At 69.3% G+C, this 56,598-nt stretch carries 51 protein-coding genes (2 of these 51 cut by a window edge); 22 read left to right on the top strand and 29 right to left on the bottom strand.

Annotated elements, in window-relative coordinates; translation table 11 throughout:
* The 4 genes from ACLJOO_RS32530 to ACLJOO_RS32515 form a co-directional block, all read left to right on the top strand.
* A protein-coding gene (locus tag ACLJOO_RS32530; protein WP_410791457.1) for a TetR/AcrR family transcriptional regulator crosses the window boundary here: on the top strand, nt 1–92 show its 3' end. 493 nt of this gene lie to the left of the window's left edge; 92 of the gene's 585 nt are visible here — the last part of the coding sequence; the start codon falls outside the window, past its left edge; the stop codon is at nt 90–92.
* Nucleotides 93–95: 3 nt separating this feature from the next.
* Nucleotides 96–899, top strand: a complete 804-nt coding sequence (locus ACLJOO_RS32525; protein WP_410791455.1) for a CPBP family intramembrane glutamic endopeptidase — start codon at nt 96–98, stop codon at nt 897–899.
* A gap of 91 nt (nt 900–990) precedes the next feature.
* Complete coding sequence (locus tag ACLJOO_RS32520) at nt 991–1,296, top strand: hypothetical protein (RefSeq protein WP_410791454.1); 306 nt, start codon at nt 991–993, stop codon at nt 1,294–1,296.
* A 47-nt stretch (nt 1,297–1,343) separates the two neighbouring features.
* The gene (locus ACLJOO_RS32515) at nt 1,344–1,865 is read left to right on the top strand and encodes a GNAT family N-acetyltransferase (RefSeq protein ID WP_410791453.1); all 522 of its coding nucleotides are present in this window, start codon (nt 1,344–1,346) and stop codon (nt 1,863–1,865) included.
* Nucleotides 1,866–1,882: 17 nt separating this feature from the next.
* Here ACLJOO_RS32515 and ACLJOO_RS32510 read toward each other — a convergent pair whose 3' ends face one another.
* The 6 genes from ACLJOO_RS32510 to ACLJOO_RS32485 form a co-directional block, all read right to left on the bottom strand.
* The gene (locus ACLJOO_RS32510; RefSeq protein WP_410791451.1) at nt 1,883–2,614 is read right to left on the bottom strand and encodes an amidohydrolase family protein; all 732 of its coding nucleotides are present in this window, start codon (nt 2,612–2,614) and stop codon (nt 1,883–1,885) included.
* Nucleotides 2,608–3,336 (bottom strand): hypothetical protein, encoded by a 729-nt coding sequence (locus ACLJOO_RS32505; RefSeq protein ID WP_410791450.1) that lies wholly within the window; start codon nt 3,334–3,336, stop codon nt 2,608–2,610. The genes ACLJOO_RS32510 and ACLJOO_RS32505 overlap by 7 nt, the downstream gene beginning before the upstream one ends.
* Nucleotides 3,333–4,565 carry a DegT/DnrJ/EryC1/StrS family aminotransferase gene (locus ACLJOO_RS32500; protein WP_410791449.1) on the bottom strand — a complete coding sequence of 411 codons (1,233 nt, stop codon included), beginning with the start codon at nt 4,563–4,565 and terminating at the stop codon, nt 3,333–3,335. The genes ACLJOO_RS32505 and ACLJOO_RS32500 overlap by 4 nt, the downstream gene beginning before the upstream one ends.
* Nucleotides 4,566–4,581: 16 nt before the next feature.
* Nucleotides 4,582–6,540 (bottom strand): hypothetical protein, encoded by a 1,959-nt coding sequence (locus ACLJOO_RS32495; protein WP_410791448.1) that lies wholly within the window; start codon nt 6,538–6,540, stop codon nt 4,582–4,584.
* The gene (locus tag ACLJOO_RS32490; protein WP_410791447.1) at nt 6,537–8,417 is read right to left on the bottom strand and encodes a PQQ-binding-like beta-propeller repeat protein; all 1,881 of its coding nucleotides are present in this window, start codon (nt 8,415–8,417) and stop codon (nt 6,537–6,539) included. The genes ACLJOO_RS32495 and ACLJOO_RS32490 overlap by 4 nt, the downstream gene beginning before the upstream one ends.
* Before the next feature lie 144 nt (nt 8,418–8,561).
* Nucleotides 8,562–9,776 carry a helix-turn-helix domain-containing protein gene (locus ACLJOO_RS32485; RefSeq protein ID WP_410791446.1) on the bottom strand — a complete coding sequence of 405 codons (1,215 nt, stop codon included), beginning with the start codon at nt 9,774–9,776 and terminating at the stop codon, nt 8,562–8,564.
* Between the two features lie 85 nt (nt 9,777–9,861).
* Between ACLJOO_RS32485 and ACLJOO_RS32480 the strand changes: the two genes are divergently transcribed.
* Nucleotides 9,862–10,488, top strand: a complete 627-nt coding sequence (locus ACLJOO_RS32480) for a maleylpyruvate isomerase family mycothiol-dependent enzyme (RefSeq protein ID WP_410791445.1) — start codon at nt 9,862–9,864, stop codon at nt 10,486–10,488.
* Here ACLJOO_RS32480 and ACLJOO_RS32475 read toward each other — a convergent pair.
* From ACLJOO_RS32475 to ACLJOO_RS32455, 5 genes are read right to left on the bottom strand one after another with little or no spacing between them, the layout of a single operon-like run.
* Nucleotides 10,428–11,135, bottom strand: coding sequence for a DinB family protein (locus ACLJOO_RS32475; protein WP_410791443.1), 708 nt, complete (start codon nt 11,133–11,135; stop codon nt 10,428–10,430). The genes ACLJOO_RS32480 and ACLJOO_RS32475 overlap by 61 nt on opposite strands.
* A complete protein-coding gene (locus ACLJOO_RS32470; RefSeq protein WP_410791441.1) occupies nt 11,132–11,692 on the bottom strand; it encodes a dihydrofolate reductase family protein in 561 nt (186 codons plus the stop codon). Before ACLJOO_RS32470 ends, ACLJOO_RS32475 begins: the two co-directional genes overlap by 4 nt.
* Nucleotides 11,689–12,921, bottom strand: coding sequence for an FAD-binding oxidoreductase (locus ACLJOO_RS32465; protein WP_410791440.1), 1,233 nt, complete (start codon nt 12,919–12,921; stop codon nt 11,689–11,691). The genes ACLJOO_RS32470 and ACLJOO_RS32465 overlap by 4 nt, the downstream gene beginning before the upstream one ends.
* Nucleotides 12,902–13,750 (bottom strand): helix-turn-helix domain-containing protein, encoded by an 849-nt coding sequence (locus tag ACLJOO_RS32460; protein ID WP_410791439.1) that lies wholly within the window; start codon nt 13,748–13,750, stop codon nt 12,902–12,904. The genes ACLJOO_RS32465 and ACLJOO_RS32460 overlap by 20 nt, the downstream gene beginning before the upstream one ends.
* Nucleotides 13,751–13,761: 11 nt before the next feature.
* Nucleotides 13,762–15,714 carry a potassium transporter Kup gene (locus ACLJOO_RS32455; RefSeq protein WP_410791438.1) on the bottom strand — a complete coding sequence of 651 codons (1,953 nt, stop codon included), beginning with the start codon at nt 15,712–15,714 and terminating at the stop codon, nt 13,762–13,764.
* 76 nt (nt 15,715–15,790) lie between these two features.
* Between ACLJOO_RS32455 and ACLJOO_RS32450 the strand changes: the two genes are divergently transcribed.
* The 3 genes from ACLJOO_RS32450 to ACLJOO_RS32440 are packed head-to-tail and all read left to right on the top strand — an operon-like array spanning nt 15,791 to nt 18,196.
* Nucleotides 15,791–17,038 (top strand): MFS transporter, encoded by a 1,248-nt coding sequence (locus ACLJOO_RS32450; protein ID WP_410791437.1) that lies wholly within the window; start codon nt 15,791–15,793, stop codon nt 17,036–17,038.
* A complete protein-coding gene (cpt, locus tag ACLJOO_RS32445) occupies nt 17,035–17,562 on the top strand; it encodes a chloramphenicol phosphotransferase CPT (protein WP_410791436.1) in 528 nt (175 codons plus the stop codon). Before ACLJOO_RS32450 ends, cpt begins: the two co-directional genes overlap by 4 nt.
* 40 nt (nt 17,563–17,602) lie before the next feature.
* Nucleotides 17,603–18,196, top strand: coding sequence for a TetR/AcrR family transcriptional regulator (locus ACLJOO_RS32440; protein WP_410791435.1), 594 nt, complete (start codon nt 17,603–17,605; stop codon nt 18,194–18,196).
* Here ACLJOO_RS32440 and ACLJOO_RS32435 read toward each other — a convergent pair.
* Nucleotides 18,169–19,266 carry an aldo/keto reductase gene (locus ACLJOO_RS32435; protein WP_410791434.1) on the bottom strand — a complete coding sequence of 366 codons (1,098 nt, stop codon included), beginning with the start codon at nt 19,264–19,266 and terminating at the stop codon, nt 18,169–18,171. The genes ACLJOO_RS32440 and ACLJOO_RS32435 overlap by 28 nt on opposite strands.
* Nucleotides 19,267–19,345: 79 nt before the next feature.
* On the opposite strand from ACLJOO_RS32435, the gene ACLJOO_RS32430 reads away from it, so the two are divergent.
* Complete coding sequence (locus ACLJOO_RS32430) at nt 19,346–21,286, top strand: GMC family oxidoreductase (protein ID WP_410791433.1); 1,941 nt, start codon at nt 19,346–19,348, stop codon at nt 21,284–21,286.
* 10 nt (nt 21,287–21,296) lie between these two features.
* Here ACLJOO_RS32430 and ACLJOO_RS32425 read toward each other — a convergent pair whose 3' ends face one another.
* Both ACLJOO_RS32425 and ACLJOO_RS32420 read right to left on the bottom strand, forming a co-directional pair.
* Entirely contained in the window at nt 21,297–21,812 is a 516-nt protein-coding gene (locus tag ACLJOO_RS32425; protein ID WP_410791432.1) for a VOC family protein, read from the bottom strand.
* A 40-nt stretch (nt 21,813–21,852) separates the two neighbouring features.
* Nucleotides 21,853–22,527: a LysR family substrate-binding domain-containing protein gene (locus ACLJOO_RS32420; RefSeq protein WP_410791431.1), complete on the bottom strand. Its 675-nt coding sequence runs from the start codon at nt 22,525–22,527 to the stop codon at nt 21,853–21,855.
* Nucleotides 22,528–22,560: 33 nt separating this feature from the next.
* Between ACLJOO_RS32420 and ACLJOO_RS32415 the strand changes: the two genes are divergently transcribed.
* A complete protein-coding gene (locus ACLJOO_RS32415) occupies nt 22,561–22,935 on the top strand; it encodes a DUF5997 family protein (RefSeq protein ID WP_410791430.1) in 375 nt (124 codons plus the stop codon).
* A gap of 7 nt (nt 22,936–22,942) precedes the next feature.
* On the opposite strand, the gene ACLJOO_RS32410 is transcribed toward ACLJOO_RS32415, so the two are convergent.
* Nucleotides 22,943–23,674 (bottom strand): alanyl-tRNA editing protein, encoded by a 732-nt coding sequence (locus ACLJOO_RS32410; protein ID WP_410791429.1) that lies wholly within the window; start codon nt 23,672–23,674, stop codon nt 22,943–22,945.
* A 64-nt stretch (nt 23,675–23,738) separates the two neighbouring features.
* Here ACLJOO_RS32410 and ACLJOO_RS32405 point away from each other — a divergent pair, with 64 nt between their 5' ends.
* Nucleotides 23,739–24,443, top strand: a complete 705-nt coding sequence (locus tag ACLJOO_RS32405; protein WP_410791427.1) for a hypothetical protein — start codon at nt 23,739–23,741, stop codon at nt 24,441–24,443.
* Here ACLJOO_RS32405 and ACLJOO_RS32400 read toward each other — a convergent pair.
* Nucleotides 24,424–25,581, bottom strand: a complete 1,158-nt coding sequence (locus ACLJOO_RS32400; protein ID WP_410791425.1) for a pyridoxal phosphate-dependent aminotransferase — start codon at nt 25,579–25,581, stop codon at nt 24,424–24,426. The two genes, ACLJOO_RS32405 and ACLJOO_RS32400, sit on opposite strands and share 20 nt — an antisense overlap.
* A gap of 23 nt (nt 25,582–25,604) precedes the next feature.
* Here ACLJOO_RS32400 and ACLJOO_RS32395 point away from each other — a divergent pair, with 23 nt between their 5' ends.
* Nucleotides 25,605–26,480: an NAD-dependent epimerase/dehydratase family protein gene (locus ACLJOO_RS32395; RefSeq protein ID WP_410791423.1), complete on the top strand. Its 876-nt coding sequence runs from the start codon at nt 25,605–25,607 to the stop codon at nt 26,478–26,480.
* On the opposite strand, the gene ACLJOO_RS32390 is transcribed toward ACLJOO_RS32395, so the two are convergent.
* Nucleotides 26,423–27,811: an FAD-binding oxidoreductase gene (locus tag ACLJOO_RS32390; RefSeq protein WP_410791421.1), complete on the bottom strand. Its 1,389-nt coding sequence runs from the start codon at nt 27,809–27,811 to the stop codon at nt 26,423–26,425. The genes ACLJOO_RS32395 and ACLJOO_RS32390 overlap by 58 nt on opposite strands.
* Nucleotides 27,812–27,975: 164 nt before the next feature.
* Here ACLJOO_RS32390 and ACLJOO_RS32385 point away from each other — a divergent pair, with 164 nt between their 5' ends.
* Together ACLJOO_RS32385 and ACLJOO_RS32380 are read left to right on the top strand one after the other, a co-directional pair.
* Complete coding sequence (locus ACLJOO_RS32385) at nt 27,976–33,492, top strand: carboxyl transferase domain-containing protein (protein WP_410791419.1); 5,517 nt, start codon at nt 27,976–27,978, stop codon at nt 33,490–33,492.
* A gap of 21 nt (nt 33,493–33,513) precedes the next feature.
* The gene (locus tag ACLJOO_RS32380; protein WP_410791417.1) at nt 33,514–35,643 is read left to right on the top strand and encodes a transglycosylase domain-containing protein; all 2,130 of its coding nucleotides are present in this window, start codon (nt 33,514–33,516) and stop codon (nt 35,641–35,643) included.
* Here the strand turns inward: ACLJOO_RS32380 and ACLJOO_RS32375 are convergent.
* From ACLJOO_RS32375 to ACLJOO_RS32355, 5 genes are all read right to left on the bottom strand, one after another.
* Nucleotides 35,640–35,975, bottom strand: a complete 336-nt coding sequence (locus tag ACLJOO_RS32375) for a hypothetical protein (protein WP_410791416.1) — start codon at nt 35,973–35,975, stop codon at nt 35,640–35,642. The two genes, ACLJOO_RS32380 and ACLJOO_RS32375, sit on opposite strands and share 4 nt — an antisense overlap.
* Nucleotides 35,976–36,055: 80 nt before the next feature.
* Nucleotides 36,056–36,280 (bottom strand): translation initiation factor IF-1, encoded by a 225-nt coding sequence (gene infA, locus ACLJOO_RS32370; protein ID WP_410791414.1) that lies wholly within the window; start codon nt 36,278–36,280, stop codon nt 36,056–36,058.
* A 2-nt stretch (nt 36,281–36,282) separates the two neighbouring features.
* Nucleotides 36,283–37,038 carry a GNAT family N-acetyltransferase gene (locus ACLJOO_RS32365; protein ID WP_410791413.1) on the bottom strand — a complete coding sequence of 252 codons (756 nt, stop codon included), beginning with the start codon at nt 37,036–37,038 and terminating at the stop codon, nt 36,283–36,285.
* A 182-nt stretch (nt 37,039–37,220) separates the two neighbouring features.
* Nucleotides 37,221–38,069, bottom strand: a complete 849-nt coding sequence (locus ACLJOO_RS32360) for an alpha/beta fold hydrolase (protein WP_410791411.1) — start codon at nt 38,067–38,069, stop codon at nt 37,221–37,223.
* A 139-nt stretch (nt 38,070–38,208) separates the two neighbouring features.
* On the bottom strand, nt 38,209–39,819 hold the full coding sequence (locus ACLJOO_RS32355; protein ID WP_410791410.1) for a LuxR C-terminal-related transcriptional regulator: 1,611 nt from the start codon (nt 39,817–39,819) through the stop codon (nt 38,209–38,211).
* A 79-nt stretch (nt 39,820–39,898) separates the two neighbouring features.
* Between ACLJOO_RS32355 and ACLJOO_RS32350 the strand changes: the two genes are divergently transcribed.
* Nucleotides 39,899–43,330, top strand: a complete 3,432-nt coding sequence (locus tag ACLJOO_RS32350) for an error-prone DNA polymerase (protein WP_410791408.1) — start codon at nt 39,899–39,901, stop codon at nt 43,328–43,330.
* On the opposite strand, the gene ACLJOO_RS32345 is transcribed toward ACLJOO_RS32350, so the two are convergent.
* Complete coding sequence (locus ACLJOO_RS32345; protein ID WP_410791405.1) at nt 43,323–43,934, bottom strand: TetR family transcriptional regulator; 612 nt, start codon at nt 43,932–43,934, stop codon at nt 43,323–43,325. The genes ACLJOO_RS32350 and ACLJOO_RS32345 overlap by 8 nt on opposite strands.
* A gap of 99 nt (nt 43,935–44,033) precedes the next feature.
* Between ACLJOO_RS32345 and ACLJOO_RS32340 the strand changes: the two genes are divergently transcribed.
* From ACLJOO_RS32340 to ACLJOO_RS32330, 3 genes are all read left to right on the top strand, one after another.
* Nucleotides 44,034–45,005 (top strand): aldo/keto reductase, encoded by a 972-nt coding sequence (locus ACLJOO_RS32340; protein ID WP_410791403.1) that lies wholly within the window; start codon nt 44,034–44,036, stop codon nt 45,003–45,005.
* Between the two features lie 71 nt (nt 45,006–45,076).
* Nucleotides 45,077–45,652 carry a DinB family protein gene (locus ACLJOO_RS32335; protein WP_410791401.1) on the top strand — a complete coding sequence of 192 codons (576 nt, stop codon included), beginning with the start codon at nt 45,077–45,079 and terminating at the stop codon, nt 45,650–45,652.
* Between the two features lie 52 nt (nt 45,653–45,704).
* Nucleotides 45,705–46,283 (top strand): dihydrofolate reductase family protein, encoded by a 579-nt coding sequence (locus ACLJOO_RS32330; RefSeq protein WP_410791399.1) that lies wholly within the window; start codon nt 45,705–45,707, stop codon nt 46,281–46,283.
* 3 nt (nt 46,284–46,286) lie between these two features.
* Here the strand turns inward: ACLJOO_RS32330 and ACLJOO_RS32325 are convergent, their stop codons facing one another.
* From ACLJOO_RS32325 to ACLJOO_RS32310, 4 genes are read right to left on the bottom strand one after another with little or no spacing between them, the layout of a single operon-like run.
* Nucleotides 46,287–47,396 (bottom strand): NAD(P)/FAD-dependent oxidoreductase, encoded by a 1,110-nt coding sequence (locus ACLJOO_RS32325; RefSeq protein WP_410791397.1) that lies wholly within the window; start codon nt 47,394–47,396, stop codon nt 46,287–46,289.
* 1 nt (nt 47,397) lies between these two features.
* Nucleotides 47,398–50,697, bottom strand: coding sequence for a LodA/GoxA family CTQ-dependent oxidase (locus ACLJOO_RS32320; RefSeq protein ID WP_410791395.1), 3,300 nt, complete (start codon nt 50,695–50,697; stop codon nt 47,398–47,400).
* Between the two features lie 25 nt (nt 50,698–50,722).
* Nucleotides 50,723–51,253 carry a hypothetical protein gene (locus tag ACLJOO_RS32315; RefSeq protein ID WP_410791393.1) on the bottom strand — a complete coding sequence of 177 codons (531 nt, stop codon included), beginning with the start codon at nt 51,251–51,253 and terminating at the stop codon, nt 50,723–50,725.
* Between the two features lie 14 nt (nt 51,254–51,267).
* Nucleotides 51,268–51,498: a hypothetical protein gene (locus tag ACLJOO_RS32310; RefSeq protein ID WP_410791391.1), complete on the bottom strand. Its 231-nt coding sequence runs from the start codon at nt 51,496–51,498 to the stop codon at nt 51,268–51,270.
* 215 nt (nt 51,499–51,713) lie between these two features.
* Between ACLJOO_RS32310 and ACLJOO_RS32305 the strand changes: the two genes are divergently transcribed.
* Nucleotides 51,714–52,766, top strand: a complete 1,053-nt coding sequence (locus ACLJOO_RS32305) for a hypothetical protein (protein ID WP_410791389.1) — start codon at nt 51,714–51,716, stop codon at nt 52,764–52,766.
* Between the two features lie 5 nt (nt 52,767–52,771).
* Here ACLJOO_RS32305 and ACLJOO_RS32300 read toward each other — a convergent pair whose 3' ends face one another.
* The gene (locus ACLJOO_RS32300) at nt 52,772–53,254 is read right to left on the bottom strand and encodes a MarR family winged helix-turn-helix transcriptional regulator (RefSeq protein ID WP_410791387.1); all 483 of its coding nucleotides are present in this window, start codon (nt 53,252–53,254) and stop codon (nt 52,772–52,774) included.
* 86 nt (nt 53,255–53,340) lie between these two features.
* Here ACLJOO_RS32300 and ACLJOO_RS32295 point away from each other — a divergent pair, with 86 nt between their 5' ends.
* Nucleotides 53,341–53,913 (top strand): NADPH-dependent F420 reductase, encoded by a 573-nt coding sequence (locus ACLJOO_RS32295; RefSeq protein WP_410791385.1) that lies wholly within the window; start codon nt 53,341–53,343, stop codon nt 53,911–53,913.
* Here the strand turns inward: ACLJOO_RS32295 and ACLJOO_RS32290 are convergent.
* Nucleotides 53,910–54,542 (bottom strand): LysE family translocator, encoded by a 633-nt coding sequence (locus ACLJOO_RS32290; protein WP_410791383.1) that lies wholly within the window; start codon nt 54,540–54,542, stop codon nt 53,910–53,912. The two genes, ACLJOO_RS32295 and ACLJOO_RS32290, sit on opposite strands and share 4 nt — an antisense overlap.
* 126 nt (nt 54,543–54,668) lie before the next feature.
* Here ACLJOO_RS32290 and ACLJOO_RS32285 point away from each other — a divergent pair, with 126 nt between their 5' ends.
* Nucleotides 54,669–55,964 (top strand): BNR-4 repeat-containing protein, encoded by a 1,296-nt coding sequence (locus tag ACLJOO_RS32285; protein ID WP_410791381.1) that lies wholly within the window; start codon nt 54,669–54,671, stop codon nt 55,962–55,964.
* Between the two features lie 87 nt (nt 55,965–56,051).
* Nucleotides 56,052–56,598 carry the start of an MFS transporter gene (locus ACLJOO_RS32280; protein ID WP_410791380.1) on the top strand. The gene runs 578 nt beyond the window's last position, so 547 of the gene's 1,125 nt are visible here — the first part of the coding sequence; the start codon lies at nt 56,052–56,054; its stop codon lies beyond the right edge, outside the window.

Here is a 56,598-nt window from a genome sequence, read left to right as displayed (position 1 = left end):
AGGTGCAGTCGCAGTACGAGCTGCGGGCCGACACCGCCGACGTCTTCAGCCACCTGCTCGACCTGCTGGGTGGTCCCACGCGGGATAGTTGAACCATGACGAACCCCGCCGACCACCCGCCCTCCTCGGCATCGGCTCCTCCGGCGGACGTCAGTCGGTCGGTGCTTTCGCGGGAGATCTGGTTGGTGCTCGCGTTGTCGCTCGGGGCGTCCGGGGTGGCGGCGATCATCTCGTTCACGGGGGTGCTGACGTCGTCGAAGCCGATCAGTGGGCAGACCGCCGTGATCGTCGGTTCGCGCGCGCCGGGCCGGCCGTGGCTGGATCTGGCGTGGCAGGTCTTCGCGGTGGTCACCGCCCTGGTGCCTGTCGCGCTGGTCGGGCACCTGCTGGCGCGGGGCAAGGAGTCGTTCCGGACGATCGGGTTCGACCTGCGCGACAGGATGCGCGACCTCGGCCGCGGTACGGCGATCGCTGCCGCCGTCGGGGGAGCGGGCCTGGTGTTCTACATCGGTGCACACGCGACCGGCGTGAACCTGACCGTCGACCCGTCGCAGCTGCCTGACGACTGGTGGCGGATCCCGATCCTGCTCGCGGTCTCCGCGCAGAACGCCGTACTCGAGGAGGTCATCGTGCTCGGGTACCTGAACCACCGGCTCGACCAACTCGGATGGTCGGTACGCCGGGCCACCGCGACCAGCTCGTTGCTGCGCGGTTCGTACCACCTCTACCAGGGGCTCGGCGGGTTCGCGGGAAACGTGGTCATGGGCGTGATCTTCACCTACCTGTACCGGCGGTGGGGCCGGATCATGCCGCTCGTCGTCGCGCACACCCTGATCGACACGACGGCCCTGATCGGGGCGACGTACCTGCTCGGCAAGGTGTCCTGGCTGCCCAGTTGAGAAATACACAGTTGAGAGTGGCCGGTTGAGATTTGGCCAACTGTAAAGACTGACACGTAACCGATCGGCGTCCGGACGGGTTGAGGATGACGTGACAGTCAACGGGGAAATCACGAGTCCGCCTGAGATCGACGCCGGACTCGCGGCCGCGGCGCTCGCCGTGTTCGCGCATCGGCACGAGGTCGTCCATCTGCTGTACGCCGCCACCGACGAGCCGGACGCGCTCGCCCGGATCGGCGGCCTGCTGAAGGTCGACGAGGCGGCCATCGCACGGGTTCTGGACCAGCCGCTGCGCTGGATGCTTCCGCAGTTCCGCGCCGAACTGGAGACGATCGCGGCGACGCCGGGCTCGCCCGGCGCCGCAACCGCGAGCGCGGCGGCCGCCTCGACCAACTGAGGCCGCAGCGCCGGCAGCGCGCACCGCTCCATCGGTAGGTTGGAGCGGTGCAGACGCATGGGCGGGACATTCTGGAGATCGCGGACGAACTGACCACGGCGTACGTCGAGGTGTTCACGGCGCCGCCGTTCGAGCAGCGCGATCCCGAGGAGACCCGGATCGCGTTCCGGAAACGGCTGGAGACGGACGCCGAGCGGGACGGGTTCCAGGCGTGGATCGAGCGGTCGGAGGACGGGCGGATCGCCGGGTTCCTGACCGGGTGGACGACGCCGGCGCCGTTCCGGACCGACCGGTCGTACGGGAGCGTGCTTGCCCGGATCGGTAGCGAGCAGGTCGAGGAGCTGCTGATCGGCGCGTACGAGGTGGACGAGCTCGGCGTACTGCAACACGCCCGCGGCACCGGCCTGGCCCGCCGCCTCCTCGAGACCGCCACCCAGGAGCGCGCCCGGGCCTGGCTCCTCGCCTGGAACCAGAACCACGACGCGATCGCCTTCTACCGCCACCTCGGCTGGCAGGAGCCCGAGGTCCGCGGCCCCGAAACCGACATCGTCGTCTTCGTCACCCCCTGACCATCCCCTGGTGTTGGTCAGAGGCCGAACAGGGCGGTGGCGTTGCGGTGGGTGACGGCCTCGTGTTCTTCGGGGGTGAGGTCGGCGGCTTCGAGGGCGCCGAGGGCTACCGACGGGTCGATCAGCGTGGCGTCGGTGCCGAACATCATCCGGCCGGGGTCGATCCGGTCCAGGATCCAGCGGATCCGGTTGGCCTCGGGCGCGGACCAGCAGGGCTCGAACCAGATCCGGTCGGAGCGGTCCGCCGCCTCGGGGACCCGGGGCCAGCCGGGCGCGCCCATGTGACCGGCGATCACCCGGGCGTCGGGGATCCGGGCCGCGACGTCGGCCAGGTCGACGACGGTGTCGTTCCAGGTGTGCACGAGTGTGGGCAGCCCGTACTCGGTGGTGAGCTCGATCGCGGCCTGCATCGCGGGCGAGGTCATCGGCGTCCGGCTGTACTCGGTGTGGATCTTGGCGCCGACCCATCGCGTCCGCCCGTCCCCGCCGAGCAGCTCGTCGAGATCGGTGCGGGCCTCCTCGAGGCGGCGCGGGTCGACGACGATCATCCCGCGCAGCCGCGGATCGGCCGGGAGTTGCTTGGCGAGAGAGCGGTTGCCGAGGGGCGCGTCGTACACGATGGCCTCGATCGCGGAAACCAGCTGGAGGTCGATGCCGAACCGGTCGAGCCCGTCGATGTTGGCGTCGATGCTCGCGACGTCCATCGAGAAGAACCACGGTCCCCAGTGGGCGTGTACGTCGATCAGCATGCGGGCTCCAGCAGGGTCGTGAGACTGCGGCTTCCGGCCTGGGCGATCTCGTCCGGGCTGAGCTTGGACGAGAGCAGCCTGCGGATCACCGAGCGAGTCTCGTGGAACGGCGTCCGGCACCCGAGCACGAGCCGCTCGGCGCCGACCTCCGCGGCCACGATCTCCAGCGAGTCCGGTCCGGTGAGCATCCGGGTCGACGTGTGGAACCCGGGTTCGGACCGGGCCAGCACCACGAAGTCGCCGAGGTAGTAGAAGTGCGTGTCGAGGAAGACCACGCGCGCGCCGAGCCCGCGCAGCGCCGGCCCGACCTTGCGGACGTCGCCCTCGGTGAAGATCGTCAGCCCGGCGTCGACGAGCAGTTGCGCGACATGCCCGAAGGCCGGGTACGTCGGCTCGACGCTCTGCGCGGTCGGCGCCAGCCGGATCGCCCGCGGCGGCGAGTCGCTCACCAGCAGACGCTCCAGTTCCTTCTCCGCGCCGAGCGGATCACGCAGGTCGAGCACCGGACACGTCGTCCAGCCGTTGCCGTCAGCAACCTGCCGCGCCTCGTCGTTCCCGGACGGTACGTCGAAGTGCACCGCGCGCAGCCCGGACACGACGCCGCCCGAGATACCGCTCTCCGCGAACACCTTCGCGACGTTCTCGGGCCGCCCCCAGCGCCCCGTCGTCACGTCGTGCCCGACCAGGATGTCGCAGTCGAGCAGCAGGGGAGAATCGGTCATGATGCCTTCCGGGACAGGGCGTTGTGGACCTTGCGGATCGCGGTGACGATGTCGTCGACGTCGGATTCGGTGTAGTTCTCGTTCCAGGCGAGGACGAGCAGCCGGCGGTCGATGAGTTCCTCGGCGTTCGGGCACAGGCCGGGCGGGTACGAGACGTCCTGCAGTGGGAACCCGGACTGACCGTACGTGATCCGCTCGCGGACCGCGGGTGCGGCGTACAGCGGGCTGGTCAGGTATCCGCCGTTCGCCGGCACGCCCTCGGCGGTCAGCGCGGCGGCCCATTCGCGCATGTCGCCGGCCGCCTCGGAGATGATCAGCGGGTACTGCCAGTACACATGGTCCTGCCCGTCGGGTGGGGCGGTGACCCCGGCCAGGTCAGCTATCCCGGCCGTGGCTCGCAATGCCGCCGTACGACGATCCTGGACGACGCCGCGCAGCCGGTTGAGCTGCGCTCGCGTGACCGAGGCGACGAGTTCGGTCATGCGGTAGTTGAGCGCGAGGAACAGGTAGGTCCGCTCGTCGGTGTCACGCGGCCAGCCCTTGTCGGCGAACAACCGCATCCGGCGCGCGCGCTGCGCGTCGTCGGTGACCGCCAGGCCGCCGTCGCCGGCGCTGATGTGCTTGGTCTGCTGGAGGCTGAAGCAGCCGATGTGCCCGATCCGGCCGGCGAACGTGTCGCCGACCGGCGCGAGGTATGCCTGCGCGCAGTCCTCGATCAGCAGGATCCCGTGCTGATCACAGAGCTCGCGCAACTCCCGGACGGCGGCCGGCTTTCCGAACAGGTGCACGACGATCACGGCCTTCGTGCGCGGCGTGATCGCGGCGGCCACGGTCTCGGGCGTCAGGTTTCCCGTGATCGGGTCGACGTCCGCGAACACCGGAACAGCGTTCTGCATCATGATCGGGAACACGGTGCCCATGTCGCTGATCGGCGTGGTGATGATCTCGTCGCCGGGATCCGGGTTCACGGCGGCGACGGCCAGGTGCAGCGCCGCCGTTCCCGAACTGCAGGCGACCGCGTGTCCCGCGCCGAGCAGGGACGCGAACTCCAGCTCGAGCGCGGGGACCTCCGTTCCCCAGGTGGCCGAGAGCATGCCGCTGCGCAGCACCCGCTCGACCGCCTTGACCTCGTCGTCGCCGAAGCGCCGGCCGCTGGCGTTCATCACCGACGGCAGCGGATCGGTGCGCACCGGCGTACCGCCGTCGCGCGCGAGCTGACTGTTCTCCATCTGACGAATCCTTTGCTTAGGGCAACGGTAGTTGGACGAGATCGCGGTCGGCGAGGCCCCAGACCGCGTGCTGGGCGCCGGGGACCGGGGTCAGCTGCGGCACGGTGTACCACCCGTCGCCCAGCTTGTTCACGAGCAGCTTCGCGCTGCTGAGGCCCGGTCCCAGCTGGTACAGGTTCCCGCCAAAGTTCGTTTCACAGTAGACGCCGGTCCGGTCAGTGTGGATCTGGCCGTACCCGGACAGCTTGTTCGCGCCGCGGACGACGGCGCGGGTGCGCAGGTCGTACGTGAACCAGCCGCCGCTGGTGCGCTTCAGCACGCCGTACAGGATGCCGTCGTGAACGGCGACGCTCTGGATAGAGCGCTCTCCGGCGAGTGGCTCGGCGGTCCAGAGCAGTTCGCGGCGGCACAGGTCGAACGCCCCGATCGCCGCCGAGGTGCGCGTCGGCGGGATGCCACCGCCGCCGACCACGTCCCCGCCGAGGTACGCGATGCCGTCGACGATCGAGACCGACAGCACGCCCTGGTCGGGCAGTACGCCGTAGTGCACGTCGAGCTCACCGGTGCGGATGTCGAGCAAGGTGAGTGCGCCGGTGAGCTTCCCGGTGCCCGGTGCGGACGCGATTGCGAGGAGCTTCGACTTCGGGTCGTACGCGGCCTGCCACGGCCGGATCTGCTCGTGACCGATCGCGCCGAAACTGTGCACCTCCTTGGTCCGCGGGTTGATCCGGACCACCTCGGTGCTCGGGTACAGCGCGGAGTACAGCTCGCCCCGGACCCAGTTCAGCGTCTTGGCCTCACCGGCGACCCGGAGCCGGCGGGTCACACCGGTGGCGATCGCGTGCTCGGTGACGACCCAGTGCCCGCCGACGTACACGTGCGGGTCGCCGATCACGATCGACTGCGGCTTGTCCGGTGCGGGCGTGAACCCGGCGTCGACGAGATCGAGCAGCTCGAACTCACCCGTTCCGACGTCGAGCCACCACAGCACGCCGGATCCGGTCGAGCCGAACAGCGTGTTCGGATCGAGCATCACGAGCCGACGGTGCTCGTCCGCCGGCGCGGGCGTCGCCACCGCGGTCAGGCTGGTGTCCTGCGGCCCGCACGACCAGACCGTCCCTGACGTCCGGGTTGTCAGGTACGCCGTGCCGTCCGCAGCAACCGTGATCGCGTCGACGCTCGACTGTCCCTCGGGCAACGGCACGGCCCGTACGTCGCTGCCGTCGAGCGCCATGTTCAGCAACGCCCGGCTGCTGCCCACGTAGATCCGGTCGCCGGCGCCCGCGAACGGGCCGAAGTTCTGCCCACGGGACGCCGCGGGTGTGATGTCGCGGAAGGTCCCGGTACTTCGGTCGTACCCGACCACCTGCGACGGCGTGTAGATCCCGGCGTACACGTAGTTGCCCGCGGCCCCGACGTAGCGGCCGTACTGCGCTCCGGGGACGGGGGCACCGAGTTTCGTGGCGGCGTTCGTCGCGGGATCGATCTGCCAGACCGCGCCGTTCGGGTAGCTGACCGCGAACACCTGGCCGTCGGGTGCCGTTGTCATGTCCCAGACGAAGCCGCCCGGACCGGCCAGCGCTCCTACGTGGGTCACAGATCCGTCGGCCGGGTCGAAACAGTAGACGTCGGCAGTCGGATAGAGCCCGCAGTAGACCTTGCCTGCGGCAACTGTGATTCCCCAGCCGCCCTCTCCGGTTGGTAGCTCAACCGTCCTGGTGACGCGGCGGGTGGTCAGGTCGACCTCGGTCAGCCGGGGCGGCACGATGCCGCGGCTGATCACGTAGGCGTGACCGTCGTGCACGGCCATCGCGACGACGGCGGCCGTGACGACCGCGGGACCAGACGTCGGCAAGGTGGAACCATCGATGGGATCGTCCATGGTAGTTGCCTCCGCGTGGGCGGTCGTGGAGAGAGCGGTCAACGCGCCGCTCGCCAAGGCCCCGGCGAGAGCGGTACGGCGGGAGATGATCATCGGAGCCCTCCGATGCGGACGAGGTCGCGGCCCTTGATCGTGTAGAGCGCGTTCCCGTCGTACGACGTGGTGATCAGCGGGTAGCTGTAGATCTGCGCGCCGAGGCCGTCGACCACGGTGCTCACGGTCGGGGCGCCGGTGGGGTTCGGCGTGATCTTGAAGACGCGCTTGTTGTCGGTGCCGTAGAGGCCGGTGCGGGCGATCGTCAGCCGGCTCTGACCGGTGCCGAGCGTCGCGCTCGTGACGAGTTTGCCGGTCCGCGGATCGAGTACGGCGAGGCGGCCGTCGTCGGTGGTCGCGTACAGCCGGCCGCGGTAGAGCACGAGATCGCTGTAGGTCTGCGCTCCGGGGACCTGGGCGGTCTCCCACAGCACCTGATTGCGGCGCAGGTCGAACGCCACCACGGTTGCCTCGGGCAGGATCGGGTCCGTACCGAGGCTGTTCCGGGTCGCGCCGCCGAGGAACGCGATGCCGTCGGCGGTCGTCACGGAGCGGACCGACTGGTGCGGTACGACGCCCCGGTGCACCTCGCGGTCGCCGCCGGCGAGGTGCTGTTCGACGAGCGTGCCGTCGTACTTGCCGTAGTCGGGCTCGGTGGAGATCAGCCACGTCTGCGAGCGGTCGTCGTACGCGGCGTCGGTCGGGCGGGTCTGTTCGTTGCCGATCTGGCCGAGTTCGTGCAGGTCGGTGCCGTCGGGCTTCATCTGCCAGAGGCGGGCCAGTGTGTAGACGCCGAGGTACACGTTCTTTCCGAGCGGCGTCATCGTCTTCGCCTCGCCGGGCAGGAACGTGCGGGTGCTCGCGCCGGTGGCGAGATCATGGACCTGCACGCCGGCCTTGCCGCTGACCAGGACGGACGACGGTGTGGCGGCGAGCGCCATCACCTGTTCGGGTGCGGGCGGCAGACCGGCCTGCCCGAGATCGGTCCCGGTGAAGGTCCCGCTCGCCTCGTCGAAGTCGACGACCTGGCTGGTCAGCTCGGCGCGAATCGTCGAACCCTCGACGAAGATCCGGTTGAAGTAGGCACCGTCGTACGGCGAACCGAGGCGCGTCAGCGCATTGTCGCGGTACCGGTAGAGCGTGCCGGACGGACGCGTTCCGAGGTAGATGTCGTCGCCGCTGAGGGTGATCGCGGTGACGTACTGGTCGCCGCCGGGCGTCTGCACCTCGACCGGGCTGCTCAGATCGGTGGTGTCGAAGACGAGCATCGTGCCGGTGGGGGAGAGTCCCGCGGCGAGCTTCGTCCCGTCGAGGGCGAGCGTGGCGACGAACGTGCGGTCCGCGTACTTGGCGGGCAGTACGTCGCGGCGCGCGCCGGTCGCGCGGTCGATGGCGATCAGGTGCGCCTTCGTACCGACACCGGCGTAGATCGTGGTGGCGTCGGCGGCGATACTGCGGACGTACTGCTCACCGGCGATGGCGGCGCCGTACGACTTGGTCGCGCCCGTGGCCGGGTCGTACTCGTGCACGGCGCCGTCGGGGTAGGTGCCGGCGACGATCTTGCCGTCCGGGGTCGCGGCGATCGACCAGACGAACGCGCCGAACTGCGCGACCTTGGCCGCGGTGCCGGTGGTCGTGTCGACCTTGTAGACGTCGCCGGGTGTGTAGAGGCCGATGTACAGGTCGGTGCCGATGTGAGTCATCGCCCACGCGCCGGCGCCGGTCGGCAGGGAGAACTTGCGGTCGACGGTCTTGCCGACCGGGTCGAACGCGCCGACCTGGACCGGTGACACGCCGGAGGTGATGGTCCAGATCCGGTCGCCGACCTGCTCGGCGACGCTGGTCGAGGTCACGGCGGACGCCGGACCGAGGCTGGTGACGGTCGGAGTTTCGGTCCCGACCGGAATCGAAGCGCGGGCTGGGTCCGAAACGCTCACCAGTCCTGCGCAGATGACCAAAGCAGCGATCATTCCCCGTGCGAATCGCTTGTCCACAAGGCCTCCCGGGACAGTACGCACCGAATTACGGTCATGGCTGAAATTAGCCGGACGTGCGTCAGCACGTCAACCGTTGAGAACTAATCAGAGATGAACGCGATAAACGACCAGCGGGCGGCCGCTGCCGGTGCCGAGCTGGGTGCCGGTGGCATCCGCCAGTCCGGCGCGCTCGAGGCGGTTCAGGACGCGACGCGCGGTCCGCGGCTGGATGCCGAGGTAATCGGCCACGGAACGCGTGGTCAGCCCGTCCTCCGGGGTGGCGCGGACGAGCTCCTGCAGCCGTTCGAGCGTCGCCTTCGAGAGGCCGGCGCGCTGCGCGAGCAGCTGCAGCTTCGAGCGCTGCTGGGCCCGGGGCGGCGCGCCGCCGACCAGCACGAGGTCGATGTCGTTGCGCAGTGACACGACAGCCGCAGTACGTCCGGCGGTCTTCGCCCGGCCGAGTGCTCGGCGGGCCAGCGCCTCGGTCTCGGTCCCGGACCCGCCAATACCGAACCCGATCCGGACCGGTCCGAACTGCTCCTTCAGTCGGGTCAGCATGCTGAGCTCCGTGAACGCCGCGGTTGCTTGTTCGAGCGGTCCGCGGGTCGCCACCACGAGCCAGCGCTTGTCGTCGTACCGGATCACACTGCCGCCGAGAGAGCCGGCTTCGCGCCGGAGAGCGCTCTCTGCGTCCGGAGAAATCTCCACCAGGCCGAGCGCGATCTGCGCATCGTCACTGCGCAAAGCGTCATGGACGAGCAGCAGACTGTTCACCGCCGAACGGACCGAGTGCACCGACGGCGCGAGGCGGAGCGTGGTCTGCTCGGTCCGGAGTTTCTCGTACGCCGACCGCAGACAGGTGATCGCGACGGTCGCGCCGGCCTCGTGGTGGAACTCGACGATCTCGTCGAGGCTCAGCCCGGGCCGGTACGGGAGCACGCGGACGCCGCGCATCGGGAGACCCACCTCGTCGAACGTCTCCCCGACGTCGCCCTCGTCGAGTACGTCGATGCTGAGCGACGTCACGTCGTGCCCCTCGCGGAGCAGTTGAACGAGGGCTCGCATCAGCGTTGCGCCGGTGTACTCGACATGCGCCGCCGGGCGGTCGAGAAGCTCCTGCGCGGCGGCGATCTGATACGGGACGACGCCCGTGAACAGCCACGCGTCGACGCTGCCCGGCGCGTCGGCCATCACCTTGGGGGTGTCGGTCTCCCGGCGGTACCGGAGCGGGACCACCTCGACGCCACGCAGCCCCTTGATGATCCGGCTGGTGGAGGTGACCAGGTCCGACGGTCCTACTACTCCGATCGTCGTCACCACGCGCAGGTCCCCTCCATGGGGGTCAGTCTCACCACAAGACCCCACTGCTGCAAGAACCCGCGCCGTGGTCGGCTACGTTCGCGTCATGGAGCGCGTTCTGGAGTGGATCGACGAGGGTACGGCGCTGTGCCGTGACGCACTGGGCGACGCACCGGGTGACTTGGAGGCGCCGTCGCTGCTGCCGGGCTGGTCGCGGCGGCATGTCGCGGCCCATCTGTCGCTGAACGCCGAGGCGCTGGGGAACCTGGTGCACTGGGCCCGGACCGGCGAGGAACGGCCGATGTACCCGTCGGCCGAAGCGCGGAACGCGGACATCGAGGCGGGTACGTCGCGCTCGGCGGACGAGCTGCGGTCGTGGTTCGAGGAGTCGGCGGCCGGACTCGACGCGGCGATGGCGGCGTTGACGGACGAGCAGTGGCAGGCACCGGTCCGCACCGCGCAGGGCGTCCCGATCCCGGCGACCAGGATCCCGTGGATGCGCTCCCGCGAGGTCATGATCCATGCCGTCGACTTCGGCACCGGTCTGACCTTCGCCGACCTCCCCACAGACTTCCTCGAAGCATTGTGCGAGGACATCCGCACCCAGCGCGGCGACGTACCCGAGGTTCGTGGTCCGCTTCCCGAGATCGCCGCCTACCTGGCCGGCCGCCGCTACTCGGAGGTGCTGTCCGGCGACGGGAAACCCGCGGAACCGCTCTCTGCCTGGCTCTGAGACCCCGGCCGTACGCGCGCCAGGAACTCGGGCCAGGCCGAGGGGTCGTAGTCGGGGAGGCTCTTGACGTACGCCATCCAGGTGTCGCGATCGATCTCGCCGGTGATCCGCGCGCGGTACATCCGCAGGTACTCCTCGTCGTCCGGCGACATCGGATCGCCAGGCCGGGCTCCGACCCGCCCGTCGGTCAGCTCACGCACGACGTCGGCGTGTCCGGTGTGCCGCGTGGTGTCGAGCAGAACGGTGAGAACCATCTCCCGCAGCGTCACCGGGTTGCCGGTGTGATGGTTGCCCGTCGCGTCGAGATCGAGCTCCTCGATCGTCCTCGCACCTGCCGCACACGCACGCCGGTACGCGGCGACGAGTTCGTCCGTGGACTCTTCCGGCGTCGCCCACATGTCCAGGCCGTGGAACAGCTCCTCGTCGAGCTCCGAGGTGAGCCGATCCTCGTCCCGCTCCTGCCCGAACGCTTCCACCAGGTACCCGTGGGTGATCCCGGTGAGGTGCTTGACGATCCCGATCAGGTTCGTGCCGGTCGGCGTCATCGGACGACGCAGCGCATCGTCGGTCAGGCCTTCGACCTTCCACAGCAGAGAACGCTGCACTTCGTCGAGGTGCTCCAGCAGGAGGGTCTTTTCGGAAGTCATTTCACGACACGGTAGCGGAGGTGGGTGACGTCGCGGGCGGGGAGTTGGCGGACTTGTTCGAGCTCTATGTACTCCGCTGGGAGGTTGTCGAAGAGGCGGCGGCCTTGGCCGAGGAGGACGTTGACGACGTGGAGTTCGAGTTCGTCGAGGAGGCCGGCGCGGAGGAGGGCCTGTGCGGCGCCGGCGCCGTGGACCATCACGTCCCGGTCGCCGGCGGCCGCGAGCGCCTGGGCGGCGCAGTCGGCGACGTCGGAAACGTAGCGAGCGCTCCCCGGCGGTACGTCGTCCTCGGCGACGTGGTGGGTGAGGATGAACATCGGTACGCCGTCGTGGTGGTCGCCGTTCCAGCGGCCGGCGTGCTCGTAGGTACGGCGGCCCGCGATCAGCGCGCCGGTCGCGAGCGACTCGCGGACCACCTGCCCGCTCGGTCCGTCGGAGTTGCGGTCGTCGAGCCAGTTGAACAGGCGGAACCCGCCGCGTCCCATCGGTTCCTCGGGACTGTCGTCGGGGCCGACCACGAAACCGTCGAGCGACATGGACATGTAGAGCCGGATCATTTGGGACCTCCGAGGGATTGGGGGAATGAGAACACGTTGCCGGGGTCGTACTTGACCTTGATGTCGCGGAGGCGGGAATAGTTCGGGCCGTGGTAGGCGGTGGGCCAGTCGGTCAGGTCGGGGTCGGGGAAGTTGGGGTAGACGGCTCCGGACGCGTAGGCGTGGGCGATGGACCAGGAGCGGCGTATGGCGTTCCGGTCGGGGCCGGCGTGTTCCAGGAGAAAGCGCTCGTTGCGGTGCGCGAAGGCGGTGGCGTCGGCCGGGACCCGGTTGTAGGCGCCGCCCATCGGGGTGAAGTTGAGTTCGCAGCCGGCGTTGAGGAGTTGGGTGATCGCGTCCGGTGGGAGCGGGTTGCGGAAGAACTCTGACTTGCTGTGGATGATGCGGGTGTCCGGGTCGCCTTCCGAGAGGCTGGCCTTGAGCGCGGGCCAGGAGAGGTCGGTGCGAAGGTCGATCTCGGGGGCGAGGGTGGCGAGGGGGCCGGGGTCGAATTCAGTGAGGGTGGCGCCGAAGATCTGCGCTTCGTTGGCGTTGACTGTCAGGCTGGCGGTGAGGTCGTCCGGTGCGTCGGGGGCCCAGGATTGCCAGGCGGCGATTACCTCTGCGGCGTGGCTGCGCGGCCAGGTGAGTTTGAAGCGGGTCGCGGTGGGTGACGGTACGGCGGCGAAGACGAGGGACGTGAGTACGCCGAACTGACAGCCGCCTGCGCCGCGCAGTGCCCAGAACAGGTCGGCCTCTTGCTCCGCGTCACAGGTGACGACGGTGCCGTCCGCGAGTACGACGGTCGCGGCGACCAGGCGGTCGCAGGTCAGCCCGTACCGACGCCCGAGCAACCCGAGCCCACCACCCAACGTCAGCCCCGCGATCCCGACGGTGGGCCCACACCCAGCCGGAATCGTCAGCCCGTACTCGTGCAACCTCTGGTACACGGAAGCCAACCGAGCCCCAGCCCCAATCGTCGCCAGCGCCCCGGCGGGCTCGACTGTGATCGTCGAGAGGGGTGAGAGGTCGAGCATGAGGCCTGTGGTGGAGGAGCGGGCGGCGAAGCAGTGGCCTCCGCCGCGGGGGGTTAGGGGGAGATTGGTGGCGCGGGCGTAGGAGAGTGCCTCGGTCACGTCGTCGGTTGAGGAGCAGCGTGCGATCGCCGCGGGGCGGATGTTGTCGAACTGCGGCAGTGCGGGCTTCCGCAATACGTCGTACAGCTTGTGGTCAGGCCCGATCAGGTCCATGAGCTGACGTTAGGACGCGGCGGCCGGGCTGCGCTTGAACGAAACGGGCGTACCACTCGGCGAGGAACGGGCGGTACGACGCCGAGTGGTCGTGGCCGCAGTCGCAGCGGTCGGCCTTGTCGCCGAGCAGCTCGCGCGGTGTCACGCCGGTCAGCCGCACGCATTCCCGGGTCAGATGCGCGTGGTCGGCGTACCCGGTCTCGGCCGCGAGGTCCGACAGCCCGCTCCCGAACCCGGCCTGCGCCAACGCGAGATACCCCTGGAACCGCAGCGTCCGCTGCAACGTCTTCGGCCCGACCCCGGTCGCCGTCAAGCACCGCCGCCGCAACTGACTCTCCGACAACGCCAACTCGTCCGCCAGAGACGCGATCCCGGTCGGCTCCCACGGCATCAACCGCCGCACCATCTCCGCCACCACCGGATCCGGCCGAAGCTCCCAGCTGGCCAGGTACTGCTGGATCGCGAGCAACGCTGCCTGCGGACTAACCGCATCGGCCACCGCGGACCCGAGAGCGTCCGCCGCCGGACCCCAAAGCTCCACGGCACAGTCGACCAGTTCGTCCGCCGGTACGCCGAGCATCGGTGTCCCCGCGCCCGGCATGAATCGCACGCCGACGATCGTCGTCCGCGGCGGGATGACCTGCAGATGCGCCCGGGTCAGCGGCCCGATCAGCCGGGGTACGCCGCCGACCGGGCAGTGCAGTTCGACCCCACCTGTCGGCAGATCGCGTTGCGGGTAGGGCTGTGATCCGGTGCGTTGGATCCAGACCGTACGGACGAGACCGGCCAGTGCGGGGACCGGCGCGCTCTCGTCGTACGTCTGCTCCATGGGCTACACCTCTACAGCTCGATGTGCGATCCGATGATGACCGTGCGGTCGCGGGGGAGACCGAAATGTTCGGCGGCGTCGGCGGTGATATGCGAGGTGGCAAGGAACAGTTGCTTGCGCCAGCCCGCCATCGTGGCGGCCTTGCCCCGGCGGAGCTCGATCTTGGACAGGAAGTACGACGCCTTGTCGAGATCGAGCGGACCTTCGGACTCGTCCGGCTCGAGCTGCGCGAGGGCTGCCGGTACGTCGGGCGACTCCATGTACCCGAACTTGATCGTGACGTGCGTGATCCCGTCGTCGCCGTACCCGAGGTCGTCGACCGTGACCCGCTGGTCCTCGGCGACCCGCGGCACCGGCTCCGTGGCGATCGCCACGATCACCACGTGCTCGTGCCGGACCTGGTTGTGCTCGACGTTCGCCCGCAGCGCGAGCGGAGCGCTGACGCCGCCGCGGTTCAGGAAGATCGCCGTCCCCGGGACGGTGCGGATCGGCATCTTGCCGGAACGCATCTGGTCGATGAACTCCTGCAGTGAACCCTCGGCGCGTTCCCGCTCGGCCGTCACGACCTCGCGGCCGCGTTGCCAGGTCGTCATCACCGTGAACGCGATCACCGCGATGAGCAGCGGCAGCCACGCGCCGTGCACCAGCTTGGTCAGGTTCGCTCCGATGAACAGCAGGTCGACCGTGAGCAGCGGCACCGCGCCGACAAGGATCAGCCACCTCGGGACGTTCCAGCGGTAGTGCGCGACGTAGAAGAACAGCAAGGTCGTGATGCTGATCGTGCCGGTCACCGTCATGCCGTACGCGTACGCCAGCGCGGCCGAGCTGCGGAACGCGAAGATCAGCGTCAGTACCGAGACGAACAGCAGCCAGTTCACGAACGGGACGTAGATCTGGCCCACCGTCGTCGCCGAGGTGTGCGTCACCCGGAGCCGCGGCAGGTACCCGAGCTGCGCGGCGTGCGACGCGACCGAGTAGGCGCCGGTGATCACCGCCTGCGACGCGATCACGGTGGCGGCGGTCGCGAGCAGCACCAGCGGCAGCCGGCCCCAGTCCGGGACGAGCAGGAAGAACGGGCCGCTGATGTTGGTGTGGTCCTTCAGGATCAGCGCTCCCTGACCCATGTAGCTGAGCGTGCAGGCCGGGAAGACCAGGAACAGCCAGCCGCGACTGATCGAGCGGCGGCCGAAGTGGCCCATGTCGGCGTACAGCGCCTCCGCGCCGGTGACCGAGAGCACGATCGCCGCGAGCGCGAAGAACGCGATGTGGAAGTGCCCGGCCAGGAACCCGATCGCGTATGTCGGGGAGAGCGCCTTGAGGATTGCCACGTGCTCGACGATGCCGCCGATCCCGGCCGCGCCGATCACGGTGAACCAGGCGATCATCACCGGTCCGAAGACCCGGCCGACCGATTCGGTCCCGCGGCGCTGGACCAGGAACAGCACGGTGATGATGACCGCGGTGATCGGTACGACGTACTCGGCGAGCGACGGTTGGACGGTCTTCAGGCCCTCGACCGCGGACAGCACCGAGATCGCCGGGGTGATGATGCCGTCACCGAAGAACAGTGACGCCCCGAACAGGCCGACCGCCGCGAGGACGGCCGCGGCCCGGCGGCCCGGATGTGTGGAACGCCAGCGGCGCAGCAGCGTGATGAGCGCCATCACGCCGCCCTCGCCGTCGTTGTCGGCGCGCATCGCGAGCAGGATGTACGTGACGGTGACGATGATCATCACCGACCAGAAGATCAGCGACACGACGCCGTACACGTTGTTGTCGCTGACCGGCACCGGGTGCGGGTCCTCGGGGTTGAACACCGTCTGGAGGGTGTAGATCGGGCTGGTGCCGATATCGCCGAACACGACACCGAGTGCGCCGACGATCACCGCGAGCTTGGCCGTGTTGTGGGCGTTCGGCGCGGGTGCCTCCGCAGCCTCCGCCGTTTCCGCCTGCTGATCCGTCACGTCCCGGGACGATACCCGCCCAGGGAGCTAGCGGAGCGCATGTCGAGCGGTCCGCCGCGGCTCCGACGTACCGGGTATGACAGCCGATCGAGTACTGCGGACCTACCTCACGCTGGTCGTGGTGTCGACGGGCGCGTCGTCGATGATCTGGGGCATCAACACGCTGTTCCTGCTCGACGCCGGACTGAGCATCGGGAAGACGTTCGCCGCGAACGCGTTCTTCACCGCCGGCATGGTGCTGTTCGAGGTGCCGACGGGTGTCGTCGCGGACACGGTCGGGCGGCGTACGTCGTACCTCCTCGGCACGGCCACCCTGATCGGGACGACGCTGCTCTACCTGGTGCTGTGGCAGACGCATGCGCCGTTCGTGCTCTGGGCGGTGGTGTCGATGCTGCTCGGTCTCGGATTCACATTCTTCAGCGGCGCGACCGAGGCCTGGCTGGTCGACGGGCTGCATGCGACCGGGTACGACGGGTCGCTGGACGCGGCGTTCGCGAAGGGGCAGATGGCGAGCGGGATCGCGATGATGGGCGGCTCGATCGGCGGCGGGGTACTGGCGCAGCTGACGAACCTGGGGACGCCGTACGCCGTCCGCGCGTTGTTGCTGATGGCCACGTTCGTGGTCGCGTGGCGGTCGATGCGGGACATCGGCTTCACCCCGGCGCCGCGAGTGTCGGTGCGGGGCGAGATGGCCGGGATCGTCCGGGCGTCGCTCCGGCACGGGCTGCTCAACCGGCGGGTCCGCTGGGTGATGCTGGCCGGGCCGTTCACGGCCGGGGTGAGCGTCTACGGCTTCTACGCCGCGCAGCCCTATCTGCTCGAGCTCTACGGGCACACCGGCTCGTACGCGATCGCCGGTCTGTCGGCCGGGATCGTCGCCGGTGCACAGATCGCCGGGGGCGCGTCCGCGTCGTACGTCTCCCGCCTGATCCACGACCGGATCGGGATCCTGATCGGGGCGATCGTCGCGTCCGGGGTGGTGATCGCGGTGATGGGAGTGGTGACGTCGTTCGGGGTGGCGCTGGTGCTGCTGATGGTGTGGGGCACGTTGTTCGCTGCGATGTCGCCGGTGCGGCAGGCGTACCTGAACAGCCACATCCCGTCGGCGCAGCGGGCGACGGTGCTGTCGTTCGACAGTCTGCTCGGCTCGGCCGGTGGGGTCGTGATTCAGCCGACGCTCGGTCGCTCCGCGGACGTCTGGGGCTACGGCCCGGCGTACCTGGTGTCGGCGGGGATCCAGGCGCTGGCGGTGCCGTTCCTCGGGCTGGCGCGCCGGAAATCTGTCGAGCGCACGGCGGGTCAGCCTCTAGCCTTGCGGGCGTGACGGCTCGACTGATCATCATCAACGGTGGGTCCAGTTCCGGGAAGACCGGGATCGTGCGGTGTCTGCAGGCGCTGCTGCCGGAGCCCTGGCTCGGGTTCAGTGTGGACGACTTCGTGGACGCGCTGCCCGCCGTGATGGACGGCGGCATCGAGATCGGGCCGGGCGGCGAGGTGTCGGTCGGGCCCGCGTTCCGGCAGCTGGACGCGGCCTGGACCGCCGGGATCGTGGCGATGTGCCGGGCCGGCGGGCGGGTGATCGTCGATGAGGTGTTCCTCGGCGGCGCCGGCTCGCAGCAGCGCTGGCGGGACGCGATCGGGGACGTCGAAACAGTCTTCGTCGGCGTCCACTGCGCCCCGGAGGTCGCCGCGGGCCGCGAACTCGCGCGCGGCAACCGCGCCCGCGGCATGGCCGAGCAGCAGGCGTACGTCGTCCACGAGGGCGTCACGTACGACGTCGAGGTGGACAGCTCGCACGCGGAATCCGTCGACTGCGCCCGGACGATCGCCACCTACCTCGTTCCGTAGTGGATCGCGGGCCGCTGAACCCGTGGGTACATTTGGTGGCGTGCTGACGGCAAAGGGTGCGGCGACGCGGGACCGGATCGTGGCGGCGGCCGCGGCCGAGATCCGCGAGCGGGGGATCAGTGCGGTGAAGCTGGACGACATCGGCCGCCGCAGCCGGACCGGCAAGAGCCAGCTCTTCCACTACTTCCCCGACGGCAAGGAACAGTTGCTGCTCGCGGTCGCCGAGCGCGAGGCCGAGCAGGTGCTTGAGGACCAGGAGCCGCACCTCGGGCAGCTGACCAGCTGGGACGCGTGGCACGACTGGCGGGACGCCGTCGTCGAGAAGTACCGGCGGCAGGGCGTGCACTGCCCACTCGGCGTACTGATCACCGAAATCGGCCGGCACACCCCGGCCGCGCAAGCGGTGACGGCTCAGCTGCTCGCGCAGTGGCAGCGCCGCCTCGAACTCGGCATCGAGGAGATGAAGGCCGCGGGCGAGATCCGTGCCACTGTGGATCCCGCCCGCGCCTCGGCCGCGTTGATCGCCGCGATCCAGGGCGGCGTCGCGATCCTGATGTCGTCAGGAACGTCGACGCATCTGGAGTACGCGCTCGACCTCTGTCTGGATTACCTCCAGTTGAGCACCGGCGGCTGATAGCCGGCCGGCTTGTCGGCGACCTTCGCTCCGGGGTTGACCAGCCAGCCCTGGTACTCCGGCGTGAACATCCGGTACACCGACTCCGGTGACACGGCGCCGGCGGTGTCGAGTGCGGTACGCAGCTCGGCAGGCAGTTCGAACCCGAGCGCCTCGATACTCGACTCGAGCTGCTCCGGCCGGCTCGCACCGACGATCGCGGACGCGATGCCCGGCTGGGTGGCCGCCCAGTTCACCGCGACCTGCGCCATCGTCACCCCGAGCTTGTCCGCCACGTCCTTCACCGTCTTCAACAGGTCCCAGTGCCGGTCACCCCAGGCCCGCACGGGTGAGCCGTCCCCGGTGAGCCGGCCCTCGCCGGCCACGCCTCGAGCGTCGTCGCGCTGGTACTTCCCCGTGAGGAAGCCGCTCGCCAGCGGGCTCCACGCGGTGATCCCGAGCCCGAGTTGCTGCGCCATCGGCACGTGTTCGGTCTCGATCGTCCGCTCGGCCAACGAATACGGGAGCTGCAGGCTGACCATCGGGGTCAGCGAATGCGCGTCGGCGAGAGTCTGCGCGCGAGCGGCGTACCAGGCGGGTACGTCGGACAACCCGGCGTACCTGATCTTGCCGGCGCGGGCGAGGTCGTCGAGAGTTCGCAGTACCTCGTCGACCGGAGTGATGCGGTCCCAGGTGTGCAGCAGGAACAGGTCGACGTAGTCCGTGCCGAGTCGGCGCAAGGACTCGTCGAGCGCGCGGATCAGGTGCTTGCGGCTGTTGCCGCCCGCGTTCGGATCGCCGGAGTCGACGCTGTTGGTCGCCTTCGTGGTGAGCACCATCCGCTCCCGGACGCCGGCTTCGGCGATCAGCCGGCCGAGGATCCGTTCGCTCTCACCCGCGGTGTAGAAATCGGCGGTGTCGATGAAGTTGCCGCCGGCATCGATATAGGCCCGGAAGATCGCCCGCGCCTCGTCCTCGCTCTTGCCGTACGGCGCGTGGAACCCGGCTTGCCCGAAGTTCATGGTGCCCAGTGCAAGCCGGCTGACCCGCAGCCCCGACCGCCCGAGCAGGTAGTAGTCGTCAAGTGCCATACCCACAGGGTTCCTCGACAAATTTGGACCGGCAAGTACAAAGCTGCGGACGCTGGCGGCGCGTGAAAGGATTTTGGGCGTGCGCTTGTCTGAGCAGCAGCGGAGTGAGCTGGAGCGGTTGGCGGAGTTCGTGCTGCCGGGGGAGGGATGGGCAGCGGCGGAGTTTGTCGAGCGGGTGCTGACGGAGGATCGGCCGGACTGGGCCGGGCGGGTCGAGCGTGCGCTGGCGGACGCGGCGGATGCGGACCGGGCCTGGCTGGTGCGGCTGATCGCGCAGGGGTTCTACGCGGAGCCGTCGACCTGGGCGAGGGTCGGGTGGCGGAGCGGGGAGTTTGCGCCGGTGCAGACCGAGTTGCGGGTGACGCCTCGGGACGAGCTGCGGGAGCGGTACGACGTTGTGGTCGTCGGATCGGGGGCCGGTGGGGGTGCGGCGGCTCAAGTGCTGGCGGAGTCGGGGCGGTCGGTGCTGGTGGTCGAGTTGGGCAGTTACCCGTCGACGGAGTCGTTGGCGCGCGACCACCTGCGGAATCCGCGGTCCGTGGCGGGTCTGCCGGCGATGACGGATCCGGACCCGGCGGGGCGGCCGCGGGTGTCGGTGGTGGACGGGGTGCGGAGCAAGGTGCTGCCGCCGGACGGTGGGTGGGGGAACAACGCGTTCACGGTCGGCGGCGGCACGCGGGTGTACGGCGCGCAGGCGTGGCGGTTCGTGCCACAGGACTTCCGGATGGCCACGACGTACGGCGTACCGGAAGGAAGTGCGCTCGCCGACTGGCCGATCTCGTACGACGACCTGGAGCCCTACTACTCGTTGGCTGAGCAACGGTTCGGGGTGAGTGGCGGTGGAGTGGACCCGTGGCATGGGCCGCGGTCGATCCCGCTTCCGATGCCGCCGCTGCCCCGGACCGGGCCGGCTGACCTGTTGGCGGGAGCCGCCGAGCGGCTCGGCTGGGGGACTCTCGACGTACCGCTGCTGATCAACTCGGTCGACTACCAAGGGCGCTCCGGGTGTGTGCGGTGCGGCCTGTGCGTCGGGTTCGCCTGCCCGGTGGAGGCGAAGGCCGGGACGCACAACACCGCATTGCCCGCGGCGCTCGCGACCGGGAACTGCACGCTGGTCACCGAGACGACAGTCGAGCAGTTGGTCACCTCAGCTGGTCGAGTCGTCGGCGTCGCACTGGTCGCGAGTGACGGGTACGGCGGGATCTGGCGACGGACCGTTGCGTGCGAAGAGGTGGTGGTCGCGGCGGGTGCTTCGGAGACGCCGCGGCTGCTCCTGAACAGCGCGCACGACGGCGAGCCGAACGGAATCGGCAACAACCGGGATCAGGTCGGTCGTCATCTGCAGGCGCATGTGTACGCCGGTGCGGTTGGGCTGTTCGAGGACGAGGTGGTCGATCTCGTCGGGCCCGGTGTCTCGATCGCGACCTGCGACTTCCGGCACGGGAACGACGGGATCGTCGGCGGCGGCATGCTCGCCAACGAGTTCGTGCCGACGCCCGCGTCGGCGTACGACTATCTGACCGGCGCCGGGCTGATCCCGGCGGCCGGTGCGGAGAGCGTGCAGGCGATGCGGCATGACGTACGGCGGATGCTGCGGGTGGTCGGCCCGATTCAGGAGGTCACGTCGGCGGACTCACGCGTTCGCGTCGATCCGTCCGTGGTCGATCGGTTCGGCAATCCGGTGGTGGTGACTAGCGGGTCGATCCATCCGGAGGACCTTCGGGCGCATCGGTTCATGAGCGGCAAGGCCAAGGCTTGGCTCGAGGAGGCGGGTGCGGTCCGGGCCTCCGTCGGCGAGGTCGGCACAGTCGGGCAAGCCAGCACCGGGCAGCATCAGGCGGGGACGTGCCGGATGGGCGACGACCCGGCCCGATCGGTCACCGATCCACACGGCCGGGTCTGGGGCCACGACAACCTGTGGATCGCCGACGCCTCCCTCCACGTCACCAACGGAGGAGTAAACCCAGTCCTCACGGTCCTAGCCGGAGCCCTCCGCATCGCCGACCACATCACCCGCTAGGGGGATCCGATCAGCCGACGCGGGAGATGCCTACTCCGCTGCGGGCCTCGCGGCCGTACTTGGTGATTTCGGCGGGGAGGTTCAGGCGGGAGATGCCGGTCTTGGTGCGGTCCTCGTCGGTGAGGAGGTCGGCGGGGATGATCCAGACGATCTCGAACTCGAGGCCGTCGGGGTCCTTGCCGTAGAGGGACTTCGTGGTCCCGTGGTCGGACGCGCCGACCAGAGCGTCGTGCTCGCTCAGCGCGCCGGCCAGGTCCTCGAGATCGCCGAGGGTGTCCACCTCCCAGGCGAGGTGGTAGAGCCCGACCGTCGTCCGCCCGGCGCCCGAGGGTCCGGCCTGCGACCCGATCTGGAACAGGCCCAGGTCGTGGTCGTTGCTCGACCCGGGCGCCCGGAGGAACGCCGCGCCGGGGATGGCGTCGCCGGTCTCGGTGTACCCGAAGCCGAGGACGTCTCGGTAGAACGCGACGCTCGCCGCGACGTCGCGCACGTACAGGACCGCGTGGTTCAACCGGAAGATCGCCATACCCACGATGTTAGTTGAAGCCTCAACTTATTTCCAGTGGCTAGCGGCGGCGGCGTGGTTTCTGGGGCCGGGCCGGCTGCTTGGAAGCCTGGGGCGCCGGTTTCTTCTGCCGTTTGGGCGTCGCCGGACCGCGGGTGCTGTTGGCGGTCCGGCCGCGGACGATGCCGATGAAGTGCTCGACCAGTTCGCTGGTCTCGTCCTCCGGCCAGCTGAGCGCGACCTGCGACTCCGGTACGCCGGTCAGCGGGCGGTAGGTCAGGTCCTTGCGATGATGCAGCCGGGCCAGCGACTGCGGTACCACCAGCAGCCCGGTGCCCATGGCGACCAGCTCGATCGCGTCGCCGGTCCGGGCCGGGCGCTCGTCGATCAGCCGGCCGGGCGGGCGGTCCCAGTCGAGTACGTCGTCCTCCGGGTGCAGCATCAGCTCGTCGGCGAGGTCGTTGACGGTGACCTCCTCGGCCGCGGTGATCAGGTGATCCTTGGGCACCACGACGACCGTCTGCTCGACGTACAGCGGGATCGCGTGTAATCCGGTGCGGTCGATCGGGAGCCGCAGGAGGACCGAGTCGGCGTCACCCCGGCGTACCAGGTCGGGCGCTTCGGCCGCGGAGACCTGGACGAGTTCGAGCGGGACGCGGGGGAGTCGCTCCGTCCAGATCCGAACCCATTTGGCGGGTGTCACGCCGGGGACGTAGCCCAGCCGGAATCCGGTCACGGTTCAGAGGTTACCGGGCGTTACGCTGCTGCCATGACGGCGCGCAAGACACCCCAAACCATGAAGCCTGCCACGGCGGCGAAGAAGCTGGACGTGTACCTCCCGGCCACGCCTGCGGAGTTCCAGGAGGGTGTCGTGTCGCGGGACGAGCTGAACGCGCTGCAGGCGGACCCGCCCGAGTGGCTGCGCGAGCTCCGGCGTACCGGGCCGCACCCGCGTTCGGTGGTGGCGGCCCGGCTCGGCGTCTCGATCAGCGGCCTGGCCCGCGCCGGGATCACCGAGGCGCTGACCACGGACGACATCGAGGCCATCCGGGACGAGAACCCGGACTGGCTGGAGCACGAGCGCGAGACCCAGGCGGAGGTCCGCCGGCAAGAGGCCGAGTTGAAGAAGAAGCCGCGCCGATAATCAGGGGTCAGGTGATCCGGACCCGGAGGCGGCGGAAGCCTCTGCCCTTACTCTCCATCTTGACGACCTCCATGCGGCCGATCAGGGCGGTCGAGGCGACGTGGGTGCCGCCGTCGGCCTGGGTGTCGAGGCCAGCGATGTCGACGATCCGGACGATCTCGATATCGGGCGGGAGCAGGTTGGTCGCCGTCCGGATGATGTCCGGGATCGCGAACGCCTCCTCGCGCGGAAGGTTGCTGACGGTGATCCGGCGGTCGGTGCGGATCTCCGCGTTGACCGCCTCGGCGACCCGGTCCTTGAAGTCCGGCGGCACGTCGGCCAGATCGAAGTCCATCCGCGCCGACAGCGGTTCCATGTTCCCGCCCGTGACGAGGGCGCCGAAGTCACGGAACACCACCCCGGTCAGCACATGTAGTCCGGAGTGCGTCCGCATCAGCTGAGTACGCCGTTCGTCGTCGAGCGCCCCGCGGACCGCCGTACCGACCGGCGGCACCGGGTCGTCCTCGTGCGGCACCAGGTACAGGTCGTCACCCTTGGTCGTCCCAACGATCCGCGTCCGGACCCCGCCCCACAGCAGCACGCCCTGGTCCGGCGGCTGCCCGCCGCCGCCCGGATAGAACGCGGACCGGTCGAGCACGATCCCGCGCTCGGGATCCACTCCGACCACCGTCGCGTCCCACTCCCGTACCGAAGCGTCGTCGAGGTCAAGCCGATGTGTGTGCCCGTGCTGGTTGCTCATGATCAGCCCACTGTGCCACACGCCTGACCCCGGCCGATCGGACACTGTCAGGAGGGGTGGGGCTATGCAGATCATCGAGAACAGCATCGTGGGAACCCGGTCCGCCGTACTTCGGCTGACCAGGCGCGGCGGTGGCGCGAGCATCGTGATCTTCCCGATGCTGCACGTGGCGGAACCGCAGTTCTTCCGTGCGGTCGAGGCGCGCCTGCGTGAGTGCGACCTGCTCGTCGTCGAAGGAATCCAGGGCGAGTCGGCGGCCGTCGACGGTCTGACGGCGACGTACCGGATGATGCCGGTGAACGAGGAGGCCGGACTGGTCGAGGACGACATTCCGTACGGCGATCTCGGCGTGCCGTTCCTGGCGCCGGACATCTCGGGGGAGGAGTTCCAGGAAGGTTTTCAGGAGTTGTCGTGGAAGGTCCGGGCGCTGACCTGGGCATCGGTTCCGGTGGTGTCGATCGGGCAGTTCTTCGCCGGGCGGCGCACGCTGCTGTCACCCGACATCGAGGTCAACGACCTCCCGACAGCGCAGGACGAGTTGCGCAGTGAGCAGTGGGATGCTTTCTTCGACCTGTTGCTCGACCGGCGGGACGGCCGTGCCGTCGCGGCGGTCGCCGAGGTCGTCCGGGAGCGTGGCGACGAGGACATCGAGGTCGCGGTCGTGTACGGCGCCCGGCATGTTCCCGGGATCCTGCGCGGGCTCTACGGGCTCGGGTATCGGGTGGTCAGCGCGGACTGGTTGGTGGTGGTCAGCGCACAAGAGTCGTGAAGGCGTCGAGTGCCTTGCGGATGTTCTCGACCGAGTTCGCGTACGAGAAGCGCAGGTTGTTCTCGCCGTAGATGCCGAACGCCGTACCGGGCAGGCACGCAACCCCGGCCTCGTCCAGCAACCGGTCGGACAGGGTCGCTGCCGACACGCCGAGCTCGCTGATGTTCGGGAACGCGTAGAACGCTCCGCCCGGTTCCACACACGACACACCTGGTACGGCGTTGAGCCCGGAGACGATCACCTCGCGCCGATCGCGGAACGCGTCCAGCATCCGGTCGACGTCGTCCCATGGTCCTTCGAGGGCGGCGATCGCGGCATGCTGGCTGAACGCCGACGTACACGACACCGAGTTGATCATCAGCCGCGTCACCGGCTCCACCAGCGGCTCCGGGAACACGCCGAAGCCCAGCCGCCAGCCCGTCATCGCGAACGTCTTCGACCAGCCGTCGAGCAGGATGGTGCGCTCGCGCATGCCGTCGACATCGAGAACGCTGTGGTGCTCACCGTCGTACCGGAGTGCCCAGTAGACCTCGTCGCTGAGGACGACCAGGTCGTGCTCGATCGCGATCTCGGCGATCGCCTGCAGCTGCTCCGGCGTGGAGGCACTGCCGCACGGGTTGTGCGGGGAGTTGAGGATCAGCAGCTTGGTCCGGTCCGTCACCAGCGACCGGAGCTCGTCGGGGTCGATGACGAAGCCGTTCTCCTCGCGCAGCGGCACCGGCACCGGTTTCGCGCCGGCGAAGGCCGCGATCGACTGGTACATCGGGAACCCGGGGTCCGGGTAGAGGACCTCGTCGCCCTCCTCGCAGAGGGCCAGGATCGTGAAGAACATGATCGGCTTCGCGCCGGGCGTGATCAGCACCCGGTCGGGTGTCGTGCTGAGCCGGCCGGTGCGGTCGAGGAAGTCCGCGACCGCGGTCCGCAGTTCGGGGATGCCGGGCGCCGGCACGTAGTGCGTGAAGCCCTTGTCCAGGGCCTGCTGGGCGGCGGCGATCACGTGCGCCGGCGTGTCGAAGTCCGGTTCGCCGATCTCGAGGTGCACGATCTCGCGACCCTGCGCCTCCAGGGCCTTCGCCTTCGCCAGCACCTCGAACGCCGACTCGGTCCCGAGACGCTCCATCCGCGCAGCAAGCTTCACAACCCTCACCTTAGTCTGAGCGTATGACGCGAGTAGCAGTGACCGGGAGCAGCGGGAAACTCGGCAAGGCCGTCGTCGATCATCTCGCGGACCAGGGCTGGGACGTGGTCGCGCTCGACCAGGCTGCACCGGCGCGGGCCGATTTGACGTCGACGCGGGTGGATCTGACCGATTTCGGCCAGACCTACGAGGCGATCGCCGGGATCGACGACCGGCACGACGGCGTCGACGCGGTGGTGCATCTCGCCGCGGTCCCGGCGCCGGGCCTGCGGCCGAACGCGGCGACGTTCCACAACAACATGACCGTGACGTACAACGTGTTCTCGGCGGCGCTGCGGGCCGGCGTCCGGAACATCGTGTGGGCGTCGAGCGAGACCGTACTGGGTCTGCCGTTCGACGAGTTCCCGCCGTACGTGCCGGTCGACGAGGACTATCCGCCGCGGCCGAACAGCACGTACTCGCTCGTCAAGACGCTCGAGGAGGAGCTGGCCCGGCAGCTCTGCCGGTGGCATCCGGACCTGAAGCTGATCGGGCTCCGGTTCTCCAACGTGATGTATCCGGAGGACTACGCCCGGTTCCCGTCGTTCGACGCCGACGCCCAGGCGCGCAAGTGGAACCTGTGGGGCTACATCGACGCCCGCGACGGCGCCCAGGCCGTCCGCAAGGCGCTCGAGTACGACGTGACCGGGACGGACGTGTTCATCGTCGCGAACGCCGACACGGTGATGTCCCGGCCGAACGAGGAGCTTCTCGCCGAGGTGTTCCCCGGCGTCCCCGTGAAGCGCCCGTTCGGCCCGAACGAGACGTTGCTGTCGATCGAGAAGGCGCGCCGCCTGCTCGGTTACGCGCCGGAGTTCTCCTGGCGGGGCCCGAACGGGAACAGCGTGTCCGGGTCGTAGGCCGTCCGTACGTCGGCCAGCCGCGCGAACGTGTCCGCCGGCCACGACCGCTCGTACGACCCCGGCAGCGCGAAACCGCCGGAGAAGTTCACCGTGGTCTCCTCGCACACCCACGGCTCGAGCCGCCCGAGAATCCCGTCAACCGTTGCCGGAAGCACCTTTTCGAACAGGCTCGGATCCGGTACGCCGATCATCGTCAGCGTGCACGCCCCGCTCCGCCCGCCGACCGCGCTGCCCTCGGGGACGTCGCGCTCTGTCGCGCCGCCGAGGTGCCGGAGCTCGACCGCGACCAACGGAATCTGCTGCTCCGGGCCGGCCACGTCCAGGAACGCGGCGATGAACTCGGCGTCCAGCTCGTCCAGCATCAGGCCGCGGTCCCACGCCGGCGTCGGGTCCTTCGGGTCGTTGTGGATCAGCGCGATGTCGCTCGCCGGCATCTCGCCGACGGCGTCGATCAGCGTCGGACCGGCGTCGCGGATCGGCTGGAAGAGCTTCTTGCCGTCGGCCGCGTCACCGACGTACGCGAAACGGACGCTCAGCACCGTCTTGCCGCGCAGCGGTTCGGGAATGAACTCGAGCGGCGGCAGCCGCAGGATCACCACCGACGAGTTCGCGCTCTCCGGCAGGGCGTTCGTCCACTCGGCCCAGGTGGTCAGCGCAGAGGCGATGTGCTCCGCGTCGAAGAACACCGAGCCGCCGTACAGGGTGCGCAGCTCGACCAGTCCGAAGTCCATCGCGGTGACGATGCCGAAGCCACCCTTGCCGCCGCGCAACGCCCAGAACAGGTCGGGGTGCTCGGTCTCGCTCGCGGTCACCGCTTCGCCCGCCGCCGTCACGACGCGGAACGAGCGCGCCCAGTCGGACGAGAAACCGTACGTCCGGGCGAGCGGGCCGAGGCCGCCGCCGAGCGTGTACCCGATGCAACCGACCGCGTCGGACGCGCCGGTGATCGGCGCCAGGCCGTACGGCGCGGCCGCTGCGATGACCTCGGCCCACTGGGTGCCCGCGGCGATGTGCGCGACCTGTGCCTCGGCGTCCACACTCACGCCGGTCATTCGCCCGGTGGTCACCACGATCCCGCCCTGCATCGGGTTCGGGATGCCGTGGCCGGTCGCCAGCACGCGGACCGGTGTACCGGTCTCGGCCGCGGCGCGGACCACCGCGACGGCGTCGTCCTCGGACGTCAGCCCGACCACGACGTCCGGTGTGTGCGTCACCGCCAGGTTGAACCCGGACAGTTCTTCGTCGTACCCCTTGTCACCCGGTGCGAGCACCGGACCGGCGACCTCGCCCCGCAGCCGGTCGATCAACGTGTCAGTCACGTTCTTCATCCCCTCCCAGAATCCCTGCCCTGGAGGTTTCCACACGCCAGGGTCAGGGTGGAAACACGCCTGATTGGGGGGCCGACTCGACGGTAACGGCCCTGGGCTGAAAACCTGTGCCAGCAGCTGGCGATCCCAGCTGCACAAGGCAGGGTGAGACACGGAGGCGGTCGATGTTCAAGCGTATCGCAATAGTGAACCGGGGTGAAGCCGCGATGCGGCTCATCAACGCGGTCCGCGAAGTCAACGCCGAAGGCGGTGACCCGATCGAGACCGTGGCCTTGTTCACCGACGGCGAGCGGACGGCGACCTTCGTGCGGGCGGCGGACATCACGTACCCGCTCGGCCCGGCGTCGGCCCGGCCGTACCTGGACCTGGAGGTCCTGGAACGCGCGCTCCGCGAGACCGGGGCGGACGCCGCCTGGGTCGGCTGGGGGTTCGTCGCCGAGGACCCGGCGTTCGCGGAGCTGTGCGACCGGATCGGCGTGACCTTCATCGGCCCGTCGGCCGAGGCGATGCGCAAGCTCGGCGACAAGATCGGCTCGAAGCTGATCGCCGAGGAGGTCGGCGTACCGGTCGCGCCGTGGAGCCGCGGAGCGGTCGAGTCGCTGGACGCGGCGCTCGCGGCGGCCGAGCGGATCGGGTACCCGTTGATGCTCAAGGCAACGGCCGGCGGCGGTGGCCGCGGCATCCGGGTGGTGCGCTCCGCCGACGAGCTCTCCGACGCGTATGCGCGGACCAGCGACGAGGCAGCCCGTGCGTTCGGCAGCGGCGTGGTGTTCCTGGAGCGCCTCGTCACCGGCGCCCGGCACGTCGAGGTCCAGGTGATCGCGGACGGCGAGGGTACGGCGTGGGCGCTCGGCGTCCGGGACTGCTCGGTGCAGCGCCGCAACCAGAAGGTGATCGAGGAGTCCGCGTCGCCGCTGCTGTCCGCGTCCCAGGTCGACGACCTGAAGGCGTCCGCCGAGCGGCTGGCGATCGCGGTCGGGTACCGGGGCGCCGCGACGGTCGAGTTCCTGTACCACCCGGAGGAGAAGTCGTTCGCGTTCCTCGAGGTCAACACCCGGCTCCAGGTCGAGCACCCGATCACCGAGCTGACCACCGGGTTCGACCTGGTGAAGGCGCAGCTGCACGTCGCTGATGGTGGCCGGCTGGAGGGACCCAAGCCGGTGGAGAGCGGGCACGCGGTCGAGGCCCGGCTGAACGCCGAGGACCCGGACCGCGACTTCGCACCGTCGCCCGGGCGGATCGTCGTACTCGATCTCCCGGCCGGCCCGGGTATCCGCGTCGACACCGGCGTCAGCGCGGGGGACAGCATCCCGGCGGACTTCGACTCGATGATCGCGAAGATCATCGGGTACGGGCGCACGCGCGAGGAGGCGCTCGCGCGGCTGCGGCGCGCGATGCAGGCGACGACCGTCCTGATCGAGGGCGGCGCGACCAACAAGAGCTTCATCCTCGACCTGCTCGACCAGCCCGAGGTGATCGACGGCAGCGCCGACACCGGCTGGATCGACCGCGTCCGCGGTGAGGGCCGCCTGGTCTCGCACCGGCACTCCGGCATCGCGCTGGTCGCGGCCGCGATCGAGGGGTACGAGGACGCCGAGCAGGTCGAGCGCATCCGCTTGTACGAGACCGCGCACGGCGGTCGCCCGCAGGTCCAGCACGAGGTCGGTCGCGCGATCGACCTGAAGCTGCGCGGCGCGAGCTACCGGGTGACGGTGGCGCGGATCGGTCCGGAGCGGTTCCGGGTCGGTGTCGGCAACGGCAACGATCACCTCAAGGTGGTGGACGCCGAGCTGGAGCGGCTGGACGAGTACACGAGCCGGCTGGTCGTCGGCGGGCAGCGATTCCGTCTGGTGACCGCGACCCACGGCCCGGTGCATCTGGTCGAGGTCGACGGCGTCACCCACCGCGTGAGTCGTGACGAGGGCGGCGTACTGCGTTCGCCCGCGCCGGCGCTCGTGGTGGCGACGCCGGTGCAGACCGGTGCCGAGATCGAGGCCGGCGCTCCGGTGCTGGTGCTCGAGAGCATGAAGATGGAGACGGTGCTGTACGCGCCGTTCAAGGCGACCGTGAAGGAGCTGCTGGTCTCGACCGGCAGTCAGGTGGAGACGGGTGCGCCGCTGCTGCGGTTGGAGCCGGTGGCGGACGACGCTGCTGCGGAGGAGGCCGCTCCGGTGCAGAACGGCGTACAGCTGGATCTGCCGAACGGGACCGGGGAGAAGTCCGCGGCCGAGCGGCTGGAGCGCGGGCTGGACGACCTGCGGAGCATGCTGCTCGGGTTCGACATCGACCCGCAGGACGAGGGCGGCATGCTGGCCGACTACCTGGCCGCGCGGTCCGAGCTCGCTCATCAGCGCTCGGGGCCGCCGGTCGGGCTGGAGATCGAGCTGCTGACGGTGTTCGCGGACTTCGCCGAGCTGAGCCGCAACCGGCCGGCCGGGACGGACACCACCCTCGAGAACCGGGTGCACAGCCCGCGCGAGTATTTCTACACGTACCTGCAGAGTCTGGATCCGGACCGTGGCGGCCTACCGGGCGAGTTCCAGGCCCGGTTGACCCGGGTGCTGAGCCACTACGGGGTGACCGGGCTGGAGCGGAGCCCTGAGCTGGAGGAGGCGGTCTTCCGGATCTTCCTGGCGCAGCAGCGCTCGAGTCCCGACGTACTGCTGGTGACGTCCGTGCTGCAGCGGTGGATCGCCGAGCCGCTGCCGGAGGCGCCGCTGGACGAGTGCGTGCACGAACTGCTGGACCGGCTGGTGCTGGCCACGCAGCTGCGCTTCCCGGTCGTCGGCGACCTGGCCCGGAGTGTTCGGTTCCGGTGGTTCGACCAGCCGCAGGTCGACGCCGAGCGGGCGTCGATCATCGCGGGCGTGGGCGACGAGGTCGCCGACCTGGCGACGCACCCGGACTCGCCGGAGCGGCAGCGGCGGATCGACGCGCTGGCCGCGATCCCGGAGCCGATCGTCCGGTTCCTCGCCCAGCGGCTGGAGGGCGGCTGGGGCGAGCGCGAGCCGATGCTCGAGGTGCTCGTCCGGCGGCACTACCGCGAGTACGAGCTGCACGACCTGCGCGAGTTCGCCGTCGACGGGCGGCCGTTCGCGACCGCGGACTACTCGATCGACGACCGCCCGAGCCACCTCGTCACGACGGTCGGAACGGTCGCCGAGCTGGCCGATCCGGACAGCGGCCTGTCGCGGGCGCTGACCGATCGGATCGACGCCCGTACGGCGGGCCACGAGGCCGTCGTCGAGCTCTACCTGTACGGCCCGGACCTGCCCGATTCGCAGCAGGAGGCCGCGGACCTGTACCGCCGGATGGTCGCCGACCTGCCGATCGCCCAGCGGGTACGCCGGATCTCGGTCGCGGTCGCCCCGGGACAGGGCCGACCGGTCTCGTACTTCACGTACCGCCCGGCCGGCGGATCGATGGCCGAGGACGACAACGTCCGCGGCGTGCACCCGATGGTCGGCCGCCGCCTGAACCTCTGGCGGCTGCGCGACTTCCGCATCACCCGCCTCGACGCGCCGGAGGACGTGCTCCTCTACTACTGCGTCGCCCGCGACAACGAGGCCGACCGGCGGCTCGTCGCGCTGGCACAGGTCCGCCAGTTCGTCGTGGTCCGTGACGAGGACGGGCAGGTCACGTCGCTGCCGCACGCGGAGCGCGCGATCTCGAACTGCCTGGAGGCGATCCGCCGGGCCCGGACCGCCCGCGGCGCGGCCGGCGCCAAGCTGGACATGAACCACGTCTGGGTGCAGATCTGGCCGGTGGTCGACGTCCAGGTCGACGAGGTGACCGCGCTGCAGCGCAACATCGCCCCGATGACCGCGGGCGCCGGGATCGAGGAGGTCCTGGTGCAGGGCGAGGTCCCGGGTCCGGACGGCTCGGTCAACCCGGTCGCGGCCCGGTTCTACTACCAGCACGGAGCCGGCGTCGTCACGTCGATCGAGCAGCCGCCGACCGGGCGGTTGCTGCCGCTCGACGACTACGCGCAGAAGGTGCAGCGGTCCCGGCGCCGGAACACGATCTACCCGTACGAGGTCAGCGGCATGGTCGCCGGCCAGGGCGGATCGTTCGTCGAGCACGACCTCGACGACGCCGGACGCCTGGTCCCGGTGGACCGGGCGAAGGGCCTGAACAAAGCGGGCATCATCGTCGGCATCGTGACCACGCCGACCACGCGGTACCCGGACGGCCTCACCCGGGTCGCGATGAGCGGCGACCCGACCATGGCGCTCGGCGCGGTGGCCGAGGCGGAGTGCGCGCGGATCATCGCGGCCCTCGACCTGGCCGAGCAGATGCGGGTACCGGTCGAGTGGTACTCGCTCTCCGCGGGCGCCCGGATCTCGATGGACTCCGGTACCGAGAACATGGACTGGGTCGCGAAGGCGCTGAAGCGGATCGTCGAGTTCACGCAGGACGGCGGCGAGATCAACGTCGTGGTCGCGGGCATCAACGTCGGCGCGCAGCCGTACTGGAACGCCGAGGCGACGATGCTGATGCACACCAAGGGCATCCTGGTGATGACGCCGGACAGTGCGATGGTGCTGACCGGCAAGCAGACGCTGGACTTCTCCGGCAGTGTTTCGGCCGAGGACAACTTCGGCATCGGTGGCTACGACCGGGTGATGGGTCCGAACGGGCAGGCGCAGTACTGGGCGCCGAACCTGAAGGACGCCCGGGACGTGCTGATGACGTACTACGACCACACGTACGTCGCACCGGGGGAGCAGGGTCCGCGGCGGGCGCAGACGTCCGACCCGGTGGATCGCGATGTCACGCCGTACCCGCACGACGTCGCCGGAAGCGACTTCAAGACGATCGGCGAGATCTTCTCGGCGGCGACGAACCCGGACCGGAAGAAGGCGTTCGACATCCGCACGCTGATGCGGGCCGTCACGGACCAGGACCACCCGGTGCTGGAGCGCTGGGCCGGGATGGCCGACGCCGACACCGCGGTCGTGCAGGACGCGCGGCTCGGCGGGTTCCCGGTCTGCCTGGTCGGGATCGAGTCCCGGTCGGTGCCGCGGCGCGGCTTCCCGCCCACCGACGGACCGGACACGTACACCGCCGGCACGCTGTTCCCACGGTCGTCGAAGAAGGTCGCGCGGGCGATCAACTCGGCCAGCGGGAACCGGCCGCTGGTGGTGCTGGCGAACCTGTCGGGGTTCGACGGGTCACCGGACTCGATGCGGAACCTGCAGCTCGAGTACGGCGCCGAGATCGGGCGGGCGATCGTGAACTTCCGCGGGCCGATCGTGTTCTGCGTCGTCTCGCGGTACCACGGCGGCGCGTTCGTGGTGTTCTCGAAGTCGCTGAACCCGTCGATGACGGTGCTCGCGGTCGAGGGATCGTTCGCCTCGGTGCTCGGCGGCGCGCCGGCCGCGGCGGTCGTGTTCGCGGCCGAGGTGGACGCGCGGACCGCCGCGGATCCGCGGGTCGCGTCGCTGGCCGAGCGGGTCGGCGAGGCCGCCGGCGCGGAACGGGCGGCCCTGGCCACGGAGCTCGCGGACGTGCGAACCGTCGTACGGGCAGAGAAACTGGGCGAGGTCGCGACCGAGTTCGACCGGGTGCACAGCATCGAGCGGGCCCGCGAGGTCGGGTCCGTCGACGCGGTGATCAGTGCCCGCGAACTGCGGCCGAAGTTGATCGAGGCAATCAATTCCGGGGTACCGGGAGTTTGATCTCTCGCCTACCCTGGACGAGTGCGTACCGACAGGGGCGGTCGCAGTTGGGCTCGGTCGTTGATCACGTTCATCGGCGTGAGCGCGCTTTCTGGTGCGCTGGCGGCGGGGCTCGCGGTCCCGTTCGCCGGCTTCGCCGGACGTGGCGCGGCTGAGGTCGCCGACAGCGTTCAGAGCCTGCCGCGGGAACTCGCCATCGATCCGGTGGCCGTTCGCAGCCGCATCCTGGCCGCGGACGGCACCCTGGTCGCGACGCTGTACGAGCAGAACCGGGTGCCGGTGCCGCTGACCGCGGTCAGCCCGATCATGCGTAAGGCGATCGTGGCGATCGAGGACTCCCGGTTCTACGACCACGGCGCACTCGATCTGAAGGGCACGCTGCGCGCGATGGTGCGCAACCAGACCGAGGGCGAGGTGCAGCAGGGCGGGTCGAGCATCACCCAGCAGTACGTGAAGATGAGCCTGGTCGAGAAGGCGCGCACCGCGGCCGAGCGGCAGCAGGCCACCGAGGTCTCGTACGAACGCAAGCTCGCCGAGCTGCGGTACGCGATCGCGGTCGAGAGCGAGCTGTCCAAGGACGAGATCCTCGAGCGGTACCTGAACCTGGCGAACTTCGGCGACGGCACGTACGGCGTCCAGACCGCGGCCCAGCACTACTTCCGGACCACGGCCGACAAGCTCACGCTCCCGCAGGCCGCGCTGCTGGCCGGACTGGTGAAGAACCCGACCGGGTACGACCCGACCAACAACCTGGCCCGCGCGAAGGCCCGCCGGGACGTGGTGATCAAGCGGATGCTCGAGCTCGGCGTGATCACGGTCGGCCAGGCGAACCAGGCGCTCCGGTCGCCGGTGATCGACCTGGCGAAGGTCGAGCCGGTGCCGAACGGGTGCGCCAACTCGCGGTACCCGTTCTACTGCGACTACGTGGTCTCCAAGCTGCTCGCCAACCCGGCGCTGGGCACGACCGTCAAGGACCGCGACCACTACCTGAAGACCGGCGGCCTGCTGATCCGGACCTCGATCGACCCGAAGATCCAGGCCGCGGCGCAGGCGTCGATCGACGAGCACACCAAGCGCAGCGACTCCGCGATCGCCGCGATCAGCATCGTCGAGCCCGGCACCGGCCTGGTGAAGGCGATGGTGCAGAGCCGCCCGTACGGTAACGGGAGCTTCCACACGAACTACAACTACAACGTCGAGAAGTCGTACGCCGGCGGGTACGGCGGATTCCAGAACGGCTCGACGATGAAGGCGTTCACGATCGCGGCGGCGCTGTCCAAGGGCATCCCGATGGACACCCGGATGAACTCGCCGGAGCAGATCGACCTGCGCACCAAGAAGTTCCGGACCTGCAAGGGCTGGACGCGCGACCCGACGTACCAGCCGCAGAACTCGACGCGCGGCGGCAACCTGACGATGGTCGAGGCCGCGCGGTACTCGACGAACACCTACTTCCTGCAGCTGTCGCAGCGGACCGGGCTGTGCTCGATCGCGACCATCGCGGCCAAGCTCGGGATGTACAACGCGCAGACGCTGCAGCCGCTAGACCAGGTGATCTCGATGACGCTCGGGGTCGGGTACGTGACGCCGCTGATGCTGTCGAACGCCTACGCGACGTTCGCGGCGCGCGGGAAGTACTGCGAGACGCTGGTCGTCACGTCGGTGCGGGACAAGGCAGGGCGCCCGGTCCCCGGGCCCGGATTCAACTGCAAGCAGGTGCTCCCGCGGGCGGTCGCGGACGGCGTGAACCGGGTGCTGAGCGCGGTGATGATGCCGGGCGGGACCGGCGGCCGGCTGCGCTTCGGCACCCGCGACATGGCCGGCAAGACCGGAACCATCCAGGACAACCTGGCTGTCTGGTACGCCGGTTACACCCCGAACCTGGCCGCTGCCTCGGTGGTCGCGGACGCGAACCTGCCGTACACCAACCTGATGTACCGGCACACGCTGAACGGCAAGGACATCGCCGACCCGACCGGCTCCGGCACCGCCGGCCCGCTCTGGCAGACCGCGATGCAGGGCGCCCTCCGCGGGCTCCCGGTCGAACGCTTCGTCGCGCCGCCGAAGAAGCTGATCGGCGACCCGAACCCGAAGCCGGCCGAGCCCGAGAAGAAGAAGCCCGACCCCAAGCCGAAGCCCAAGCCCCGTTAGAGGGGTCTGAGGTCCGATCCCGGGACCCAGACGATCTCGCCGTCCTGGTCCCGGAACCGCCCCAGCCAGACCCCCTTGTCGCGGATCCAGACGTCCAGCTCGCCGGTCGACCAGGTCGCCCGCTGCACCTGCTGGGCAGGATCGACGTGCCGTACGGCGTCCGCCGCGCGTGGCCCGTGGGCGTCGTACTGCACGTCGAGCTCGGCTGCCAACTCCCGGGCCTTCCTTTCGTCGTCGATCCCTGTTGCACGCCACCCGTTGACCGCACCGTCCCAGACGCCGAACCTGTTGGATCCGTCGTCGGACGGCCGAACCGTGAACCGACCAAGCATGTTTTCAGATTACCGCTTCATCGAACATATGTTCTAGTCTTGATCCGGACGGGAGGTGTGTGCGATAGGCGACAGTGCTGTCAGTTCCGGTAGCGGAAGACGATCCGGCCCCGGTCCAGGTCGTAGGGGCTGAGTTCGACGAGGACGCGGTCCTCGAGGACGATCTTGATGTAGTTCTTCCGGATCTTTCCGCTGATGTGGGCGAGGACCTTGTGCCCGTTGGTGAGTTCGACCCGGAAGGTGGCGTTCCGGAGGCACTCGACGACGGTGCCCTCGACCTCGATGCCGCCTGCTGCTCTGGACATCGTCAGACCGCCTGCCCCGGCCGGCGGATCAGTTCCAGGCTGCAGCCCGTACGGCGCGCGCCCAGCCCTTCGAACAGTGCCAGCGCGGCCGTGTTGGTCTCGTCGACCTCCGCCGTGGCGGCTTCGAATCCGGAACGATGCAGACCGTCCAGCACGTGATCGAGCAACGCCCGGGCGATGCCGTGCCGGTGCTCGGCTGTCCGTACGGCGACCAGCCCGATGCGCGGGCGCCGGGTCATCGTGGCTACCCGGATCATCCCGACGTACCGATCGTCTCGCACCGCGACCGTGTACTTCGACGGGTCGATCGGCCTGGTGCCGCCTTGCCAGGGCAGCACCTCCGCGGGCATCGTGTGCCAGCCGACGGTGGACTCGACTTCGTCGCGAATCGCCTGGTCCAGCTCGCGCAATGGAGCCTCGGTGGCGGTCGTGATGGCGATCCCCGGTGGCACGGTCGCCCGGGAAGGGCCGGTGGGTACGACGAACTCCGCTTCGCGACGTGATGTCGTGAATCCCGCGAGTACCCAATTGGTCAGGAGGTTGTGGTCGGTCTCGTCGACCACCGTGTACTGCGGCTGATCAGCCACCATGGCAGCGGCGAGCCGGTGGAAGACGGCGTCGCGCCAGGTGTCGATGCTGAGGAAGGTCCGGCCGTCGAGCCGCCGCGTCGCGTGACCGCGACCGACGACCAGATCGTTCTCGATCGCGTGCCATTGGTTGTCGGCGACGCGAGAGATCGTGAAAGGCACAGTGTGCATAGGTGTTTCCTTTCGGGAGTGCTTCTCGAGGCGCTCCCGGCGACACCTACGTCAATCGCCCGCCCGTGACCACGGGAAGGGGAGCACCCACTGCGCTACTGCGTTCATCGGGGCATCACCTCCACGCGTGTTGTCACGGACCACGGCACGGTACCAACCGCTCCACCGCACCGGCCACCCATTTATCGGGCGGTTAGGCCGGTCACCCCGACCGACGCGAAGAACGAGACGAGCGCCTCGGCGAGTGCCACTGGTGCCACCAGCGGGGCGAAGTGACCGACGTCCGGCAGCTCGCGGACGGATGCGTCGGCGACGTACCGGGCGATGTGCTGTGCTGCATCGGTGAACCAGTCGCCGAGCAAGGTCTGCTCACCGCGCAGGAGCAGGACCGGTACGCCGACCTTCCCGAGCGCCTCGGGGTCTGTGGATCGAGGCCCCTCGTAGGCCGCGTCAGCCTGGAGGAAGCGGAGCATCGCCGGGACGCGGCCCGCCCACCGCTCGTAGAAGTCCGTCTTCTCCAAGGCGGCGATCTCGTCGTCGTTGCAGATCCACGGGGCGAACGTGCGGGCCGCATCCACAAGCCGCCCTTCGGCCGCCGCCGTACCCATCTTCTCCAGTACGGCGACCGTACGGCTGCGGTCGGATTCTCGCATCACCGACACCACAGCCGGCTCGTACGCAGCGACGGCCGCCACGGACCGGCTGCGCGCGGCCACCCCGAGCACCCACTCCCCACTGCCCGACCAGCCGACCAGGCTGACCGGCTCACCGATGCTTTCCACGAATGCGGTGACGTCCTGCTCCAGGCGTTCGGGTGAGTGGTCCGGGTTGTCGCTCGACAACCCGCGGCCTCGTGTGCTCGGCAGGTAGCAGGTGAATCGGCCGGTCAGGTGAGGAAGGACGGCCTCCCAGGCGATGTCGCCGTCACCGATCGCGCCGTGGACCAGAACCAGCGCCGGCCCGTTGCCCTGTACTCGTCCGGCGATGCCGGTGCCGTCGGCGGAGACGGCTCCATGGATGCGCTCAGTCATGACGATCCCCTCCAGAACGATCGCTGCTGCTCCGGTGTTCGGTGCAGCTATCGAGACGCTAGATCGCGCGCCGCGGTGACGGCATCGGTGCGATTGACCAACTGCGCGTCATCCATCTACGCGGTTGTGCGTAGTCGCTTCACCGGCTGACGGTCAGGCCGTGGTCGATGGCGTAGCGCGCGGCCTGGGTCCGCGAGGTGACCCCGATCTTGTGGAAGGCGTTCGTCAGGTGCCGGGCGACCGTGCGGTCGCTGATGTACAGCGTCCGGCCGATCTCCCGGTTGGAGCGGCCGTCGGCCACGAGTGACAGCACCTCGCACTCGCGTCCGGTCAACCCGTCGGGCCGGCCCGGCGCCGGCCAGTACGCTCCCAGCCGCTCGAACGTCGTCTCGGCCCGCGCGACCTCCGCGGCGGCGGACGCCTCGTCGCCGAGCGCCTGGTAGGCGGCGGCGAGCCGGACGCAGGTTGTGGCGGCGTCGTACGCCGCTCCGAGTTCGTGCCAGCGCCGGCACGCGTCGCGGAGTACCGCAAGGGCCTCCTCGGCGCGGTCCTGGGCCAGCAGTACGGCGCCGTGGGCGGTGGCCGCCATCGCTTCCAACCCTGAGGTGGCGTACGTCGACGCCGTCTCCACGAGCTCGGACGCGGCGGCCGCCGCGACATCCAGCTGCCCCGAGGCGACTGCGATCTCGACTGCCGCGGCCCACAGCGGGGCTCGGCGTAGCGGGTCGGGGCCGACCGCGGCCAGGGCCGAGCGCACTGACGTCGCGGCGGCTGCTGCGTCGTGCTTCCGGAGTTGCAGCAGTGCACGCCCCGGTTGCGGGTCACGCCCGCGCGCGTGTGCCTCGTCGTACGCATCAGCGGCGGTCGGGTCGCCGCGCAGCCGACGTACCTCGGCCACGACGTACCAAGCCTCCGCGGCGTAGTCGATCCGGTGGGCGTCGAGGTCCGCCGCGGTCTGCAGCGCGTGCCGCTCGGCCTCGTCCCACTCGCCGCGGAGCAACTGGAGCTGAACCCGGTGCACCGCGCACAGTCCTCCGAACGCCACTGCTGCGGGGAAGGTGGCCAGCCACTGCTCGGTCAGGTCGATCCAGCGACTCATCCGGCGGATGTCGGCGACCTCGTGACAGGTCGCGATGGTGTGGCAGTAGAGCGTGCCCGAGGCGAACGGATCGAGCCGACCGTCCAGGACGGTGACCATCGCCTCGTCGAGCAGCCGCAGTCCGTCGGCCACGTGCCCGGACCTGATCAGGGCGCGGCCTTCGCCGTTCAGGCCCAGAGCCACCAGGTCGGGCTGGCCGAGACCGCGACCGAGATCCTGCATCCGGCGGGCCGCATCCATCGCCGCCGAGGGTTGCCCGGCCTGCAGGCTCGCTTCCACCTCGGTCAGGAGTAGCAGGTACCCGTGCACCTTGCATTCGGGTACCCCTTGCACGAGGCGTGCGGCACGGCCGATCCAGCCTGTACCCCGTGGCTCGTCGCCGCGCCCCAGGTGGAAGATTCCGAGCACCAGGGCGGTCCACGCGGCCTCGGCCGGCCGGGAGTCGGACAGGAAGGCGTCGCAGGCCGCGGCGTTCAGCCGGAGGTTGTCCTCGATCCGGCCGAGCCACCACACAGCATCGGCGTAGGCGGCGAGGTCGTTCGCGGTGAGCCGCTCGGTCGCGACCGCGTCGAAGTGCGCCGCGACAGTGGCCCAATCCCGTGCTGCGTAGGCCCGTCGCGCCAGGGTGAGGTTGTCCGTGTGTTCGTCCACCCGCTGTCCCCCTCGACGAACAGCAGGCTACTGCACCAAGACCACAGCTCCAGTCGAACCTATGTTCTAATATGTGGCTATGGGGTACAACAACCCGCCGATCAAGTGGTCCGAGCTGGAGCGGAAGCTCTCGGATCGGTCGCGGCCGGGCAGTCATGGTGGGCGGCCGGTGACGGGGGACGGCGGGGACAGTCCGGCGTGGTCGCAGCATCGCGGGCCGTATGTGCCTTCGAAGACTCTGGCCGTCCGGCCCGAGCATTCGGTGCCGTACGCCGAGCTCCACGTCCACTCGAACTTCTCCTTCCTGGACGGCGCCTCGCAGCCGGAGGACCTGGTCGAGGCCGCCGTCCGGCAGGGGCTGCACGCGCTGGCGCTGACCGATCACGACGGGTTCTACGGCGCGGCGCGGTTCGCCGAGGCCGCCGCGGCGTACTCGCTGCCGACCGTGTTCGGGGCGGAGCTGTCCTTGGGGCTGACCGGTCCGCAGAACGGGGTGGCCGACCCTGAAGGCAGTCACCTGCTGGTGCTGGCCGAGGGGCAGGAGGGGTACCACAAGCTGGCCGGTGAGATCACCGAGGCGCAGTTGAAAGGCGGGGAGAAGGGGAAGCCGGTCTACTCGCTGGAACGGCTGGCTGACAAGGGGCGTGACGCTTGGGTGATTCTGACCGGGTGTCGTAAGGGACTGGTCCGGCAGGCGCTGGAGCTTGGCGGGCGTGCCGACGGTCCGGCGGCGGCGGGCCGCGAGCTGGACCGGCTGACCGCGCTGTTCGGCAAGGACCGGGTGGTCGTCGAGCTGATCGACCACCACGTCCCCGCCGACACCACGCGGAACCGGGTGCTGGCCGGCCTGGCCGCCGACCGCGGCCTCCCGGTAGTTGCCACGAACAACGTTCATTACGCGACCCCGGCCCAGCACAAGCTGGCGGCCGCGCTGGCCGCCGTACGGGCCCGTCGCGACCTCGACGCGATGGACGGCTGGCTGCCGTCGAGCGGGATGGCGTTCGTGCGCTCCGGCGCGGAGATGACCGCCCGCTTCCAGCGGTACGACGGGGCGGTGGCGCGCTCGGTGACGCTGGCGGACCAGCTCGCGTTCGACCTCGCCCGGGCGAAACCGAAGCTCCCGCTACGCGACGTTCCCGACGGTCACACCCCGATGTCGTGGTTGCGGCACCTGACCTTCGAGGGCGCCGCGAAGCGGTACGGGACCCGCAAACAACGCCCGGATGCGTACGAGCGCTTGAGGCGCGAGCTGGCCGTGATCGAGGAGAAGGAGTTCCCGGGGTATTTCCTGATCGTGCACGACATCGTGAAGTTCGCGCACGACAACGGGATCCTCTGCCAGGGCAGGGGATCGGCGGCGAACTCCGCGGTCTGCTACGCGCTCGGGATCACCGCGGTGGACAGCATCCTCTACAACCTGCCGTTCGAGCGGTTCCTGGCCACCACCCGCGCCGAGGAGCCGGACATCGACGTCGACTTCGACTCCGGACGCCGCGAGGAGGTGATCCAGCACGTCTACAAGAAATACGGCCGGCACAACGCGGCCCAGGTGGCGAACGTGATCTCCTACCGCCCGAAGTCCGCCGTCCGGGACATGGCCAAGGCGCTAGGGTACTCCGTCGGACAGCAGGACGCGTGGTCGAAACAGGTGGACGGGTGGAGCCCCGAGATCACTTCGACCGAGCACGATATCCCGCCGCAGGTGGTGGGGATGGCGACCGAGCTGCTGAAGTTCCCGCGGCACCTGGGGATCCACTCCGGCGGGATGGTGCTGACCGAGCGTCCGGTCGGCGAGGTGGTGCCGATCGAGCACGCCCGGATGGAGAACCGCACGGTCCTGCAGTGGGACAAGGACGACTGCGCGTGGATGGGGCTGGTGAAGTTCGACCTGCTCGGGCTCGGCATGCTGGCCGCGCTGCAGTACTGCCTGGACATGGTCCGCGAGCAGCTCGGGGAATCGTGGGAGCTGCACACGATCCCGCGGGAGGAGGCCGGGGTCTACGACCAGCTCTGCCACGCGGACTCGGTGGGCGTGTTCCAGGTGGAGTCCCGTGCGCAGATGGCGACCCTGCCGCGGCTGAAACCGCGGCGGTTCTACGACCTGGTCACCGAGATCGCGCTGATCCGGCCCGGCCCGATCCAGGGCGGCGCCGTGCATCCGTACATCCGCCGCCGGACCGGGGAGGAGCCGATCACCTACCTGCACCCGAAGCTGGAGCCGGTGCTGGAGCGGACCATGGGCGTGCCGCTGTTCCAGGAGCAGCTGATGCAGATGGCGATGGCGGTCGGCGAGATCGACGGCGACGAGGCCGATCTGCTGCGCCGCGCGATGGGCTCCAAACGCGGTATCGAGAAGATCTCGTCGCTGAAGGACAAGCTGTACGCCGGGATGGCGGGCAACGGGATCACCGGGGAGCTGGCCGACGAGATCTACGCCAAGATCGAGGCGTTCGCGAACTTCGGGTTCGCCGAGTCGCACTCGATCAGCTTCGCGCTGCTCGTCTACTCCAGCACGTGGCTGCGGCTGCACTACCCGGCCGCGTTCCTGGCCGCACTGCTCCGGGCGCAGCCGATGGGGTTCTACTCACCGCAGTCCCTGGTCGCCGACGCCCGCCGGCACGGTGTCGAGGTACGGCGTCCGCACCTGCATCTCTCGGGTATCGACGCGGGGCTCGAGCTGCTGGTCGACGGGCAGGAGCGGACCGGGCCGACCGGCTTGGACGAGTGTTTGGCGGACCCGCAGCCGTTGGTGGGCCCGTTCGATCCGAAGGCGCCGTTCGACACCACGGTGCATCGCCGGGACGGCGTGTTCGCGGTCCGGCTCGGGCTGTCCGAAGTACGCACGGTCGGGGAGAAGGGCGCGAAGCTGATCGTCGAGGAGCGGGAGCGGGGCGGGCCGTTCACCGAGATGGCCGACCTGGTCCGGCGTACCGGGATCACCGCGGCACAGGTCGAGGCACTGGCGACCGCGGGGGCGTTCGATTGCTTCGGGCTCGACCGGCGGCAGGCGTTGTGGGAAGCGGGCCGGGCCGCCGAGGAGCGTCCGGGGCAGCTGGCCGGGATCACCGCGGCCGGTCCGCCGCCGACGTTGCCCGGGATGAGCGACATCGAGGCCGACATGGCCGATCTGTGGTCCACCTCGATCACCACCGAGAGCCACCCGATGCAACGGGTCCGCGACCGGCTCCGCGCCGACGGGATCTTGTCGGCGGCCGAGTTGAAGGCGGCACCGAACGGAGCCCGCGTCCGGGTCGCCGGCGTGGTCACCCACCGCCAACGTCCCGCCACCGCCTCCGGGGTCACGTTCATGAACCTCGAGGACGAGACCGGCATGGCGAACATCGTCATCACCGTCGGCTGCTGGCACCGCCACGCCGCCGTGGCCCGCAACGCCGCCGCCATGATCATCCGCGGCCGGGTAGAACGCGCCGGCGAAGTCACCAACCTGTCCGCCGAGCACCTCCAACGCCTTCCCCTGGCAGCCCGCACCAAATCCCGCGACTTCAGGTAGAACGCTGACCGGGTTGACCTCCGGCTGGGAAGAGGCGTTGAACGGCGGCGACCACGGCGGCGTGGCGCGCGGAAGGGGAGGGATCTCGGACCAGCGCGGCGACCGAGTCGACGAAGTCGACCTGTCCCGCCCACCCCACGGCGATCTGGTTGACGAACACGAGGATGTCGATCGGTTCCCACTCCGAGTCCAGCTGGCCGGCTTCCTGGGCCTGTCGCAACTGCTCGACCTTGTGTTGCACGACCTCCTGCGTCGCATCGTCGATCCGTGAGCCGTCGCTGCCGAGCTCGAGGCGCCCCCACTCGATGATCCGCAAGCGGTCGGGATGACTCACGAAGTAGTCGTGGACCCGCCCCGCGTAGCCGGGCAGATCGGTGGGGTCCAGGCGAGTGGCCTCGGCTACCGCTGCCAGTTCCTGTTCCGCGACGAAGTGGTACAGAGCCTCCTTGCTGCGGAAGTACGCGTACAGCCGTTCCTTGCTGGTCTTCGCGGCCTTGGCGATGCGCTCGATCCGCGCACCGGCGATCCCGTAGCGGGAGAACTCGGCCTTCGCTGCGGCGACGATCCGGTCGCGGGTCGTGTCGGCGCTGGTCGAGGAGTCCATTGGTCCACAGTACCGGACCGAACTGTTCGGTTTGGCTGAGCGGGTAAGTCGTCGTACGGTAGAACCGAACTGTTTGGTTTGACCTGAGGAGTGCATGACATGCAGTACAGGACACTTGGCAGCCAAGGACTCACGGTCTCGGCGATCGGCTACGGCGCGATGGGTATCACCCTGGCCTACGGTCCCAGTGACGAGAGCGAAGGTATCGCCGCCATCCAGCGCGCCCACGACCTCGGCGTGACCCACTTCGACACCGCCGAGCTCTACGGCTGGGGCACCGGCTCCAATGAGCTTCTGGTCGGTCGGGCCGTCAAGAGCTTCCGCGATGACGTCGTACTGGCGACCAAGTTCGGATTCGACCTGTCCACCGAACCGCTCGGCCTGAACAGCCGCCCGGACAACATTCGCAAGGTCGCCGACAACTCGCTCCGCTACCTCGGCGTGGACTACCTCGACGTCTTCTACCAGCACCGCGTCGACCCCGACGTACCCATCGAGGACGTGGCCGGGACGGTCAAGGAACTGATCGAGGCCGGCAAGGTGAAGTACTTCGGGCTGAGCGAGGCCGGGCCGCAGACCATCCGCCGTGCGCACGCCGTCCAGCCGGTATCGGTGCTGCAGACCGAGTACTCATTGTTCGAGCGCGACGCCGAGCAACTGTTCGCCACCCTCGACGAGCTCGGCATCGGGTTCGTCGCTTACTCGCCGCTGGGCCGTGGATTCATCACCGGCACCGCCAAGCCCGCCGGTCAGTACGATCCCACCGACATGCGGAACGTCGACCCGCGCTGGCAGCCCGGCAACTTCGAGAAGAACGTCGAGGCCGTCGGCCGGCTCGCTGACCTTGCCGCGGCCAAGGGGATCAGTGTTTCCCAACTGGCCCTCGCTTGGCTGCTCACGCGAGGCGAGCACATCGTCTCGATTCCTGGTACCCGCAGCCCTCAGCGTGTCGAGGAGAACACCCGCGCCGCCGATATCACTCTCACCGACACGGACCTCGCAGCCATCCGAGAGATCCTGCCCGACGGCGGTTTCGGCGCACGCTACGCCCAACTGCCCAGCTGGATCTGACCGCGAGCCGTCGGCGGGTGGCTGAACCGGACTCGGGGATCCGCAGCCCCTCTGGCGGCTACGGTCTGGGGATGGGTGTGGACTGGGGTGCCGAGGTAGTCGATCAGATTGTTGCGCACTGGCAGGGGCGGCTTCGGCCACGGCTGGAAGGGCTGACCGACGACGAGTATTTCTGGGAGCCGGTGGCCGACTGCTGGACGGTGAGTCGGCGCGGGCACAGTACGGCGGCGATCTCCTTCGGGGCGGGCGAGTTCACGATGGACTACGCCGAGCCGCCGTACGAGCGGGAGCCGGTGACGACGATCGCTTGGCGGATGGCGCATTTGATCGGCGGGCTCGCGTCGACGAACGGCAAACAGTTCGGGCGTACGCCGGTCAGCGAGGAGACGTTCTGCTACGCGGGGACTGCCGAGGAGGCGTTGCGGCAGCTTGATGCGGAGTACGGGATCTGGATCGACGGCGTACGTCGGCTCGGAACTGCAGGACTCGCGGAGCCGCAGGGGGAGCCGCCCGCGTTCGCCCACGCACCGATGGCCAAGAAGATGCTGTACGCAAACATCGAACTGATCCACCACGGCGCGGAAATCTGCCTACTCCGCGACCTCTACCTGCGCATCGGTGTCGGATCGGGCAGGGGGAGTTCGTAGCAGGGATGAGCGGCCGCTGACGAGAGCGGCCGACGTACCTGAGGAGAGCGTGATGACTGCTACCTATACGTTCGACGTATTTTCCAGCCTCGATGGGTTCGGGGCGCACACCGGTGACTGGGGTGGGTACTGGGGGAAGCAGGGGCCGGAGTTCCTCGAGCGGCGGCTGGCTTTGTACGGCGGGGAGGTGCGGATGGTGTTCGGGGCCACCACTTATCGGGCGCATGCGGAGATGCTGGCGGCGAGTTCCGAAGGAGACGAGGCTCGGGACGCGTGGGTCACCCGGATGCGGGAGATGCCGGCGACGGTGGTCTCGAGCACGTTGCAGGAGCCGCTCGACTGGCCGGATGCGACGGTGGCGAGCGGGGATGTCGTCGAGATCGTTGCCCGGCTGAAGGAAGAGTCCGACGTACCGTTGCGGTCGCATGGCAGTTTGTCGTTGAACCGGGCGCTGATGGCCGCCGGCCTGGTCGATCGCGTTCAGGTGACGGTGTTCCCGGTGATCACCGGCCAGACCGGGACGGATCCGGTGTTCGGGGGCGCGGCCGACTTCGACCTCGAACTCCTCGAGACCCGCACCCTCGACGGCAACACTCAGGAGCTCATCTACCGCCCCACGCTGCATGGCTGAGGGTCAGGACGCGACTGGGAGTTTTCGGCGGGTCCAGAAGGGGGTTGGGTGGGGGAGGGCTACGGCGTAGTAGTCGGCTCGGGTGGACAGGTAGGTGGTGCACTCGGTGTTTCGGGTGGACTCGTAGGTGGTGAGGGGGGTGGGGTCGGCGGGGTGGAGCAGCAAGTGGGCGGCTGTTGTTGCGGCGGCTTCGGCGGTGCGGAGGGCTCGGGGTACGCCGCTACCTGAGATGGGGTCGACCGCGAGAGCGGCGTCGCCGACCGCGAGCCACGGGCGGATGTCGCCAGGCCGCACCAGCCGATGACTGGCAGCCGAATAGACCCGCGGAGCGGTCGGCAGACGGGCGGCCTCGACGCGGAGGGCGGTTGCGGTGGTGGAGGTGAGGTGGGTGCGCCAGGGGTTCGGGGCGGTGAGGTTGTGGTGGCGGCAGATGTCGGCGTCGGTCATGAGCATGCCGACCATCACGTTTCCGGGGAGTGGTGCGGTGTACCACCAGCCATCGGGGACCGACTCGATCAGCAGGTACTGCTCGGCGGTGACGTCCACGCCGCTCCATTGGGCGGTGATCCCGACCAGGTGGTCGAAGGCGATGCGTCGTGCGCAGAGCGACCGCCCGATGGTGGCCGAGCGGCCGGTCGCGTCGATCAGCACTCGGGCGGTCAGGCGGCGGCCGTTGGAGCACGTGAGTTGCCACCTCCCGTCGTACGCGCAGGAGCTGAGTGACGTGCCGAGCGAGACCGACGCGCCGGCCTCGGCTGCTGCGTCGAAGAGCATTCGGTCGAACAACCGGCGATCAACATGCCAACCGCTGGCCTGACCGGTTTCGAGGTGTGAGTGCGCGGCCGGTTCCGTGCTGCTCCAGATGCTCCGCGTGCCCCACGACGGTAACGGGCCCAAGGCAACGAACCGTTCCCAGACCCCGAGGTCCCGCAGCAACGGCTGGACGCTGGGCGCAAGCGTCTCGCCGACACGAGGCCGGTCGAAGCGGCTCCGCTCCAGCAACGCGACGGAGAACCCCGAACCAGCCAGCCGCAGGGCGGTCGCTGCGCCGGCGGGACCTCCGCCGGCGACAACGACGTCGTACGCCGTGACCATGTCGGCCAAGTCGACCATGTCAGCAGCCGCAACCGCGCAGGCACTTGCGGAGTGCGTCGAGGTCGAACCCGAGCCGCCGCAGCCGCTCGATCAGCTTCTCGTCGATGACCTCGCCCTTGAACAGGCAGGACAACCACTCGCAGAAGGAATCACCGCTAGGAGGAGCCGGTGGGTTGTCGCCGCCACGCCACACGGCCGCGGTCAGCGTACGTTCCCGCGTGAACGGCCGTCCCACGCGAGTACGCCCACGGGCGCGCACGCGGATTCGGTAGACACCAGGCAACGTCGTACCGAAGCTTGCCGCGAACTCACCCGCCGCGACCTGGTCCAGCACCAGCGTTGCCGGCGACCCGTCCGGGCGCGTCACGTCGGCCCACACCGAAGGATCGCCGTCGACCGGTACGCCGGACTGCGTGAGCGTCGCGTTGATCGTCACCTCGGCGCCCGGCTCGAAGGATCGCTGGTCGGCGGCGGCGCGCAGCGACACGTTCGAGTAGGAGTGCACCACCAGGCTGTACGGAAGACCGCGCCGCCCAGGCTGCTCACCCTCGGCCGGTTCGTTCGCGACCGCGAAGGCCCGCTCGAACTCGAACGGCCGCCGCGCAGGCTGAGCCGATGGAGCCGATCGCACCGGCTGGTTGGCCCGGCCGCGGAGGATCGACAGGTCCACGCCATCGGAATCATCAGGGGTCCTCCCGGTATGCGGTCGCCCGATCGTCAGTAACGCGTGCCAGGTCCCGGCCTGGTCGAAGCGGCCCGGCCGGAGCTGGACGGGCAGCGTGATCCGGTAGTACGCGACGCCGTCGCCGGTCACGTACCGCATGGCCGGCTCCGCCTGCGCCCGCCACGGTTCGATCAGCAGGCCGTTCGGCGTCTGCAGCCGGAAGTCGACGGCCTCCGGACGCGGCGTCAGCAGTACGACGTCCACACCCGAGTCGCCGTCGGAGAGCTGGAACGGGATGCGGTGCACCGCGCCGACACTCAGCTCACCGTCCGGGTCGAGCACCACCTCGGCGTTGCTGATCCCCGCCAGGACCTGCAGGAAGTACTTCTGCAGCAGGAACCTGTTGTCGGTGGTGATCGCGCCGGTCACCAGCAGGTACCCGCCGTTGTTGCCGGAGATGGTCTGCAACGCGGGCACGCTGATGTTCTGCGGCTGCCCGAGCCCGACGGCGTACGTGCGCTCGTTGATCTGCGCGGCGACGTCGGAGATCGCGCGGGGACTGTTCTCGATGCCGTCGGTGAGGACGACCAGCGATTTCACGTCGTACGGCGGTGCCGCGTCGAGCAGCGCGCGGCCCTCGAAGATGCCGTCGCCGATGGACGTCGCGCCCTGCGGATCGAGTCCGTTGCCGTTGATCGTGTCGTGGGTCGCGTTGCGGTTCACATCGGAGAGCCCGCCCGCGCCGAGCTCGAGGACGGACTGCAACGGCTGCGCGTCCTCGTTGTAGCGGACGATCCCGACACCGTCGCCTTCGAGCATCAGGTCGACGAAGATGTTCGCGGCCTGCTGCAGCGCCACGTGTTTGCTCTGACCGTCCCCGCGGTCCTCACTCATGCTCCCCGAGCGGTCGAGCACCAGTGCGGTGGCCGCCGTCGTACGCGCAACGGTGTTGCCGGTGACCGTCACGTTCCAGGTCTGACCGGACGCGGCCTCGCGGACCGTGAGTACCTGCGGCGGAATGGACGACGGCGCCGCGCCGGTCCGGTACACGACCCACAGCCGAGCAGTCGCCACACCGTTGGGCGCGGTCGGACCGACGGTGACCGAGGTAGTGGCGGCGACCAACTGAGGATGCGCCGGCGCACCTCCAGGCGCGTAGTCGAGCGTGACGGCCGACCCGGGCGACAGCACCTCGAAGCTGATCGCCAGCGCGGCCTCGCGCACCATGCCCATCGGCCCCTGCGGTACGTCGACGAAACGCAACTCCGGCGTGAGCAGCGTGATCGACGACTCGTCGCAGTGCTCGACCTCGACGTGCTCGGCCCCTTGCTCGACGACGAACCCGAGCGTGTGCCACAGCGTCACCATGTCGTCCATGCTCGCGACGTCACGATCCCAGCGGGCCTGGCTGCCGGTGTCCTGCGCGATCACGTCGTTCGGCCGCGGGACCGGCCACCAGTTGTCACCGCATGCCTTGAAGTCGGCGTGCCACGGCAACGCCATCGCCTGGCTGATCGTGCCGGCGGTGGACGAGATCCGGAACGCCGCGGGGTACGACGTCTCGATGATCGGCCGGTCGCCCGCGGACAGGCCGCCGGCCTCGATCCCGGGGAAGAACGCGCCGCCGACGCAGGCCTCGAGTGCCGCGCGATCCATGCCGTCCGGGGTCAGGTCGGTCTGCGGTTCCGGTACGTCGATCCAGTCTGGAGTGTAGTTGCCTGCCTGCCAGCGCTGCATGTGCGCGTACTGCGTCGGCGTCAGCGCGGAATCGCTGCCGTTGAGCCGAGGCATGTCGCCGGGCGGTCGCAGCCGCGCGAAGATCGCGTCGACGAGCGGCTGCGACGTCACCGGATCCGGCCAGCTGTGCGCGCCGAAGATCCCTTCCACCCACCGCATGTCGCGGGCGCGCTGCAGGATCGGATAGACGTCGTTCGTGTACGACGTCGTGGTCGGCGCCGGCACGTGTCCGAGGTCGATCATGTGCTGCAGGACCCGGTCGTAGAGCGTGGTCACACTGTCCTGGTGCGGCGCGAACTTCGGCGGCGCGACGATCGCCCAGGCGCCCACGACCGACGGCGTCGAGTTGTCCGAGCGCAAGGTGATGGTCGCGGTCACCGGTCCGTCCGACACGTCGTCGTACCAGCCGGCGTTTCCCCAGAAGCTGCCGATCACGTTGCCGGCTGGTGACGCGGCGGCGCCGTGCCCGCCGAGGACGAGCAGGTGGTTGTCGTCGTCGCTGCGGATCTCGCCGAGCGGCACCGTCACCGACGGCTCGCCGGAGAAGTCGATCGTGCCGGTGTCGAACAGCTCCCGCTGATCGGGCCCGGTCAGGGTCCGCGGGCCCGGGTCGATCGTGAGCTGACCGATCGGCTCGCTGTTGCCGCGGTTCGGGTGCGCGGCCTTGGCGTTCACCAGGTGAACGGTCCACGAGATCTCGGCGGAGGCGTCGTCGAGCTCCTCGACGCTGCCGTCGTCGTGGTGCGCGAAGATCCGGAAGCGCGCCGCCTGCCGCTTGACCCGGCACTGTGCGTCCTTGAACCCGCCCGGCGGCTCCGGTCGTTCGCCGAGGTGCTCCGGTCCGACGAAGAACTCGTCCGGACTGTTGCCGACCCGGGCGATGCCGATCGCCGGATGGATCTTGTACGTCGTGGCCATTCTTTTCTCCCCCTGAGTAAGTGCGTTAGCTGGTTCGTGAACGTCGGTCGAGCATGGTGCGGAGGCGGCGCAGGACCTGGTCGGTGAACAGGCCGGCCAGGCAGCCGGTCAGCACGAGTACGGCGACCGCGGCGCTGGACGTGCTGTCGTCGCCGATGCTGAGCAGGCCGGTGTTGACGGCGATCACCGAGACGGAACCGAGCAGGGCGGACCAGAGCGGCCGCATGACGTACCACGCGACCGGATGATCCGGCGTGGCGTTGCGAGCGAACGCCATACTCTGCTGGATCACGCTGCCGACCGCGCCGGCGGCGGCGCCGACGATCAGCAGACTCATGTTCAGCGTGATCGCGAGGTGCGCGACCGACTGGCTGGCGACCCGGTGCGGTCCGACGATCTCCTGAGCCGCGACGAGCCGTTCCGCGAGACCGTACGCCGCGACGAGACACGGCAGGGCGACGACGGCCTCGGTGATGTTGATGGCGACGATCACGCGCCGCGTATTCCGCCGTACGGCAGTGGTCCGTTTCCGCTGTGGCCCGAGTGTGTTGCTCATGACAGTCCCTCCCCCTACTCGGACGGAGCATCCGACCCGCCGTCGCGATACATACCGGCGTTGTCCGTTGGTAGCGTTCGATGGGTGTGCCAGACGGCGTGGACGAGGTCCGCTACTGCGCGGAGAATCGCCACGCGTTCCTGCGGAGCCGACCCGCGGAGCGCGACGATGACGACGGCGACAGTTGTCGTCGCCGCCACTGTCGTGATAGCGAGCGGTACGACGGCGTACACAACGGAATCCATGGCACTCTCCAACGCTCCGGCCACCCGTGGCGGCCTCCCACGTCGATTCAACGAGTCCCGGGACCGGCAGGCGAAGAGTTACCGGACCAACCGGACCAGTCTGGTGAATCCGCAGGTCAGACGGGTGTCCGCCACCGGTCCGGCCGGACTGACCGGATCGAAGGCGGCCGTCGTTGGCCGATAACCAGGCACCTGGTCCCGGCAGACGCCTGCTGATGGGGGAGCTCGCCGACCTCGAGGCGCGTGCGCTGAGACCTGCCCGGACCAGGAAGCAGGCGATCGCCGAGGCGAACCGGCGGCGGGCCGGTCGCGGTGAGCCGCCGCTGAGCAGCAGCACGGTCAGCGACTGGTTCAAACGCGGCACACCGGCGCGGGACTTCGCGAACCTGTGGAGCCTGATCGACGTACTGATCGAGTGGGCCGAATCCCCTCCGCGGACAGCGCGGCGAGACCCGGCTGTCGTCAAGCAGGTGCTGCAACGACGCTGGTCGCTGCTCTGGGAGTCGGCCCGTGCCGAGCAGTTGCGGACCCAGCCCAGCCCTCAGCCCAGCCCTCAGCCCAGCCCTCAGCCCAGCCCTCAGCCCAGCCCTCAGCCCAGCCCTCAGCCCGGCCCTGAGATCAAGCCGGTCACCGTGGCGCCGCCGCGCTTGGCTCGGACGCTGACCTCGACCTACTTCGAGCGTTCCATCGATATCACGGACCTGCTGGGCGGCGCACTGGCCGGGGTTTCCCGCTCCGAGAACCGCAACGGCTGGGAACTGCTGTCACCGATACCGCTGAAGTCGGTCAAGGCGAGTTGGCCGCTCCGGCATCACGATCACGTTGTCGGCATCCTGAAGTGGGTCCGGGACGACGAGGGGCACGAGGGTTGGGAGCTGGCGCTGCCGGACGGGCGCTGGGCGCCCGTGGACGAGGACTCCAGCTACGGTTTCCCGATCCGGAACTGGCCGTACCGGTACCTGTCTCCGCCACCCGCACTGCACGCCGACGGCAGACGATGGTGGTGGGCCGATCCGGCCGACGTTCTCGTGACCCACGCCGGCTGGCACTACTGCCCGCAGGCCGCGCTGTCCACTCTCTTCCAGTTGGTCGACGAGGGGGTCTCGGCGGAGGAGGCCTCCCATGTCGTCCACATCGTCCCGGCTGTCGGCGAGCATCTGGTACGACGGGCACAGGAGAACCGTCGCCACTCCGGTGAACCGCTCGTCGCACAAGTGGACGACTTCCTGCCCATCCAGGAAGCCGACTGGGACGTCGGCCTGGTCTGAAGACGTCAGCGGCGATACACGGCGCTGAGGTTGCCGTCGGGGTCGACCGATTCGAGGATCGCGCCGGTGATCTCGGCCAGCTGGGTGATCTGTTCGGGCGTTAGTACGTCGATCACGTGCTGACGGACCGTCTCGACGTGGCCGGGCGCGGTCGCTCGGATCTTCTTCCAGCCGGCCGCGGTCAGTTGGGCGTTGGTGGCGCGGGCGTCTTCCGGACAGGGGAACCGCTCGACGATCCCGCGGTCCTCGAGGCGCTTCACCACATGTGACAGCCGGGGGAGCGTGGCGTTGGTCCGCTGCGCCAGCGCGGTCATCCGCAGCGTCCGCTTCGGCGCCTCGGACAGCATCGCCATCACGTAGTACTCGTAGTGCGTCAGCTCGGCGTCCCGTCGCAGTTGCGAGTCGAGGACACCGGGCAGCAGCTCGAGTACGGCGGCCAGCCGCACCCAGGCCGTCATCTCCGCATCGTCCAGCCACCGTGTGCTCACGAAAAACATTCTGCCACACATGGTTGTAGCTACAACCATTTACCGCTATCGTGATGGTTGAAGGTACAACCAAAAGGAGCGAGAACATGACGCACGTCAGCATCATCGGCAGCGGGAACATGGGACAGGCGATCGCGGCCGTCGTCGCCAAGGGCGGCAACACCGTCGAGCTGTTCAACTCCACCGACAAGGACAAGCCGGTCACCGGTGAGGTCGTGATCCTCGCGACGCCGTACCCGGCCTTCGACCAGGTGCTCGCCGACCGGGCCGACCAGCTGGCCGGCAAGGTCGTCGTCGACATCAGCAATCCGCTGAACTTCGAGACCTTCGACTCGCTGGTGGTTCCCGCGGACGGCTCCGCGGCCGCCGAGCTGGCGACGCAGCTGCCGGACTCCAAGGTGCTGAAGGCCTTCAACACCAACTTCGCCGCCACGGTCGCGACCGGGAAGGCCGGCGAGGCGCCGACGACCGTACTGATCGCAGGTGACGACGCGGACGCCAAGGCGCAGCTGGCCGGCATCGTCTCCGCCGGCGGACTGAAGGCGGTCGACGCCGGTGCCCTGAAGCGCGCCCGCGAGCTCGAAGCCGCAGGCTTCCTTCAGCTCACCCTCGCCGTCGGCGAGAAGGCCTCCTGGACGGGCGGCTTCAACCTCGTCTAACGCAGGAGCGCTAGACGAACGCCGAGTCCGATGAAGATGCCGCCGGTGGCGGTGTCGATCCGGCGCCGGGCGGTACGACGGGTGCGCAGCCAGTTCCCGATCCGCCCGGCCAGCAGGCCGACGGTCCCGTCGACCAGGAACTCGAGCACGATCAGGATCGCCCCGAGGATCGCGAACTGCAGCCACACCTGGCCCCGCGCCGGCACCACGAACTGCGGCAGGAACGCGATCGTGAACGTGACCATCTTCGGGTTCAGCAGGTTCGTGGTCAGTCCGGCCAGGTACGCCTTCCGTCCGGACATCGCGGCCTCACCGTCCGGCCCGTCGTCGACGGCGTCGTTGCGGTGCCGGATCATCTGCACGCCGAGATAGACGAGGTACGCCGCGCCGGCGATCCGGACCGCGGTGAACGCGACCGGCACCGCCGCGAACAACGCGGCCAACCCGGCCGCGGCCACCGCGACATGCACCGCCTCACTCGTCGCCACCCCGGCCGTCGCCAGCAGGCCGGCCCGCGGCCCGCTGCGTATCCCGCAGCCGAGGATGAACAGCATGTCCGGTCCGGGCGTGATCATCGCGATCGTCGTGGTCAGCAGAAACGCGAGCAGTAGGTGCTGGTCGATCGGCATACCCCGATCCTCGCACCGCGCGCGATACGGGGACCCGTCATCTCACCGTCGAACAAGCGGCTTGAGCTGACCAGATGGTGGCAAACGCTTACCCATGGCGTCGGTTCCCTGCCACACTGGGTGGCCATGGATGCGGCTCGGGTGATCAACGACAACGGTGCATGGTGCTGGTTCCAGGATGAGCGGGCGGTGGTGGATCCGGACGGCGGAGTGCTCGTCGTCGGGTCGATCGCCGCGCCGGAGGGGCCTGGGGGAGACGCGCGGGCAGGCAATGTCGAGCTGACCGTGGTGGACTTGCACACCGGGTCGGCGGAGGTCGTCGTACTGCATGAGCGGTTCGAGGCCGACGACCATGACGTGCCGGCGTTGTGGCGACGCCGGGACGGGCGCTGGCTGGCCGTGTACACGAAGCACAAGACCGACGACCTGACGCGGTGGCGGGTGAGTGAGCCGGGCGATCCGCGGAAGTGGGGCCCGGAGCAGACGTTCGACTGGAGCGAGTTCACCGGCGGCCGCGGCGTCACATACTCGAACCTGCATGAACTCGACGGCCGGTTGTACTGCTTCGCGAGAGCGGTCAACGACGACCCGTGCGCACTCGTGTCCGACGACGAGGGCGATACCTGGACGTACGCCGGGAAGCTCTTCACTCGCCCGAAGATCGGCTACGTCAACGGCTACACCCGCTACGTGTCTACGCCTACGCGCGTGGATCTGATCACGACGGATCACCACCCGCGCGACTACAACAACTCGATCTACCACGGGTACCTGGAGGCCGGCGCGCTACACCGGACCGACGGGACCGTGGTGGACGAGATCGCACTGGACGCCGACGCGCCGTCGCAGGTGGAGCTGACCACGGTCCTCGCCGCGGACTCGGTCTGGGACGGCGAGCCGATGACGCACTGCTGGACCGTCGACATCCGCCGCGCCGACGACGGCACTCTCGCGGCGATCCTGCTGGCCCGGCACGACACCCCGGAAACGCCAGAGAGCGCTTTCGCGCGGGATCATCCAGTGCCGGATCACCGGTTCTTCTACGCGCGGCTCGCCCCGGGTGGGACGTGGCAGGTGCAGCAACTGGCCAAGGCCGGGCATGGTCTCCTGCCGCACGAGAACGACTACACCGGCCTGGTCGCGATCGACCCGTACGACCTCGACTCGCTCTACGTCTCGACCCCGATCGACCCACGCGATGGTGCTGCGCTGAAGCACCACGAGATCTTCCACGCTCGTACGACGGACGGCGGGATCACGTGGGCGTGGACACCGGTCACCGAGAACTCGACCGCCGACAACCTCCGCCCGATCGTCGCGCCGGGTGATCCGAGTCGCGTGCCGCTGCTGTGGTTCCGCGGCCACATGACGGCCTCCCAGCACTACGACTGCGAGATCGTCCTCCTCGACAAGCCCCGGTAGTTCTCCGGAAACAAATCTGCACCAGGCGGCAAAGAAGTTCCGGAAACCCGGTGCAGCATAGATGGTAACGAGCGGTATTATCTGCGCATGACGGTTCCGGTGCGACGGTTGTGGGCGGCGGTGCTGTGTGGGTATCTGGCGTTCGGGGCGGCCTTGCAGGCGTTGCCGTCGTACGTGCCGGAGAAGTTCGGCGGCGGGGCGCTGGCGAGTGGGACCGCGGTCGGGATGGCGTTCCTCGCGACCGCGTGCGGGCGGCCGTTCGCGGGGTGGCTGGCTGACGCAGGCTGGTCGCGTCCGGTGGTCGTCGCCGGGGGACTGCTCGCAGCTCTTGGGGGCCTCGGGCAACTGCTGGCGCCGAACTTGGGTGTGCTGCTGCTCGCTCGTCTGGTGATGGGCGCGGGCGAGGCGGCGCTGTTCTCGGCTGCACTGCCCTGGGTTCTGGCGGGTACGCGGATGGCGCAGCGCGGTCGGTTGGCGGGCTGGTTCGGCTTGTCGATGTGGGGCGGTCTGGCCGCCGGTCCATTACTCGGAACACTTGTTGGAGATTGGGTTTGGTGGGCGGTTGTTGCGCTGTCCGCGACGTCGGCCGTCCTGGTGCTGACAACGCGTGATCCGGGTCGGGGTGAGCATTTGG

The sequence above is a fragment of the Kribbella sp. C-35 genome, from assembly GCF_046549195.1.
Lineage (GTDB): Bacteria > Actinomycetota > Actinomycetes > Propionibacteriales > Kribbellaceae > Kribbella.
Note: the sequence above shows the minus strand (reverse complement) of the source record. Positions and strands in the feature narration are given on the sequence as shown.

Bases quoted from the DNA above. Each gene is read 5' to 3' on its own strand.
- ACLJOO_RS32525 (WP_410791455.1), top strand. From the start codon at position 96: ATGACGAACCCCGCCGACCACCCGCCCTCCTCGGCATCGGCTCCTCCG.
- ACLJOO_RS32510 (WP_410791451.1), bottom strand. From the start codon at position 2,614: ATGCTGATCGACGTACACGCCCACTGGGGACCGTGGTTCTTCTCGATG.
- ACLJOO_RS32505 (WP_410791450.1), bottom strand. From the start codon at position 3,336: ATGACCGATTCTCCCCTGCTGCTCGACTGCGACATCCTGGTCGGGCAC.
- ACLJOO_RS32500 (WP_410791449.1), bottom strand. From the start codon at position 4,565: ATGGAGAACAGTCAGCTCGCGCGCGACGGCGGTACGCCGGTGCGCACC.
- ACLJOO_RS32495 (WP_410791448.1), bottom strand. From the start codon at position 6,540: ATGATCATCTCCCGCCGTACCGCTCTCGCCGGGGCCTTGGCGAGCGGC.
- ACLJOO_RS32480 (WP_410791445.1), top strand. From the start codon at position 9,862: ATGGAGCGCGTTCTGGAGTGGATCGACGAGGGTACGGCGCTGTGCCGT.
- ACLJOO_RS32475 (WP_410791443.1), bottom strand. From the start codon at position 11,135: ATGACTTCCGAAAAGACCCTCCTGCTGGAGCACCTCGACGAAGTGCAG.
- ACLJOO_RS32470 (WP_410791441.1), bottom strand. From the start codon at position 11,692: ATGATCCGGCTCTACATGTCCATGTCGCTCGACGGTTTCGTGGTCGGC.
- ACLJOO_RS32465 (WP_410791440.1), bottom strand. From the start codon at position 12,921: ATGGACCTGATCGGGCCTGACCACAAGCTGTACGACGTATTGCGGAAG.
- ACLJOO_RS32460 (WP_410791439.1), bottom strand. From the start codon at position 13,750: ATGGAGCAGACGTACGACGAGAGCGCGCCGGTCCCCGCACTGGCCGGT.
- ACLJOO_RS32450 (WP_410791437.1), top strand. From the start codon at position 15,791: ATGACAGCCGATCGAGTACTGCGGACCTACCTCACGCTGGTCGTGGTG.
- ACLJOO_RS32435 (WP_410791434.1), bottom strand. From the start codon at position 19,266: ATGGCACTTGACGACTACTACCTGCTCGGGCGGTCGGGGCTGCGGGTC.
- ACLJOO_RS32425 (WP_410791432.1), bottom strand. From the start codon at position 21,812: ATGGCGATCTTCCGGTTGAACCACGCGGTCCTGTACGTGCGCGACGTC.
- ACLJOO_RS32415 (WP_410791430.1), top strand. From the start codon at position 22,561: ATGACGGCGCGCAAGACACCCCAAACCATGAAGCCTGCCACGGCGGCG.
- ACLJOO_RS32410 (WP_410791429.1), bottom strand. From the start codon at position 23,674: ATGAGCAACCAGCACGGGCACACACATCGGCTTGACCTCGACGACGCT.
- ACLJOO_RS32405 (WP_410791427.1), top strand. From the start codon at position 23,739: ATGCAGATCATCGAGAACAGCATCGTGGGAACCCGGTCCGCCGTACTT.
- ACLJOO_RS32395 (WP_410791423.1), top strand. From the start codon at position 25,605: ATGACGCGAGTAGCAGTGACCGGGAGCAGCGGGAAACTCGGCAAGGCC.
- ACLJOO_RS32390 (WP_410791421.1), bottom strand. From the start codon at position 27,811: ATGAAGAACGTGACTGACACGTTGATCGACCGGCTGCGGGGCGAGGTC.
- ACLJOO_RS32385 (WP_410791419.1), top strand. From the start codon at position 27,976: ATGTTCAAGCGTATCGCAATAGTGAACCGGGGTGAAGCCGCGATGCGG.
- ACLJOO_RS32375 (WP_410791416.1), bottom strand. From the start codon at position 35,975: ATGCTTGGTCGGTTCACGGTTCGGCCGTCCGACGACGGATCCAACAGG.
- infA (WP_410791414.1), bottom strand. From the start codon at position 36,280: ATGTCCAGAGCAGCAGGCGGCATCGAGGTCGAGGGCACCGTCGTCGAG.
- ACLJOO_RS32365 (WP_410791413.1), bottom strand. From the start codon at position 37,038: ATGCACACTGTGCCTTTCACGATCTCTCGCGTCGCCGACAACCAATGG.
- ACLJOO_RS32360 (WP_410791411.1), bottom strand. From the start codon at position 38,069: ATGACTGAGCGCATCCATGGAGCCGTCTCCGCCGACGGCACCGGCATC.
- ACLJOO_RS32350 (WP_410791408.1), top strand. From the start codon at position 39,899: ATGGGGTACAACAACCCGCCGATCAAGTGGTCCGAGCTGGAGCGGAAG.
- ACLJOO_RS32345 (WP_410791405.1), bottom strand. From the start codon at position 43,934: ATGGACTCCTCGACCAGCGCCGACACGACCCGCGACCGGATCGTCGCC.
- ACLJOO_RS32340 (WP_410791403.1), top strand. From the start codon at position 44,034: ATGCAGTACAGGACACTTGGCAGCCAAGGACTCACGGTCTCGGCGATC.
- ACLJOO_RS32335 (WP_410791401.1), top strand. From the start codon at position 45,077: ATGGGTGTGGACTGGGGTGCCGAGGTAGTCGATCAGATTGTTGCGCAC.
- ACLJOO_RS32330 (WP_410791399.1), top strand. From the start codon at position 45,705: ATGACTGCTACCTATACGTTCGACGTATTTTCCAGCCTCGATGGGTTC.
- ACLJOO_RS32325 (WP_410791397.1), bottom strand. From the start codon at position 47,396: ATGGTCGACTTGGCCGACATGGTCACGGCGTACGACGTCGTTGTCGCC.
- ACLJOO_RS32320 (WP_410791395.1), bottom strand. From the start codon at position 50,697: ATGGCCACGACGTACAAGATCCATCCGGCGATCGGCATCGCCCGGGTC.
- ACLJOO_RS32315 (WP_410791393.1), bottom strand. From the start codon at position 51,253: ATGAGCAACACACTCGGGCCACAGCGGAAACGGACCACTGCCGTACGG.
- ACLJOO_RS32310 (WP_410791391.1), bottom strand. From the start codon at position 51,498: ATGGATTCCGTTGTGTACGCCGTCGTACCGCTCGCTATCACGACAGTG.
- ACLJOO_RS32305 (WP_410791389.1), top strand. From the start codon at position 51,714: ATGGGGGAGCTCGCCGACCTCGAGGCGCGTGCGCTGAGACCTGCCCGG.
- ACLJOO_RS32295 (WP_410791385.1), top strand. From the start codon at position 53,341: ATGACGCACGTCAGCATCATCGGCAGCGGGAACATGGGACAGGCGATC.
- ACLJOO_RS32290 (WP_410791383.1), bottom strand. From the start codon at position 54,542: ATGCCGATCGACCAGCACCTACTGCTCGCGTTTCTGCTGACCACGACG.
- ACLJOO_RS32285 (WP_410791381.1), top strand. From the start codon at position 54,669: ATGGATGCGGCTCGGGTGATCAACGACAACGGTGCATGGTGCTGGTTC.